Below are 56,228 nucleotides of genomic sequence, written 5' to 3'. Positions count from 1 at the left end.
GCCGCCCACCGCGCCGACCGGCTCGGCAACCTCGTCTACCGCCGGACGGCGCGCAACTTCGGGCCCGTGATGGCCACCGCCGCGGACACCACGATCGTCCAGGTGAACGAGGTCGTCGAGCCCGGCGAGCTCGACCCCGAGGCCGTCGTGACCCCGTCGATCTTCGTCGACCGCGTGGTGGCCACCGCCGCCCGCCACTACACCGTCCAGGGGGCACGATGACCACCGCTACGCACGCACTGCGCCTGGCCCCCGACGTCCTCGAGGACGCCGACCGCGCGCCGTTGACGACCGACGAGCTCGCCGCGCTCATCGCTCGCGACGTGCCCGAGGGCGCCTACGTGAACCTCGGCATCGGGCAGCCGACGAGGATCGCCGACCACCTGCCGCCCGAGCGGGGCGTGGTGCTCCACACCGAGAACGGCATGCTCGGCATGGGTCCGGCTGCGGTCGGCGACGAGATCGACCCCGACCTCACCAACGCCGGCAAGGTGCCGGTGACCGAGCTGCCCGGCGCCTCCTACTTCCACCACGCCGACTCCTTCGCCATGATGCGCGGCGGGCACCTCGACGTGTGCGTGCTCGGTGCCTTCCAGGTGTCCTTCGGTGGCGACCTCGCCAACTGGCACACCGGCGCGCCCGGCGCGATCCCCGCGGTCGGGGGAGCGATGGATCTGGCGATCGGCGCCAAGCAGGTGTTCGTGATGATGAGCCTGTTCGCCAAGGACGGTGCCCCGAAGCTGGTGCCCGCGTGCACCTACCCGCTCACCGGCGTCGGCTGCGTGACCCGGGTCTACACCGACCTCGCCGTCATCGACCTCGGGCCGGACGGCGCGGTGGTGCGGCGCACGTTCGGCTGCACCGGCGCCGAGCTGGTGACCCGCTTGGGTGCCTGAGTCGTTCCGCTCAGCGGAAGCCGGACCTTGCGCGGGCGATGGCGAGGGCGTGGGATGGGCCGGTGCTGCCCGTGCTGAGTCCCGACCGCAACGTGCTGGGCCGCGACATCGCCGCCCACGTCCCTGATTTTTCCTCCGTGCCTTTCGGCGGCGAGATGCCGGCCGAGCACGCACAGATCTGGCGTCGGGCCGAACCGTACCTGCGGGTGCGTGACAACGACGGCCACACGATCTACGCCTACGGCCTCGCGCGCGCCCTGTGCGAGCTGCACCCCGAAGCGGACGCCGACGTGGTGCTGCCCGCGATCCTGCTGCACGACTCCGGCTGGTCCACGGTGGCGGAGGAGGAGATCCTCGAGGCGATCGCGCCCGACGGCTCGCGGCCCGACCTCGTGCGCCAGCACGAGGTGGAGGGCGCGCGCATCGCCCACGAGGTGCTCACCGGGCTCGGTCACGACCGCGAGCGCATCGAGCGCATCGTCGAGATCATCGACGGCCACGACTCGCGCCGCGTGGCCCTCCACCTGGACGACGCCCTGGTCAAGGATGCCGACAAGCTCTGGCGCATCACGCCCCACGGCGTCGACACGGTGATGGGCTGGTTCGGTCTCGACCGCGCCGCGGCGCACCGCCTCATCGCCTCGCGGGTGCACGAGCACCTGTTCACCGACGCCGCGCGCACCATCGCCTCCGCGCTCGGCGCGCTCGCGATGGTCGATACGCTGCCGCAACGCATCGCGCTCGGCTGACCGCTCGGCCGGGCGCTCGCGGGGGCGGTGGTGAGAGGAGGCGGGACGGCGTGGTCGACGGGCAGGCATCGGCGGAGTCGGCACTGTCGGCGGAGTCGTCGTCCAGCAGCGCGCGCACCGTGACGAGCAAGGCGCTCGCGCTGCTCGGCGCGTTCGAGCACCCTCCCGCGGCGAAGTCGCTCACCGAGCTGGCGGGCCTGGCCGACCTGCCGCTGCCCACCGCCCATCGACTGGTCGGCGAGCTCGTCGCCTGGGGCGCGCTCGAGCGTGACGGGCTCGGCCGCTACCGGGTCGGCCTGCGGCTGTGGGAGGTGGCCCAGCACGGGGGCCGGCTGCTGCGCGACACCGCTCGCCCGTACCTGCAGGACCTCTTCTCGCTCACCCAGGAAACCTCGCACCTGGCCATCCGCGAGGGCCACGAGGCGCTGTACATCGACCGCGTGTACAGCACCAAGCGGGTGCCGCGGGCATCGCGCGTGGGCGGGCGCCTGCCGCTCCACGCGACCGCCGTCGGCAAGGTGCTGCTCGCCTTCGAGGAGGACTGGGTGCGCGAGGCCTATCTCGCGCGCGGACTCGAGCGGCCCACCCGGCGCACCCACGCCGATCCGGAGCGGCTGGAGGCCGAGCTGGCTGAGATCCGCAGCAGCGCTCACGCCATCACTCTCGAGGAGGTGCGTGCGGGATCGGCGTCCATCGCCGTCCCCATCCGTCGCGACGACCGGGTGGTGGCTGCCATCGGCATCGTCACCCTCGCGACCCAGGCCAGCGCGCTGCGCCGCCACCTGCCCGTGCTCAAGGGCGTGGCCGATCGCATCGACACCGCCATCGCCCGACTGCCGCGGGGCGCCCGATTGGCGTGAGCGGCCCGCTCGCCGATCACTTCCGCTGAACGGAAGTCGCCGATTGTGGCGGCGGTCACGCGGCCACAGACTCCTCTCGTGCCCACCCAGACCTGCCCCGTCGACCACAACGCGGCCAGCCTCGGCTACCAGCCGTTCGAGCTCGACGACCCCTTCCCCGCCTACGCGGCCCTGCGCGCCGAGGCGCCTGTGACCTTCGACGAGCGCATCGGCTACTGGGTCGTCACCCGCTACGACGACGTCAAGGCCGTCTTCGAGGACTGGTCGACCTTCAGCAGCGAGAACGCCCAGGCCCCGGTGCGCGAGCGCGGCGCCGCCGCCCGCCAGATCATGGACGACGGCGGCTTCACCGCCTACTCCGGCCTCTCGGCCCGCATCCCCCCGGAGCACACCCGGATCCGCAAGGTGGTGGCGAAGGCCTTCACGCCGCGTCGCTACAAGGCCCTGGAGCCCACCATCCGCGAGAACGTGCGCACGGCACTCGCCGCCATGCTGGCGCGACCGGAGCGACGGGGCGACCTGGTGCGCGACCTCGCCGTCGACGTCCCCACGATCACGATCCTCACCCTCATCGGCGCCGACGTGGCGATGGTGCCCACCTACAAGACGTGGTCCGACTCCCGCGCTGCGATGACGTGGGGCGACCTGAGCGACGCCGAGCAGGTGCCGCACGCCCACAACCTCGTCGCCTACTGGGCCGAGTGCCGGCGACTGGTGGCCGACGCCCACGCCCACGAGCGCGACTCGCTGGTCGGCGACCTCGTGCGGGCCCAGGCCGCCGGCGACCCGATCACCGACCACGAGATCGCCTCGGTCTGCTACAGCCTGCTCTTCGCCGGCCACGAGACCACCACCACGCTCATCTCCAACACGTTGCGCGTGCTGCTGGGCCACGGAGACCAGTGGCAGCGGGTGGTCGCCGACCCGACCCTCGTGGCCGGCGCCGTCGACGAGGTGCTGCGCTTCAGCCCCAGCATCGTCGCCTGGCGCCGCAAGGCCCTGAAGGACGCCGAGGTCGGTGGCGTCGCGATCCCGGCCGGCGCCGAGCTGCTGCTCGTCATGGGCTCGGCCAATCGCGACGAGACCCGTTTCCCCGACCCCGACGTCTTCGACATCACCCGCCCCAACGCCCGCGAGCACCTCGCCTTCGGCTTCGGCATCCACTACTGCCTGGGCAACCTGCTGGCCAAGCTGCAGACCAGGGTCGTCGTCGAGGAGGTCGCTCTGCTCGCCCCCGACCTCGCCCTCGTGGACGACGAGCCGATCACCTTCGGGCCGAACCTCTCGTTCCGCGCGCCCCTGTCGGTGCCGGTCACCTGGCCCGCCGGCGCCGCCCGCACCAGCCGCCCGAGCGACACCGAAGGGGTCTGAGCCATGCACGACACCCGCTACATCCAGTTCTTCGACGGCGGCCACGAGCCCGAGCACGCCCTGCTGGGCGGCAAGTGCGCCTCGCTGGTCTCGCTCACCGCCGCGGGGATGCCGGTGCCGCCGGGCTTCGCGGTCACCACGGCGGCCTACGACCTCTTCGTCGCCGAGTCCGGCCTCGCCGCGGTGATCGCCGAGGAGCTGGCCGGCCTCGACCCCGACGACGTTGCCGCGATCGACGTGATCTCCGCGCGCATCCGCGAGCAGATCTGCACCCGCGAGGTGCCCGCCGCGCTGCGCACCCAGACCCACCTGGCCCTCGCCGACCTGCAGCAGCGCTGCGGGGGAGCGGCGGGCGCCGAGGTGCCGGTCGCCGTCCGCTCGTCGGCCACGGCCGAGGACCTCCCCGACGCCAGCTTCGCCGGCCAGCAGGACACCTACCTGTGGCTCGTCGGCGTCGAGGCGGTCACCGAGCACATCCGCCGCTGCTGGGCCTCGCTCTACACCAGCCGCGCCATCACCTACCGCCTGCGCAACGGCATCCCCGACGAGGGACTGTCGATGGCGGTCGCGGTGCAGAAGATGGTGCGCGCCCGCGTCGCCGGTGTGGCGATCACGATGAACCCCGCCACCGGCGACCGGTCCAAGATCGCGATCGACGCCTCCTGGGGTGTCGGCGAGATGGTCGTCTCCGGGCAGGTCACCCCCGACAACCTCCTGCTCGACAAGGTGATGCTGAGCGTCGTCTCCGAGCACATCGGCGACAAGCACGCCGAGCTCGTGCCCGATGCCGCCACCGGTGCGCTGGTCGAGCGCGAGGTCGAGGCCGAGCGCCGCGTCGTCCGCTGCCTGAGCGACGACGAGGTGCGTGCGGTCGCCGCGATCGCCAAGCGCGCCGAGCGGCACTACGGCTGCCCGCAGGACGTCGAGTGGGCGCTCGACGCCGACCTCCCGCCCGGTGAGGACCTCCTGCTCCTGCAGTCGCGCCCCGAGACCGTGCACTCCGCCGCCGCACCCGCGTCGGCCGCCCCGGCCCCCGCGCCGCGCACCCCGTCGTCCGGCTTCAGCTTCGGCTCCTTCGCCGGCCTCGCCGCCACCGCGGGCTCGGCCGCGGCGACCCTGCCCCACCACCACTCCCACACCCACTGACCCGCACCAGCCCGAGACCCGAGGAAGTGTCATGACCGCACAGCCCGACGTCGCCCCCGCCCAGCAGAGCGAGCCGACGATGAAGTCGTTCCCGAAGCCCTCGCAGATCCCGGTGCCCGCGGGCGCCGAGGGGTGGGAGGAGCTCTACCCGTACCACCTGGCATTCCGCAACGTCTCGGGCACCGAGGACGAGAAGTTCTGGTTCTGTGACAGCCAGCACTGGCCCACCGTCTACAAGCCCTTCGAGACCATCGGCGGCGAGTTCGCGGTGAAGTGCCTCGGGCAGTACAACACCCGCCACCTGCTCATCCCGCCGGCCAACGGCATCGAGTTCAAGATCCACCTCGGCTACCTCTACATGAGCCCCGTTCCGGTGCCCGAGCACGAGATCCCCGCCCGGGTGCCGGAGTTCGAGCGCCGCGCCGGTCACTACTTCCAGAACTGGGACGCGCTGCTCGAGGGCTGGCGCACCAAGGTGCGCGGCACAATCGCCGAGATGGAGGCGCTCCGCTTCGAGCCGCTGCCGGTCATGGTGCCCTTCGACGACATCGTCACCGGGAAGGCCAAGGACGGCTCCGAGGTGCTGATGGAGGGCTACGACCGCCTCATCCAGCTCTGCTACCAGAACTGGCAGTACCACTTCGAGTTCCTGAACCTCGGCTACCTGGCCTACCTCGACTTCTTCGGCTTCTGCAAGGAGGTCTTCCCCGGCATCCCCGACCAGGCCATCGCGAAGATGGTGCAGGGCGTCGACATGGAGCTCTTCCGCCCCGACGACGAGCTGAAGAAGCTCGCCGTGCTGGCCCACGACCTCGACCTGCAGGCCGGGTTCGCCGACACCGACGACGTCGCCGGCACGCTGGCCGCGATCGCCGCCCTACCGCGTGGCGGCGAGTGGGTGGCGGCCTACGAGGGCGCCCACGACCCGTGGTTCAACTTCACCGTCGGCAACGGGTTCTACGGCCACGACAAGTACTGGATCGAGCACCAGGAGATCCCGCTCGGCTACATCAAGGACTACCTGCGCCGCGTCGACGCCGGGCAGGACATCATGCGGCCCGTCGCCGAGCTCATCGCCGAGAAGGACCGCATCGTCGCCGAGTACCGCGAGCTCCTGGACGGCGAGACGCTCGCCGCCTTCGACGCCAAGCGCGGCCTGGCGGCCACGGCCTACCCCTACGTGGAGAACCACAACTTCTACATCGAGCACTGGACGATGGGCGTGTTCTGGCGCAAGGTCCGCGAGCTGTCGCGGGTCTTCGTCGAGGCCGGGTTCTGGGGCGACGTGCAGGACATGCTCTATCTCAACCGCAACGAGGTGCGCGACGCGCTGTTCGACTACGTCACCGGCTGGGCCGTCGGCTCGCAGGCCACCGGGCCGCACTACTGGCCGGCCGAGATCGAGCGCCGCCGCGGCATCATCGACGCGCTCTCCATGCAGCGCCCGCAGCCGGCGCTCAACACGCCGCCGGCCGAGATCACCGAGCCGTTCACGATGATGCTCTACGGCATCACCACCGAGCAGGTGCAGCAGTGGCTGGCCGCCGACGACGGCGAGGGCGACGGCTCCATCACCGGCATGGCTGCCTCGCCCGGCGTCGTCGAGGGCCCCGCCCGAGTGATCACCCACGCCGACGAGCTCGGCACGGTGCAGGAGGGCGAGATCCTCGTCGCCACCATCACCGCGCCGTCGTGGGGCCCGATCTTCGGGCGCATCAAGGCCACCGTCACCGACATCGGCGGGATGATGAGCCACGCCGCCATCGTGTGCCGCGAGTACGGCCTGCCGGCCGTCACGGGCACCGGGTCGGCGTCCACCACGATCCGCACCGGGCAGATCATCCGCGTCGACGGCACCAACGGTCGCGTCGAGATCCTGCAGGACGTGTCGGCGTGATCGACCGCTCGCTCGAGGGAGCCGGCCGCACGGTGCTCGTCACCGGCGCGGCCGGCGGCCTCGGCCGCGCCTTCGCGCTCGGCTTCGCCGCTCGGGGCTACCGGGTGGCCGTCGCCGACGGCGACGCCGACGGCGCCGCCGAGTCCGCCGCGAAGGTGCGGGCGGAGGGGGCGGAGGCGTTCTCGACGCACGTCGACGTCACCGACCCCGACTCCACCGCCGCGCTGGCCGCGGCGGTGGCCGAGTTCGGGGGCGGGCGCATCGACGTCGTCCTCAACAACGCCGCGATCTACGCCGGCATCACCCGCAGCCCGCTCGAGGACATCGACCCCGACGAGTGGGACCGCGTGATGGCGGTCAACCTCAAGGGGCCGTGGCTCGTCGTCCGCGCGTGCTCGCCGCACCTGCCCGAGGGCGGGCGGGTGATCAACCTCAGCTCGGCCACCATCTACTCCGGCTCCGAGAACTGGTTGCACTACGTGGCCTCCAAGGGCGGGGTGGTGTCCCTGACCCGCGTGATGGCCAAGGAGCTCGGGCGCAGGGGCATCACCGCCAACGTGATCGCCCCCGGCTTCACGCTCACCGAGGCCAGCCACGGCCTCATGGACGACGCCGCCACCTACGGCGTCGACCGCGGCGCCCTGCGCCGGGCCAGCCAGCCCGAGGACGTCGTCGGCGCGGCCCTGTTCCTCGCCGGCCCCGACTCCGGCTTCGTGACCGGCCAGACCGTCGTCGTCGACGGCGGCCGGCAGTTCATCTGATCCCCACGTGCCCCCCGCGACGAGAGAGACCTCTGCGATGACCAGCATCACCTTCACCGACCACCTCGGCGAGAGCCGCGTCGTCGCCGCGAACCCGGGCGACACGGTGATGGAGACCGCCGTGCGCCACGGCGTCCCCGGCATCGTGGCCGAGTGCGGCGGATCGCTGTCGTGCGCCACCTGCCACGTGATCGTGGACCCCGCCCAAGCCGACCTGCTCGACCCCATGGACGACATGGAGGACGAGATGCTCTACGGCGCCGCCACCGAGCGCAGCGCCACGAGCCGGCTGTCCTGCCAGATCCGCGTGGGCGAGGTCGACCTGCGCGTCACCACGCCCGAGACGCAGGTCTGAGCCATGGGTACCGAGACTTCCCCCGGCGGACCCGGGCTGCTCATCATCGGCGCTTCCCAGGCGGGGGTCGCGCTGGCCACCTCGCTGCGCGCACTCGGCCACGACGGCGCCATCACCCTGCTCGGCGACGAGGACCACCGCCCCTACCAGCGCCCCGCGCTGTCGAAGGAGTTCCTCCAGGACAAGGTCGGCAAGGAGTCGCTGATCTTCCGCACGGCCGAGTACTGGGCCGAGCACCGCATCCGCGTCGTCCAGGGTGAGCGCATCGTGCGCATCGACAAGCGTCCCGACGGATCCGGCATCGCCTTCGCCCGCTCGGGCGAGGTGTTCACCTTCGACCGTCTCGCCCTCACCGTCGGCGCCCGCGCACGACGTCTGGGCATCCCGGGCGCCGACCTGCCCGGCGTCCTCGCGCTGCGCCAGGCCGACGACGCCCTCGAGCTCAAGGCCCGCGTGCCCCTCGTCGAGGACGTGGTGGTGATCGGCGGCGGCTTCATCGGTCTGGAGGCCGCGGCGTCGCTGGCCACGCTCGGGAAGCGGGTGACCGTGCTCGAGGCCGGCCCCCACCTGGTGGGTCGCGCGGTCGGCACCCCGACCTCGGAGAAGCTGCTGCAGCACCACCTGCGCCACGGCGTCGAGGTGCTGCTGAACGCCACTGCCGCCCGCATCGTCGGCGAGGGCGATCGGGTGGTCGGCGTCGAGCTGGCCGGCTCCGCCTCCCGGGCGGGGCGCGTGGTGCGCGCCGACCTCGTCCTCGTCGGCGTGGGGGTGCTGCCCAACACCGAGCTCGCCGAGCAGCTGGGCCTGGCGGTGGACGACGGCATCGTCGTCGACGAGCGGGCCGTGTGCTCCGACGGCGTCACCGTGGCGGTCGGCGACTGCGCGAACCTGCCCAACCCGGTGCCGGGTTCGCAGCCGGGCGACCGGGTGCGCCTCGAGAGCGTCAACAACGCCGTCGAGCAGGCCAAGGTCGCCGCCTACGCCATCACCGGACGCGACGGCGAGTACGCCGGCATCCCGTGGTTCTGGAGCAACCAGGGCAGCCTCAAGCTGCAGATCGCCGGCCTCTCCCGCGGCTACGACCGGGTCGTCGTCCGCGAGGGGGAGGGGACGCGATGGTCGGCGCTCTACTACCGCGACGGCCGTCTCGTGGCGGCTGACTGCATCGACCACCCGCTCGATTTCATGGCCGTCAAGGCGGCCCTCGCCCAGGGCGGACGGATCGATCCCGACGCCGCCGCCGATGCCACCCGCAGCCTCAAGCAGCTCACCCGGCTGCCCGTGAGCGCCTGACCCGAACGAGTCTGGAGAGACCCATGCCCTCCCCGCTCCCCGCGACCCCCGTGCCGGCGTCGGCCGCCGTCGACACCTCGCCGATCCAGCTGACCCCGGCGCGCGGCATCGACCTCGACCCGATCTGGAAGTCGGTGGTCCCCGAGACGCGCACCCGCAGCAACGACATCCACCTGCCGATCTCGCTCGCCTACGCCGAGCGGCTGTGCGACGCCCACCCCGAGGCCGACGACCTGCTCGTGCGGGTCGCGATCCTGCTGCACGACATCGGGTGGGCACGCGTCGACGAGAGTCGCATCATCTCCGAGGGCTTCAGCGGCGACTGGCGCAAGGCCGCGATCCGCTTCGAGCACGAGGTGCAGGGCTGCGCGATCGCCCGCGAGGTGCTGCCCTCCCTCGGCTACGACGACGGCTTCGTCGACGAGGTGTGCGCCATCATCGACGGGCACGACACCCGCAAGGAGGCCCACACGTTGGAGGACGCCCTCGTGCGCGACGCCGACCGGCTGTGGCGCTTCGACCACGCCGGCATCGCGCTCGCCTCCGGCTGGTTCCGCATGGACCCCGCCACCTACTGCGACCGGCTCGCCGCCGAGATCGTGCCCGAGCTGCTCACCGAGGCCGGCATCGCCATGGCCACCGCCGCGCTGGAGCGCTCGAACGCGCTGCTCAAGACGGCGGTGATCCGTTGAGCGTGCTGCCGGCGTCGCCGCGCACGCTCGCGCTGCCGTGGACCCACGTCGACGACGTCTTCGTGGACGGCGCGTGGCTCGCCGTCCAAGGGACGGGCGCCGGCGTCGAGCTGGTGGATCCGGCGACCGACGAGGTGTGGGGCTCGGTCCCCGACGTCGGGGCCGAGGTGGTCGACCTCGCTGTGGGGGCCGCGCATCGCGCCTTCGCGGACCGCCGCTGGCGCGACGTCCCGGTGTCCGAGCGGGCCGCCGTCCTCGTGCGTGCCGCCGCGCTGCTCGAGGCTCGGGCAGACGCGCTGGCGCACACCGTCACCCGCGAGAACGGTTCGACGATCACCGAGACCTCCGGCGCCGCCGCCAACGCCGCCGCCATCCTGCGCCACACCGCCTCGCTCTCGGGTTGGCTCACCCAGGACGACGTGCGCCCCTTCCCGCACGGACCGGGCGAGACCGTCGTGCACCGCGACCCGCTCGGGGTGTGCGCGCTCATCGCGCCCTGGAACTTTCCGATCAACCTGATGGTCATCAAGCTCGCGCCGGCGCTGCTGGCCGGCAACAGCGTGGTCATGAAGCCCGCCCCGTCGACCAGCCTCTCGATCCGGTTCGTGCTCGAGGCGCTCGTGGAGGCCGGCGTCCCTGCTGGTGTGCTCAACCTCGTCACCGGGGGAGCCGCCTGCGGCGACGCTCTGGTGCGCCACCCGCTCGTGGCCAAGGTCGCCTTCACCGGCTCCACCCCCGTCGGACGACGCATCGGCGCGGTCTGCGGCGAGCTGCTGCGGCCGGTCACCCTCGAGCTCGGCGGCAAGTCCGCCGCGATCGTGATGCCGGACGCCGACCTGGCCGCGCTCACGGCCGGGCTGGTGCGCTCGTGTCTGCGCAACAGCGGCCAGACCTGCTACATCGCCACGCGACTCCTCGTTCCTCGCTCACGGCACGACGAGATCGTCGCCGCCGTCGCTGAGGTCGTGGCCGCGGCCGCGGTCGGCGACCCGCTGGACCCGGCGACCGTGTTCGGGCCGGTGGCGAGCGCGGCACAGCGCGACGCCGTCGTCCAGCACCTGGAGCGGGCGGCCGACGAGGGCGTGCGCTTCACGACCGGCGGCCGCGCCCTGCCCGGACCGGGATGCTTCGTGGCGCCCACGGTGGCGCTCGCCGAGCCCCACCACAGCCTCGCCCGCGACGAGGTGTTCGGGCCGGTGCTCACCCTCATCGCCTACGACGACGCTGACGGATCGGTGGAGGAGGCGATCACGATCGCCAACGACACCTCGTTCGGCCTGGGCGGCATCGTCTTCGGCCGCGACGCGGAGGCGGCCGAGGCCGTGGCCCGCCGCATCGACACCGGCTCGGTCGGCATCAACTTCTTCGCCTCCAACCACGACGCGCCCTTCGGCGGGCGTCACGACTCGGGGCTCGGCGTCGAGTACGGCGTCGAGGGCCTGGCGCAGTACGTGACCTTCCAGTCGCTGCACCGGCGCTGATCTCAGGCGCCGCCGATGAGCACCGGCAGCACTCCGGCGAGCACCACCAGCAGCACCACCACCGCCACGATCGCGACGACCGTCGCGAAGCTGCGCGAGCGCACGGGTTCGAGGGCGAGCAGCCCCTGGGGCGCGCGGGGCGAGGGCAGCGAGTACCAGACGTCGACGGTCTCGCCGGCGCGTGCGGTCACCTCGAGGTCGACGCGCGTGGCGGTGCCCGCCCACGCGCTCTCGCAGCGCAGGCGCGCGACGCCGGGCGCGACCGCGATGTGGTTGGCCCCGAAGCCGACCGGGTGCTCGGCGTCGTCCACGTGCACGGTGGGCGCCACCAGCCTGGTCAGCCTGCTGCCCTGGACGTGGAGGCGCAGCAGCGCGGGGGAGTCCGTCACCCCTCGATCACATCACGACGGTTGGTCAGGGAGGCGAGCCAGCGCCGTCTCGAGACCCGGCGACCTCTCTAGGAACCTGCTTGTCCACAGGGTTCTGCTGCACCGTCGGGTTGTGTCGGACGTTCGTGCCACCATCTCGGTATGACTCTCGGGGATGGCTTTGCCGGCGGTGAAGGTGGCGTGGACGACGGTCCGCACGCACCGTTCGACGGCGTGCCGTCCTCGACCCTGCTCGATGTTTTGATGGGTGAGGAGCAGGCTCGTCAGGCCTCTGAGATCCGCACCTGGCAGGGCATCGTGGCCTGGGCCGAACGCAACCTGTACGACGATGACGGCAGCGCGGAGAAGCCGGTCGGGGACGTCGTCGCCGCGCTCGACACCGGCGTGCGGCTCGCCGGTGACCGTGCGCCGCTGGTGGCGGAGTTCGCGCTCATGGAACTGGTCGCGGTGCTCGGTCGCACGCCCAATGGTGGACGACGCTACGTCGCCCGCATCCTGGAATGTGCGTGGCGGCTCCCGCACGTCTACGCCGCCGTGGTCGCTGGGCGGCTTGCTCCGTGGCGGGCGGCGAAGATCGCTGAAGCCACCGTGCAGCTGAACGCGCAGGCGGCGGCGTTCGTGGACCGTCAGCTGTTCGCCGCCCACAGAGTGTCGTGGGCCCAGCTGGACCGGCTGATCGATGAGGCCATCAAGCGTTTCGACGCCGACCTCGCTGAGGCCCAGCGCCAACAGCAGCGCGAGTAACTGGGTGTGCGGTTCTCCGACCCCACCCCCGACGGCATCTCCTACCTCGACGCCACCCTCGACGCCGGCGACGCAGCCGACCTCGAAGCCGCCACCCGACGCCGTGCGGCGACGCGTGCACGGTTCGGGGACGAGTCGACACAGCAAGTGCGCATGGCCAGGTCGCTGGGCGACATGGCGCGCAACGATCTGGAGCTCGACCTCAGCCAGGTCGACGAGACCACCGGCGAACTCGTCACCGCCTCCGTGGGCAGGAAGGCGGAGGTCGTCGTCCACGTCACCCCCGAATCGCTGACCGGTGACAATCCGGTGGGGCGCTGCCACAACCGCCCCGTCGCCACGGCCCAGATCCGCGAGTGGCTCCAGCAGGCCAGCCACGTCACGGTGCGACCGGTGGTCGACCTCGCCGGTTGCGATCACGTCGACGCCCTACGAGATCCCCGACCGCCTGCGCCGTCACACCACGTGGCGTGACCACACCTGTCGGTTCCCCGGCTGCGCCATCGCCGCCACGTCCTGCGACCTCGACCACCGCCAGCCCTACGACCGCGGCGGCGTCACCTGCCCCTGCAACCTCACCCCACTCTGCCGACAACACCACCGCGCGAAGACCCACAGCCGCTGGCGCTACACCGCGCTCGCGCCCGGGATCTACCGGTGGACCAGCCCCCTCGGCCACCGCTTCCTCGTCACCCCCACCGGCACCTACCCCCTGCGCGAATAGCGCCGCCCGTCCGGCGGTTCCTCTTCACCTCACCCGTGCCTCGAGACGGCCTGGCGCGCCTCCATCACGCCCGAAGACGGCACTCGTGCGATCAACCGGCGAGGATGATCACCGCGACGAGCAGCACCATGATCACGACCAATCCGACGATGAAGCCGGTGCCGCGGGCGCGCTGCTTCTCGTAGCCGATCGAGCCGGTCGTGAACTGGTGATAGGGCGCGACGTACCAGACGTCGGTGGCGGTGCCGGGCGCCGCGGTGAAGGCGAGATCGGCCTGGCCGTAGGTGCGCAGCCACTGCACCTCGCAGTGCAGGTAGGTGGGGCCGGCGTAGATCTGGATCTCGTTGACGCCGAAGTGCACCGTCTGCGCGGCTCCGTTGATCACCACCCGCGGCGGGATCAGGTGGGTGAAGGTGTTGCCCTGCAGGTGCAGGCGCAGCAGGGCCAGTGGGGGAGCGGAGGGCGGGGGAGGTGCCGAAGTCACGGCGACGATCTCACCCCACCCGCGCCGTCCGCGCCAGCCCCCGCGCCGTCCGCGCAGTGACGGGTTCAGGGAGGGGTTCAGCGACGCAGGCGTCGTCCGATGCCCTGAGCCGCCACCTCGAGGGCGGCGACGAGCCGGGCCCGATCGCGGCGTAGCGAGGGCACGACGACGCCGAGTGCGGCCACGACCGCCCCGTCGCCGCCGGCGCGGATCGGCACCGCGGCCGAGCAGGCGCCGAGGGTCATCTCCTCGGCCGTGGTGGCGTGTCCCTCGCGGCGCACCCGTTCGAGTTGCGCCGCGAGCACCCCGGGCTGGGTCACCGTGTGGGCGGTCAGTCGCGGCAGGTCGCCGAGCACCTCGAGGACGACGGACTCCGGCGCGTGCGCCAGCAATACCTTGCCGACGCCCGTGGCGTGCAGCGGCAGGTGGGTGCCGACCCGGCTGACCACGGGCACCGAGGCGCGCCCGGCGAGACGATCGAGGTAGAGCACCCGGGTGTCCTCGCGCACCGCGAGGTGCACGGTCGCGCGCGTCGCGGCGTGCAGGTCGTGCAGGTAGGGCGAGGCGATCTCGCGCAGGTCCTGCTCGACGGGCGCGAGCAGTCCGAGGTCCCAGATGCGACGCCCGACCACGTAGCGGCCGTCACCGCGCCGCTCCAGCGCTCCGACGTCCACGAGCTGGCGCGCGATCCGCAGCGTCGTGGACGACGCGAGCCCGGTGCGCTCGGCCAGCTCGGCCAGGGCGAGGCTGCGGTGCTGCTCGTCGAAGGCGCCCAGCAGGTCGAAGGCGCGCGGCACCAGCGCGGCACCGGGAGCCGACCGTCCCGCCATTGCCCCGCCTCCCGCCCTGACGACGCACTTCCACTCAGTGGCATCCTAGCCTCGCGCTGTGATCGGCGTCTCCCTAGCGTTCACGCCATGACCGACCCTCTCGTCCGATCCGAGCGCACCCGCGTCGCGATCGTGGGCGGCGGCCCCGCGGGGCTGCTGCTCTCGCACCTGCTCCACCTGTCCGACATCGACACCGTCGTCATCGACACCCGCGACGTCGCCACGATCGCGACCACCCACCGCGCGGGCATCCTCGAGCGCGACAGCGTGCGGCTGCTGGTCGACTCCGGCGCCTCGAGCCGCGTGCTCGTCGACGGGCACGAGCACCAGGGCATCGACCTGCGCTTCGCGGGCGGGAGCCACCGCATCGACTTCGCCGACCTCGTCGGCGCGTCCTGCTGGCTCTACCCGCAGACCGAGGTCTTCATCGACCTCCACGCCACCCGCACCGGCGACGGCGGCGACCTGCGCTACGGCGTCACCGACGTCGCCGTCCACGACGTGGAGGGCCGTCTCGGGCTGCCGGCGGTGACCTTCACCGACGCCGAGGGTGTGGCGCGGCGGGTGGAGGCCGACCTGGTCGTCGGCGCCGACGGGTCACGGTCGATGTGCCGTGCGCTGGTGCCCGATCGCCAGCAGTTCTTCCGCGAGTACCCCTTCGCCTGGTTCGGCGTGCTCGTCGAAGCGCCGCCGAGCGCGCCCGAGCTCATCTACGCCCGCTCGGCCGAGGGGTTCGCGCTGATCAGCCAGCGCACCGAGTCGGTGCAGCGCATGTACTTCCAGTGCGACCCGGGCGAGGACGCCTCCACCTACAGCGACGACCGCATCTGGCACGAGCTGCAGACCAGGCTCGCCGGCTCCGACGGGTTCACGCTGAAGGAGGGACCGGTCATCGAGCGCACGGTGCTGCCGTTCCGCAGCTTCGTGCAGACCCCGATGCACCACGGCCGCCTGCTGCTCGCCGGCGACGCCGCGCACACCGTGCCGCCCACCGGCGCCAAGGGCCTCAACCTGGCGCTGGCCGACGTCCGCGTGCTCGCCGAGCACATCGAGCTCGCCCTCCTCAAGGACGACGACGACGCGCTCGCCGCCTACACCGACCGCGCCCTGGCGCGGGTGTGGAAGGCCCAGCACTTCTCCTACTGGATGACCACGATGCTGCACCGCGGCGCCGAGGCCTCGGAGTTCGACGAGCGCCGCCAGGTCGGCGAGCTCGCCAGCATCGTCTCCTCGCGGGCGGGCTCGACCTACCTCGCCGAGGGCTACACCGGGTGGCCGCGATGAGCGCCGACGCCACGAGCCAGGCCGACATCGACAAGGAGATCGCCGCGATCGCGGACGACTACGAGGCCTCGCAGGCGGCCGGCGCGACGCCCGAGACCCGCACCCGCCTCGACTACCCGCCGTACCGCAGCTCGCTGCTGCGCCATCCGACCAAGGACCCGGTGCAGGCCGACCCGGAGGGCGCCGAGCTGTGGGCGCCGGCGTTCGGGGTGCGCGACGTCGACCCGCTCGAGGCCGACCTGACGATCCAGCGCGGCGGGGAGCCGATCGGCGAGCGCATGGTCGTGACCGGCCGCGTCCTCGACGGCGACGGTCGCCCGGTGCGCCACCAGCTCGTGGAGATCTGGCAGGCCAACGCCGGTGGGCGCTACATCCACCAGCGCGACCAGCATCCGGCGCCGCTCGACCCGCACTTCGTCGGCATGGGTCGGTGCCTCACCGACGCGGAGGGCCGCTACCGCTTCACCACGATCAAGCCGGGCCCCTACCCGTGGCGCAACCACCACAACGCGTGGCGTCCGGCGCACATCCACTTCTCCCTCTTCGGCACCGACTTCACCCAGCGGCTCGTCACCCAGATGTACTTCCCCGGCGACCCGCTCTTCGGGCTCGACCCGATCTACCAGTCGATCGTCGACCCGGCCGCGCGCGAGCGGCTCGTGGCCGCCTACGACCACGACCTCACGCAGGCCGAGTGGGCCACGGGGTACCGGTGGGACATCGTGCTCACCGGCGCCCACCGCACGCCCGTCGAGGAGGACCCCGCATGAGCACCACCGTCTCGACCCCCGGCCAGACCGTCGGACCGTTCTTCCACTACGCCCTGCCCTACCCGGGCGACCGCGACCTCGTGCCGCCCGGCAGCCCGGGCGCCGTCCGTCTGCACGGCCTCGTCCTCGACGGCGACGGCGCTCCGGTCCCGGACGCCCTCGTCGAGATCCGGCAGGCGGGCCCGGACGGCGTCGTCCCCGTGGTGGAGGGGTCGCTGCGGCGCGACGGCTACACCTTCACCGGCTGGGGCCGCAGCTCCACCGACCGCACCGGGCGCTACACCTTCTCCACCCTCGCTCCCGGCGCGCCGAGCGGCGAGGCGGCGTTCTTCTCGGTGTGCGTGTTCGCCCGCGGCCTGCTGCACCGCCTGTTCACCCGCGCCTACCTCCCCGCCGCCGACGACACGCTGACCGCCGATCGACTCCTGGCCTCGCTGTCGCCGGAGCGGCGTGCCACGCTGATCGCGAGCGGCGACGAGCACGGTTACCGCTTCGACATCCGGCTGCAGGGAGAGGGCGAGACCGTGTTCCTCGAGCACGACGCGGGCAGCCGCGGGTGAGCGGACTCCTCTGGCCCGGTGCGCACCGGGCGGCCGGCGTCCTCGACGACGACGGGCTCGTGCGCGCCATGGTGCGCATCGAGGCCGCGTGGTCGGCCGCGCTGGTCGACGTCGCGATCGCACCCCCCACCGCCCTCGTGGACGACGCGACGCTCACCGCGCTGCTGAGCCCCGAGGACGTCCCGGCGCTCGGTCGCGCGGCCGAGGTGGGCGGCAACCCGGTGATCCCGCTGGTGGCGCTGTTGCGCGAGCGACTCGACCGCACCGGGCACCACGACGCCGCACGCTGGCTGCACCGCGGCCTCACCAGCCAGGACGTCGTCGACTCGGCGCTGCTGCTCGGGGCTCGGGACGCCGTGACGCAGGTGCGGTGCGCGATCGGGCGCCAGGTCTCGGCCCTCACCGGGCTCGTCGCAACCCATCGCGACGCTCCCGCGCTCGCCCGCACCCTCACCCAGCCGGCGGTGCCGACGACGCTCGGGCTGCGCTTCGCCGGGTGGCTGGGCGACGTCCTCGACGCCGACGACGACCTCGCCGCCCTGGCCTGGCCCGCGCAGCTTGGCGGCGCGGCAGGCACGTCGGCGGCGCTCGTGGAGATCGCCGGCGGCGTCGAGCGCGCGGAGGCGGTGCGCGCGCAGGTGGCCGCGGCGCTGGGCCTCGAGGAGGCCGCCCCCTGGCACACGCGTCGCCGGGCGGTCACGCGGATCGGCGACGCGCTCGTGGCTGCCTGCGACGCCTGGGGCCACGTGGCCGACGACGTCCTGGTCTCCTCGCGCGCGGAGATCGGCGAGCTCGCCGAGGGCGAGGGCGGCGGGTCGTCGACGATGCCGGGCAAGGCCAACCCGGTGCGTGCGGTGCTGCTGCGTCGCACCGCCATCGCCGCACCGCCCCTCGCAGCCACTCTGCACGCGGCCGCGGGCGATTCGCTCGAGGAGCGCACCGCCGGCGGCTGGCACGCCGAGTGGGAGACCCTCGCGCTCCTCGCGCGCCGCACGCTCGTGGCCGCCGAGCATGCCGCCGAGCTGCTCACCGGTCTGCAGGTGCACCCCGCGCGGGCCGCCGCGCACCTCGCCGCCGCCCACGGTGCCCTCGCCGAGCAGCGGGCCATGGCCGGCCTGGCCGATCGCGATCCCTCGCCCGACTACCTCGGCACGGCCCGGCCGCAGATCGACGCCGCGCTGGCCCGCGCCGCCGCCCGCCCCGACCCCCGCACCCCTCCCAGGAGCACCCCGTGACCGTGATCGTCCTCGGCCCCTCGCTCGGCACCACCGGCCCGACCCTGTGGTCGGGGGTGGCGACCCGACTGCTCGACGCGCCCGCCGGTGCGCCGCAGCTCGAGCCGATGGCGTGGGACCTTCCCGGCCACGGCGGCGAGCGTCGTCCGGTGCCGGCGGAGCTGACGATGGCCGACCTCGCCCGGCGCGTGCTCGACGACCTCGACGAGCGCGGCGTCGACCGCTTCCACTACGCGGGCGACTCGGTGGGTGGCGCTGTGGGCCTGCAGCTGCTGCTCGACGCCCCCGAACGGGTGCTCAGCGCCACCCTGCTGTGCACGGGCGCGCGCATCGGAACGGCTGCCTCCTGGCAGGAGCGCGCCGCCCAGGTGCGCGCCTCGGGCACGCCGTCGCTCGTGGCCGCCAGCGCCGCCCGCTGGTTCGTGCCGGGCTTCGTCGAGCGGCAGCCTGACGCCGCCTCCGCCCTGCTGCACGCCCTGAGCGATGCGGACGACGCCGGGTACGCCGCCGTCTGCCACGCGCTCGAGCACTTCGACGTGCGCGAGCGGCTCGCCGAGATCGCCGCCCCCGTGCTCGCGGTGGCCGGCGCCCACGACGTGGCGACCCCGCCCGACTCGCTGCGCGAGATCGCCGAGGGCGTGCAGGCCGGGCGGCTCGTCGTCCTCGACGACGTGGCGCACCTGGCGCCCGCCGAGGCGCCCGAGCAGGTGGCGCGACTGATCCGCGACCACGTGGCCAGCGCGACGGACGCGGGTGAGAGGGCCCTGCGATGAGCGACGAGCGCTACGAGGCGGGGATGGCCGTGCGCCGCGAGGTGCTGGGCGACGCGCACGTCGACCGTGCCAACGAGGCCGTCACCGACCTCACCCGCGACTTCCAGCGCTACATCACCGAGAACGCGTGGGGCGCGATCTGGACCAGGCCCGGGCTCGACCGTCGCAGCCGCTCGCTCATCACCCTCACCGCCCTCATCGCACGCGGGCACCACGAGGAGCTGGCGATGCATCTGCGCGCGGCCCTGCGCAACGGCCTCACCCGCGAGGAGATCGCCGAGCTGATCCTGCAGAGCGCCGTCTACCTCGGGGTGCCCGACGCCAACACCGCCTTCCGCATCGCCCAGCAGACCTTCGCCGCCGTGGACGCCGAAGCCACCACCGAGGCCGCCGGTCCCTGATCGCCCGGGCCCCCAGCCACATCGCTGCCTTTTCGCGCGAGGACGACGATTCGGCTGGGGGCCTCGCGCGCCGGCGGCGGAGCCCTAGAGCCAGCCGCGCCGCTTGAACACCACGTAGAGCGTGCCGCACACCGCCGCCATGAGGCCGAGCGCGAACGGGTAGCCGAAACGCCAGTCGAGCTCGGGCATGGAGGAGAAGTTCATCCCGTAGATCGTGCCCACCAGCGTGGGTGCGAACAGGATGGCGGCCCACGAGGAGATCAGCTTGACCTCCTGGTTCTGCTCGAGGCTGGCCTGGGTCATCAGCTGCATCTCGGTGTTCTGCCGCTGGCCCACGAGCGTGGCATTCACGGTGAGGATGTTCTGGAGCAGCACGCGGAAACCGTCGACGCGCTCGACGACCTTGATCAGGTGGTCCTCGACGTCGCGCAGGTAGCGCTGCAGCTCGTCGTCCACGCGGTACTTCTCGAAGCCGGCGCGCAGCGAGGCGAGCATCGAGCGCAGGGGGCGGGTCGCGCGCTGGAACTCGATGACCTCGCGGGTGAGCTCGTAGATGCGGCGCGACACGTTCTCGTCGCCCTCGAAGACCTGGAACTCGATCTCGTCGATGTCGTTCTCGAGGCCGTCGCACACCGGCAGGTACTCGTCGACGACCTCGTCGAGCATCGCGTAGAGCACGGCCTCGGGGCCGAGGGTCAGCAGCGACGGCGTGCGCTCGAGGCGTCGCCGCACGCGGCCGACGTCGGGCGACTCGGCGTGGCGCACGGTGACGACCACGTCGGCGGTGGTGAAGACGTGCAGCTCGCCGAACTCCACGCGCTCCTCGGCGTCGAGGTAGCGGGCGGGGCGCAGCACGGTGAAGAGGACGTCGCCGTAGCGCTCGAGCTTCGGGCGCTGGTGGGCGTGCACGGTGTCCTCCACCGCGAGCTCGTGGAACCCGAACTCCTCGGCCACCGAGGCGATCTCGGCGTCGGTGGGGCGGTAGAGCCCGATCCATCCCATGCCGCGCTTCTCGCGCAGCAACTCGTAGGTGACCTCCAGCGAGGGCGGCTCAGCCACCCGGAGACCACCCACGTACACGGCGTTGTCGACGATGCCCATCTGATCCTCCTGCAAGCGCGGCGGTGGAGGAGCGCCGCGTCTCGACGGCTCTCGCGCAGGAGAGGGGAGGCGGCGCTCAGGAGAGCAGCGCGCGGGGCGCGCGGCTCGGACTGCTGGGGTGAGGACTACTGTCGCCGGATCTCACCGCCACCACCTCCTCCGCGCCCTGCCGCGGCCGGGCTGCCGCAGACTCAGCCCATCATGCGCCGGAGTCGCGCGGCGTGCCAATCGTGACGCCGCACAGGCGCAGGCAGGCCTCGGCGAGCGCGCGGGACCAATACCTGTCGAGTGACAGGTACGGGCCTGGCCGCGCCCGGATTCGCGGGTCCGCACCGCCGTGGTAACTCCCCGTGACGCGCACGCCCCTGCGGGCTGCGGTGGTCGCCGCCTCTCCCGCGCACCAACAGAATTTGTCGCTTCGCGCCCCGAAGAACGACAAGAATCGTTGGTGCGTGCCCCCACCGCGGCGACCACAGACGATCGCCCGGCGCCGCCTCCGCGTTACGACCACATCACGATTCGCCTGCGCGGGCCATCGCCGCGCGCGGGGGCGTGAGTGCAAGGCTGCCGGAGGGGTACCCCGGGCAGCGACGGCCGGGCTGCCAGCCCGTTCGCACGAGGGAGGAGCAGGACGTGGTGGAGTCATGGCCGGGATCGGCCTATCCGTTGGGGGCGACCTTCGACGGGAGCGGCACCAACTTCGCACTGTTCAGCGAGGTCGCCGAGCGCGTCGAGCTCTGCCTGATCGAGGACGGCGACGGCGGACGGCGCGAGACCCGTGTCGAGCTCACCGAGGTCGATGGCTTCGTCTGGCACGCCTACCTGCCCGGCATCCAGCCCGGCCAGCGCTACGGCTATCGCGTGCACGGTCCGTGGGACCCGGCCGAGGGTCTGCGCTGCAACCCGAACAAGCTGCTGCTCGACCCCTACGCCAAGGCGACCGCCGGCGACATCGAGTGGGGTCAGCCCCTCTTCTCCTACGACTTCGACGAGGGCCCGGAGAGCCGCAACGACGACGACTCGCTGCAGCACATGACCCTCGGCGTCGTCACCCACCCCTACTTCGACTGGGAGGGCGACCGCCTGCCGCGCACCCCCTACGCCGAGACGGTGATCTACGAGGGCCACGTCAAGGGCCTCACCGCCACCCACCCCGACGTGCCCGAGCACCTGCGCGGCACCTACGCCGGCCTCGCCCACCCCTCGGTGGTCGGGCACCTGCGCGACCTCGGCGTCACCGCGCTCGAGCTGATGCCGGTGCACCAGTTCGTGCACGACGACGTGCTGCTGCAGCGCGGCCTGCGCAACTACTGGGGCTACAACACCCTCGCCTTCCTCGCCCCGCACGCCGGCTACGCCGCGAGCACCGTGCCGGGCGCGCAGGTGCAGGAGTTCAAGGCGATGGTCAAGGAGCTGCACGCCGCCGGCATCGAGGTCATCCTCGACGTCGTCTACAACCACACCGCCGAGGGCAACCACCTCGGCCCGACGCTGAGCATGCGCGGCATCGACAACCCCGCCTACTACCGCCTCGTCGACGACGACCGGCAGTACTACATGGACTACACCGGCACGGGCAACAGCCTCAACGCGGGCAGCCCGCACGCCCTGCAGCTGATCATGGACTCCCTGCGCTACTGGGTCACCGAGATGCACGTCGACGGGTTCCGCTTCGACCTCGCCTCCACCCTGGCTCGCGAGTTCTACGACGTCGACCGCCTCGCCACCTTCTTCGAGCTCGTGCAGCAGGACCCGGTGGTCAGCCAGGTCAAGCTCATCGCCGAGCCCTGGGACGTCGGCCCCGGCGGCTACCAGGTCGGCGGGTTCCCGCCGCAGTGGACCGAGTGGAACGGCGCCTACCGCGACACCGTGCGCGAGTTCTGGGCCGGCGGGCACAACCTCGGCGAGCTCGCCACCCGCCTCGCCGGCTCGGCCGACCTCTACGAGCACACCGGACGACGCCCGGTCGCCAGCATCAACTTCGTCACCGCCCACGACGGCTTCACGCTGCGCGACCTCGTCTCCTACGAGCACAAGCACAACGAGGCCAACGGCGAGGACGGCCGCGACGGGGCCGACGACAACCGCTCGTGGAACCACGGCGTCGAGGGCCCCACCGACGACGAGGGCGTCAACGCCGCCCGCGCGCGCGACCAGCGCAACCTGCTCGCCACCCTGCTGCTCAGCCAGGGCGTGCCGATGATCCTGCACGGCGACGAGATCGGCCGCACCCAGGAGGGCAACAACAACACCTACGCCCAGGACGCCCCGATCAGCTGGATCGACTGGGAGCGGGCCGACCGCCCGCTGTGCGACTTCGTCGCCGAGCTCACCACGCTGCGCCGCCAGCACCCGTCGCTGCGCCGCCAGCGTTTCTTCACCGGCTCGACCGTGAGGGTGGGGGAGGGGGAGCGCCTCAACGACATCGTCTGGCTGCACCCCGACGGCCGCCCCATGGAGGACGGCGACTGGGAGGGCCAGCGCGTGCTCGGCATGTACCTCAACGGCGACGGCATCGCCGGGCGCGACCGCCAGGGCCGTCCCATCCGCGACGACCACTTCCTCATCTGGTTCAACGGCGACGACGAGCGTGGCGCCACCCTCCCGGACGACGAGTTCGCCCCCGGGTGGCAGGTGGTCTCCGACACCAGCGGCGAGTGCGAGCGCGAGGTGCGCCTCGGAGCGGGCGAGTCCTTCACGCTGCCCTACCGCAGCGTCGTGGTGCTGCGGCAGTGGCGCGAGCCCGAGCCCGAGCCCGACGTGAGCCCCGCGGCCTCGGTGGCGGCGCTCGCCGAGAGCGAGCAGGAGTGAGCACCGAGCCCGCCTGGGGCCGCGTGCCCGCCAGCACCTACCGCGTGCAGGTGCGCGAGGCCTTCGACCTCGACGCCGTGCGCGAGCTGGTGCCCTACCTCGACGACCTCGGCGTCGGCTGGGTCTACCTCTCGCCGCTCCTCACCGCCCACCCCGGCAGCGACCACGGCTACGACGTCGTCGACCCCACGCGCGTCGACCCGGCCCGCGGCGGGCGCGCGGCGCTCGAGCGGTTGGCGGGCGTCGTCCACGAGCGGGGGATGGGGCTGCTGGTCGACGTGGTGCCCAACCACGTGGGGGTCGAGGTGCCGTCCACGAACCCCTGGTGGTGGGACCTCCTCACCCACGGGCGCGACTCCCGCTTCGCGGCGTTCTTCGACGTCGACTGGGAGGCGGGGCAGGGGCGGGTGCGGTTGCCGATCGTGGGCGACGACGACCTGCTCGTCTCGCCCGAGGGCGGCACCGCCATCGGCCACCTCTCCCTGGTCCGGGGCGAGGGCGAGGACGACGCCCCGCTGCTGCTCGGCTACCACGACCACCGCTTCCCGGTGGCCCCCGGCACGGCCGCTCCGGGCGACGACCCGCAGGCGGTGCACGAGCGCCAGCACTACCGCCTCGTCGGCTGGCGCACCGCGGACGAGGAGCAGAACTACCGCCGCTTCTTCGCCGTCACCACGCTCGCGGGCGTGCGCGTCGAGGACGCTGAGGTCTTCGAGGCCGCGCACGCCGAGATCGGCAGCTGGTTCCGCGACGGGCTCGTCGACGGGCTGCGTGTCGACCACCCCGACGGGCTGCGCGACCCGGCGGGCTACCTCGACGACCTCGCCGAGCTGACCGGCGGTGCCTACGTGCTGGTCGAGAAGATCCTCGAGCCCGGCGAGGCGCTGCCCGCGGGCTGGGCCACCGCCGGCACCACCGGCTACGAGGTGCTCGCCGCCGTCGACCGGGTGCTCGTCGACCCAGCCGGTGCGAAGCCCCTCGACGACCTCGACGCCCGCCTGCGCGGCGAGCGCGTCGACTGGCCCGAGCTGGTGCGGGCCAGCAAGCGCCACGTCGGCACCACCATCCTGCACGCGGAGGTGCGCCGCATCGCCCGCGAGCTCACCCCGCTCGTCGAGGGGGCGCAGGTGCCCGAGGACCCCCGCGTCGTCGACGCCCTCGTCGAACTGCTCGCCGCCTTCGACGTCTACCGCTCCTACCTGCCCGAGGGGCGCGAGCGCCTCGACGCGGCGATCGCGAATGTGCGCACCGATCGCGGCGACCTCGGCGACGTCCTCGATCTCGTCGGCCCGGTGCTCGCCGACCCCGGGCAGCCGGCGGCCCTGCGCTTCCAGCAGACGAGCGGCATGGTGATGGCCAAGGGAGTCGAGGACCGCGCCTTCTACCGCTGGAGCCGGCTCACCTCGCTCACCGAGGTGGGCGCCGACCCCGACGAGTTCAGCCTCGACGTCGCCGACTTCCACGAGGCGATGGCCGAGCGCCAGCGCACCCGGCCCGACGCGATGACGACGCTCAGCACCCACGACACCAAGCGCGGCGAGGACGTGCGCGCCCGCATCACCGCCATCGCCGAGCAGCCCGGTCGCTGGGCCGAGGACGTCGACGAGGTGCTCGCCGCCGTGCCAGCACTGCCCACCGGCGACGCCGGTTTCGTGAACCTGCTGCTCCAGGCGGCCGTGGGCGCGTGGCCCATCGAGCGCGACCGCCTGCACGCCTACGCCGAGAAGGCGATGCGCGAGGCCGCCGAGCACACCGGCTGGACCGACCCGGCCGCCGGTTACGAGTCGGCCGTGCACGCCCTCGTCGACGCCCTCCACGACGACCCGCGGGTGCGCGGCGTCGTCGACGCGGCGGCCCGACGCCTGGCCGTGCCGGGCTGGAGCAACTCCCTCGCCGCGAAGCTGCTCGCCCTGACGGTGCCGGGAGTGCCCGACGTCTACCAGGGCAGCGAGCTGTGGGAGCAGAGCCTCGTCGACCCCGACAACCGGCGCGAGGTCGACTACGAGCACCGCCGCCACCTGCTCGACCACGACGGCCCGCGCACCAGCGCGTTCCACGCTCCCCGCGAGCTCGAGGACGACGGCCGCGCCAAGCTGCACGTCGTCCGCACGGCCCTGCGGTTGCGGCGTCGTCACCCGGAGCTCTTCACCGGCTACACGCCGCTGGCCGCGCACGGTGAGGCCGCCGCGCACGCGCTCGCCTTCGACCGCGGTGGAGCGATCAGCGTGGTGACCCGCCTGCCGTTCGGCCTCGAGCAGCGCGGCGGCTGGGGCGACACCCGGCTCGAGCTTCCGCCGGGCCGCTGGCACGACCTGCTCACCGACCGCAGCGTGGCGGGGGACGACGGCGTGCTCCTCGCCGCGCTGCTCGATCGTCTGCCCGTCGCCCTGCTCGTCCGGGAGGACCGATGACCGACCTCAGCGCGATTGACCTCAGTGTGTGGGCACCGAACGCCGAGCGCGTGCGCCTGTGGCTCGACGGCGACGTGCTGGCGATGCAGCGCGGCGCGGGCGGCTGGTGGCGTCCCGACGGCCTCGACCCGTCCCAGGCCGGCGAGGGCACGCGCTACGGCTACCTCCTGGACGACGACGACCATCCGCTGCCCGACCCGCGATCGCGGCGCCAGCCGGACGGCGTCCACGAGCCCTCGGCGGTGGTGGAGCCTCGGGCATGGCGACCCGAGGGCGCCGGCTGGCGGGGCCGCCAGCTCGCGGGCGCCACGATCTATGAGCTGCACGTGGGCACGTTCACCCCCGAGGGCACGCTCGACGCGGTGGCCACCAAGCTCAACCACCTGCGCAGCATCGGCGTCGACTTCGTCGAGCTGCTGCCGGTCAACGACTTCAACGGCCGCTACAACTGGGGCTACGACGGCGTGCTCTGGTCGGCGGTGCACGAGGAGTACGGCGGCCCGGAGGCCTACCGGCGCCTGGTCGAGGCCTGCCACGCGGCCGGCATCGGCGTGATCCAGGACGTCGTCTACAACCACCTCGGCCCGTCCGGCAACTATCTGCCCCGCTTCGGCCCCTACCTCAAGCAGGGGCGCAACACCTGGGGCGACCTGGTGAACCTCGACGGCGACGGCTCCGCCGAGGTGCGCCGCTACATCCTCGACAGCGCCCTGATGTGGATGCGCGAGTACGGCGTCGACGGCCTGCGCCTGGACGCCGTGCACGCGCTCGTCGACGACTCGCCGACCCACCTGCTGGAGGAGCTGGCGGTGGAGGTGGCGGCGCTCTCGGCCCACCAGGGGCGTCCGCTCACGCTCATCGCCGAGAGCGACCTCAACGACACCCGGCTCGTCACGCCGCGCGAGGGCGGCGGCTGGGGGCTGGATGCCCAGTGGAGCGACGACTTCCACCACGCCGTCCACGTGGCGGTGACGGGGGAGACCTCCGGCTACTACGCCGACTTCGCGCCGCTCGGAGCGCTGGCGAAGGTGCTCGAGCGCGGGTTCTTCCACGACGGCACCTACTCCAGCTTCCGCGAGCGTGACCACGGCCGACCGGTCGACACCGAGCACATGCCGACGTGGCGGCTGGTGGTGTGCGCGCAGAACCACGACCAGATCGGCAACCGGGCCCGCGGCGACCGCACGGCCGAGCGCCTCGACGACTCCCGGCTGCTCGCCGGCGCGCTGCTCACGCTCGCCTCGCCCTTCACGCCGATGCTTTTCCAGGGCGAGGAGTGGGCGGCCAGCACGCCGTTCGCCTTCTTCACCTCCCACCCCGAGCCCGAGCTGGCGAAGGCCACCGCCGAGGGACGCCTCGCGGAGTTCGAGCGCATGGGCTGGGACCCCGACGAGGTGCTCGACCCGCAGGATCCCGTCACCTTCGAGGCCTCCCGGCTGCGCTGGGACGAGCTCGACCGGGGCCGCCACGCCCGCGTGCTGGCCGGCTACCGCCGCCTGGCGGCGCTGCGCCGCGAGCACCCGGAGCTCACCGACCCGTCCTTCGGGCTCACCCGCGTCGAGGTCGACGAGGACGCCGGTCAGCTCGCGCTGCGCCGCGGGCGGCTCGTCGTCCTGCTGAACGTGGGGGAGGGCGCGTGGTCGGTGCCGGTCGGCGAGGGGGCCGAGCTGCTGTTCGGCACCTCCGACCAGGTCGCCCTCGGCCGGGGTCCGCAGGCGGGGTACGTCAGCGTTCCGGGGGGTGGTGGGGCACTGGTCCGTAGGGTCGAAGCATGACGTCCGCCCCCGCACGCGTCGCCACCCTGCACCACCGCTTCGCCGACGCCCTCCCCGAGCTCGCCGCGCCCGCCGTCGCCGCCGAGACCCCCGAGCCGCAGCTGGTCGCGCTCAACGAGCCGCTGGCCCGCGAGCTGGGTCTCGACCCCGACCTGCTGCGCACCCCGGAGGGCCTCGGCCTGCTCACCGGCACCCACGCGCCCGAGGGCGCGACGCCGGTGGCTCAGGCCTACGCCGGCCACCAGTTCGGTGGCTTCCGACAGCTCGGCGACGGCCGCGCGATGCTGCTCGGCGAGCTCGTGGACGACGCCGGCCGGGTGCGCGACCTGCATCTCAAGGGTTCCGGACGCACGCCGTTCGCCCGCAACGGCGACGGCCTGGCCGCCCTCGGCCCGATGCTGCGCGAGCTGATCGTCAGCGAGTCGATGCACGCGCTCGGCGTGCCGACCACGCGTGCGCTGTCGGTCGTGGCCACCGGCCGCGCCGTCCAGCGCGACGAGCCGCTGCCGGGTGCCGTGCTGGCGCGGGTGGCGAGCAGCCACTTGCGGGTCGGCACGGTGCAGCTGGCGCGCGCCCTCGACGACCCCGACCTGCTGCGTCGCGTCGCCGACCTCGCCATCGAGCGGCACCACCCCGAGGCCGCGGACGACCCCGAGCCCTACCTCGCGCTCTACCGTGCGGTGATCGCCGCGCAGGCGAACCTGGTGGCCGAGTGGATGCAGCTGGGCTTCGTGCACGGCGTGCTCAACACCGACAACGTGCTGCTCTCCGGCGAGGCCATCGACTACGGCCCCTGCGCCTTCCTCGACGCCTTCGACCCCACCGCCGTGTTCAGCTCCATCGACGGCGAGGGCCGCTACGCCTACCGCAACCAGCCGCCCATCACCGAGTGGAACCTGGCCCGCCTCGGCGAGGCCATGCTGCCGCTCCTCCACGAGCAGCAGGACGCCGCCATCGAGCTCGCCACCGACGCCCTCGGCACCTTCCGCCCGGCCTTCGCCGCCGCCCGCGCCGAGGCCTACCGCGCCAAGCTCGGCCTCCCCGGACGCCGCGACGCCGACCTCCTCGTCGACCAGCTGCTCGACCTCATGGCCGCCACGCCCGTCGACCACACCTCCTTCTGGCGCCGGCTCGCCGACGCGGTGCGCGGTGATCGCGAGGGCGTGCGGGGCGTCGTCCTCGACCTGCAGGGCTTGGACTGCTGGCTCGACCGGTGGCTCAACCTCGGCCCCGACGCCCGCGCGATGGACGCGGTCAACCCGCTCTACATCCCGCGCAACCACCTCGTCGAGGAGGCGCTGGACGCCGCCGAGAGCGAGGGCGACCTCGGCCCCCTCGAGCAGCTGCTGGACGCCGTCCGCTCGCCGTACGTCGCCCGCCCCGGCCTCGAGAGGTACGCCGAGCCAGCGCCCGAGGGGTTCGGGCGCTACGTCACCTTCTGCGGCACCTGAGGCGCGCCAGCCGAAAAGGAACCTGTTCTCTTTCGGCCGTAACGGTTCTCTTGGCAAAGGGTTGGTAAAGAGATCGCTGTGGTCCGCGTCACATCGGACCTCGGCTCGTCGCTCCCGTCCCTGGCCCCTCTGTGGGCCTGAACTCCCCAGGAGTCCCGCGTGTCGAAGCACCGCGCCCCACGGCGCAGTCCCGTCCCCTCCCTCGCCCGGCTGTCCCGGCCCTCGACCCGACCTGGGCGCCTCGTCGGCGGCTCGCTGCTCGCAGCTGCGCTGGCCACCGGCGTCGCCGTCGCGGTGCCCTCGGCCATGGCGGCCACGACCGTGACGCCCACCGACCCGGTGGTGACCGGCCAGACCCCGGTCGTGCGCGACTCCTCGATCACCGTCAAGGCCGACCGGGTCGGCCTCAGCTACACCCAGACGTCGGCCAATGCGAGCTACACCGTGCAGTCGCCGCTGCTCGCCTGCAAGGGCGACAACCCGGCCGGCACGAACAACAGCCCCCGGACGACGATCACGGTCACCGCTCCCGACGGCTCGGTGGTGCTGAGCCAGGTCTCCGCGGCACGTGACGCCGGCTTGGGTGGTGCTCTGTCGGGCTTCCCGGTGCTGGCCACGCAGCCAGCGCCGGGCACCAGCAACTACCGCGGTGACGTCTCCGAGAGCGGAGCCCAGGGCATGTCGGCCACCGTCGACCTCACCGGTCGCGCGGCCGGCGTCTACACGGTGACGACGACCACCCAGAACATGGTGCGCGCCGCCAACATCTTCGGCGCCGGCGTCTGCCGGGTCGCCACGCCCAACCGCAACGCCAGCGGCGGCCTCGCCAACACGGCCGTCAACGGACTCGACGTCAGTACGCAGCAGTTCGAGTACCGCCCCTGGCAGGTGCAGTTCAAGGACGTCCTCGGTAAGGGTTCGGTGCGCGCCAACCTCGACCCGCGCGAGTTCCGCTTCGCCGTCGGCTCGAGCGCCTCGCCGATCCTTTCCGGCGCCGACGGCGTGCAGACCTTCTACGGACTGCCCGGTGCTTTCGCGCTGCCGAGCGACCCGAACGCGTGCGTGGCCGACCCGTCGTCCTGCCTTCCGGCCGCGGCCGTCGAGTGCGACCCCGCCGCGGGCTGCACGCCGCGCCTCATGCTCCTCAACCGCCCCACCGGGGCGGACGGTGTCGGCATCGTCGGCGTCTTCGACCTCGAGACCCGCGCCTTCATCGCCTCGGCCACCGTGGCCGGTTCGACCCGCTTGCTGCTCTCGCTCGGCACCCAGAACGACGGCTTCTACGGCTCGACCCTCGCAGGTCTCGCCGCCTCGGCGGCCGGCAGCGGCATCGACCTGGCGAAGATCCTCCAGACCGAGGTGGCGGTGAGCTCGGGCGGGCAGCGGACGTCTCTGAGCCTCCTCAACGGCCTGCAGATCGACCCGACCACCAAGCGCGACGGCGTCACGATCTCCTCCGACGCTACCGTGCAGGCCGGCATCGTGCTCAACATCTACTCCTCGCTGCGCCTCACGGGCGGTGCCTGCGTCACCAACAAGGCTGACTCGTCCACCGCTCCGCGCCGCTACCAGCGGAACGCGCCCGACGGTTACACGGTGCGCCGCTCCGACGCACTTCCGTCGGTGCCCAGCGCCGGCCCGCTGGGGGTCCTCGTCGGGGGCCCGGTCTACAACGTGCAGGGGGTTTTCCGCAGCGACGCCCTCGTCAACACCTCCTCCTCGGTGATCGGCGTCGACACCGCCGCGAACGAGCCGAATGGCTACCCGGTGTGGGTCTCGCCCTTCATCAGCCCGGTGAGCACGGTCAAGCCCCGCACGATGGACTTCGTCGGTACGGGGACCTGGAGTGCGAGCGAAACGCCCGTCGCCTCAGGCTGCCTGGTCGTCGACTTCCTCCTCGGGACCGGTGTCGCGGTCTACAACAACCCGCTCCCGGTCAGCCTCTCGACCATCCTCGACCCGCTGGTGACGCCGAGCCCTGCGGCTCAGCAGCTCACCGACGTCGTCGACGAAGCGGTCTCCACCGTGGTCACCCGGGTGACCACCGAGCCGGCCGTCGCCGACCTGCTCGGCTCCATCACCGCCGCGCTCCCGCTGGCCGACGCGCTGCCGTGACCTGACGCACCACAAGGAGGGCCCGGCGCATCGCGTCGGGCCCTTCGTGGTGACGGGGCGACTCTCGGACGGATCGTCCCGAAGGCGCGCCAGCGCGCCACCGGAACGAGCGGTCGAGGAGGCGCGCGGAAGTGCCGGTGGTCGATGAGGCGCGCCAGCGCCGTCTCGAGACCCGTGCGGTGTCAGGTGACGGTGAGCCCCGGGTCGTTTCGAGACGGCCGTGGCCGGCCTCCTCAACGACCGGTGGTTCCGGTGGTCGAGGAGGCGCGCGGAAGTGCCGGTGGTCGAGGAGGCGCGCCAGCGCCGTCTCGAGACCCGCGTGGTGACAGGTGGCAGTGAGCCCGGGGGCGTTTCGAGACGATTGCGGAGCAGGCTCCTCAACGACCGGGTGCCGGGGCGGGGGCTATTCGCGCTGCGGGTAGGTGCCGGTGGGTGTGACGAGGAACCGGTGCCCGAGGGGACTGACCCACCGGTAGATGCCGGGCGCCAGCGACTGGTAGCGCCAGCGGCTGTGGGTCTTCGCGCGGTGGTGGCGCCGACACAGCGGCGTGAGGTTGCACGGGCAGGTGACGCCGCCCTGGTCGTACGGGTCGCGGTGGTCGAGATCGCAGGACGTGGCCGGGTGGGTGCACCCGGGGAAGCGGCAAGCATGGTCACGCCAGGTGGTGTGGCGGCGGAGTCGGTCGGGGATCTCGTAGGCATCGACATGGTCGCAATCGGCGAGATCGACCACGGGTCGAATCGTGATGTGGCTGGCCTGCTGCAACCACTCCCGGATCTGGGCCGTGGCGACCGGCCTGCCGTTGCAGCGCCCGACCGGGTTGTCGCCGGTGAGGGATTCGGGGGTGACGTGGACGACGACCCCGGCCTTGCGTCCGGCCGAGGTGGTGACGATCTCGCCGGTGCTCTCGTCGACCTGGGTGAGGTCGAGCTCGAGGTCGTTGCGGGCGATGTCGCCCAGCGACCGTGCCATGCGGACGTTGTGGGAGGACTCGTCGCCGAACCGCGCCCGCGTCGCAGCCCGCCGCTTCGTCGCAGCCTCCAGATCGGCGGCGTCGCCGGCGTCGAGGGTGGCGTCGAGGTAGGAGATGCCGTCCGGTGTCGGGTCGGAGAACCGCACACCCAGCTGCTCGCACTCACGCTGCCGCTGCGCCTCAGCCAGCTCGGGGTCGAAGCGCTTGATGGCCTCATCGATGAGTCGGTCGAGCTGGGCCCAGGACACCTTGTGGGCGGCGAACAGCTGCCGGTCCACGAACCCGGCCGCCTCGGAGTTCAGGTCGATCGTCGCGTCGGCGATCTTGGTCGCTCGCCACGGAGCCAACCGGCCCGCAAGCACGGCGGCGTAGACGTGCGGGAGCCGCCAGGCGCATTCCAGGAGCCGGGCGACGTAGCGGCGGCCACCCTCCGGCGTGCGGCCCAGCACCGCGATCAGCTCCATGAGCGCGAACTCCGCCACCAGCGGTGCACCGTCGCCGGCGAGACGCACGCCGGTGTCCAATGCGGCCACGACGTCCTCGACCGGCTTCTCAGCCTCGTCGTGGAGGTTGCGCTCAGCCCACGCCACGATGCCCTGCCACGTACGGACCTCCGAGGCCTGACGAGCCTGCTCCTCACCCACCAACACATCCAGCAGCACCGACGTGGAGACGCCGTCGAACGGCGCGAACGGACCGTCGTCCACGCCATCTTCACCGCTGGTGAAGCCCTCCCCGAGAGTCATATGAAGATGGTGGCACGGACCCCCGACACAAACCGAACATCCCGCAGAACCCTGTGGACAAGCAGGTTCCAGGGCCGGTCACCGGGTCTCGAGACGGCGCTGGCGCGCCTCCTCGATCAGCGCGACGGTGGCTGCCGCCAGCGCCGCTGGTCAGGCCAGGCCGGAGGGGTCCTCGAAGATCTGGGTCTCCTCGTTGAGGGTGCGGCCCTCGAAGAAGTCGGGGCGGGTGATGCGCATGTAGACCATGATCAGCGCCCCCAGCACGATGATGCCCACGCCGATGACGAAGACCATGCCGAGGCCGAAAACCGACGATCCGCTTCCGGAGTCGGGGTCGGCGGAGTCGATCAGCGTCTTCACGAACACCACCGTCAGCGCGATCCCGCCCAGCAGGGGGGAGAGGAAGCGCAGCGCGAAGTGACGCGCGCTGGTGAACGCGGACTTGCGGAAGTACCAGACGCAGCTGAAGGCGGTGATGCCGTAGTAGAAGCAGATCATGATGCCGAGGGTGAGGATCGTGTCCTGAAGAACGCTCGTGCTGACCAGCCGCATGACGCCGTAGAAGATCGCCGTCACGGCGCCGGCGACGATCGTGGCGTACACCGGCGACTTGTAGGTGGGGTGGACGCCGGCGTACCGCTTCGGCAGCGCGTCGTAGTGACCCATCGCGAGCATCGTGCGCGTGGGGGAGAGGAAGGTCGACTGCAGCGAGGCGGCCGAGCTGGTGAGCACGGCGAGGCTCATCAGCACCGCCAGCGGGCCGAGCACAGGCGAGGCGAGCGCCACGAAGACGTTGTCGGCGATCTCGGAGTTGTTCATGCCCAGCCCGGTGTCGCCGAGTCCGGCGAAGAGCAGCACCGCCACGGCGATAAGCAGGTAGAGCGCGACGACGACGGTGACCGTGAGCACCGCCGCCTTGCCGGGGGTCGACTCGGCGCCGTCGGTCTCCTCGTTGAGGGTGAGGCAGGTGTCCCAACCCCAGTAGACGAAGATCGAGAGCGAGACGCCGGCCGCCACCGCGCTGAACGAGTCGATCTCGAAGGGGTTGAACCACGACCAGCTGAACGACAGGTCGCTGCTGGCGTCGGCGCCGCCCGAGCCGGCGATGGCCGCGATGATGAACACGATCAGCACGAGCACCTGGAAGCTCACCAGGAAGTACTGGATGGGCCGCGTGGCCTCGATGCCTCGGTAGCAGATGTAGACCGCGATCGCCACGAAGGCCGTGCACGTGGCGATGTTGATCGCGTCGTTGTTCGTCAGGTCGGCGATGCTGTCGTTGCCGGTGATCTGCGCGAGCGCCAGGTAGAGGAAGTCGACCGCGATCGCGGCGAGGTTCGACAGCACGATCACCGTGGCTGCGATCAGCCCCCAACCGCCCATGAAGCCGACGTAGGGGCCGAACGCCTTGGTGGCCCACGTGAACGAGGTGCCGCTGTCGGGAGTGTCGGCGTTCAGCTCGCGGTAGCCGAAGGCCACGAGCAGCATCGGGATGAAGCCGATGAGGAAGATCGCCGGCATCTGCGGGCCGACCTCCTGGGCCACGTAGGCCACCGACGCGGTGAGCGTGTAGGCCGGCGCGATCACCGAGACGCCCAGGGCGACGCTCGCCACCAGGCCCAGCGATCCGGTGTTCAGGCCCTTCTTCGACTCCAACGATGTGCTCAAGCCACGCTCCCTCGGCTGCTCCGGGCCCGACCGGCGATGCGACCGGGCGATTCGATGAGATTAGGGGATCGGGCCAGGTCAGGAGGCGGTTTGGCGGTAGGCGCGCGCCGCGCGCGACGTGGCTCGCTGGTGCGAGGATCGGTGCATGCGCTACAAGCTCGAGCTCGTGCCGTTGCCGGTCGCCGATGTCGATGCCTCCCTCGCCTTCTACCGCGACACCCTCGGCTTCGCGGTGGACATCGACGTGGAGCCCTCGCCGGGGGCGCGCGTCGTCCAGGTGACGCCGCCGGGCTCGGGCTGCTCGCTGGGGTTCGGCACCGGGTTCGAGGTGTACCGCGGCGAGCCCGGATCAGTCCGCGGGCTGCACCTCGTCGTCGAGGACGTCGACGCAGCCCGCGCGGAGCTGCTCGGCCGCGGCGTGGCGGTGAGCGAGGTGCGCGACTACGGCCGCGGCGTGCGCGGGGCCGACTTCGCCGACCCCGACGGCAACTCCTTCGAGCTGCAGGAGATGGCCTGGCGGCGTGGAGCCGCCTTCTAGTCTTGGTCGGGACGTCCTGAGCGCCGGGAGCGGAGGAGGTGACGGACGATGACCGATCCCTGGCAGGTCTTCGAGGTGCGGTTGGCCGCCTACCTCACGACGATGCTCGACTCCTCCGACCGCCTCGACCTCCACGTGCCGAGCGCGGACGACGCGTCGGCGCGCGTCGTCCTCACCGCCGAGGACGCCGCCCGGGCGGCCGACGTGGCGAGCCGCACCGCCGTCCAGCTGCGCGACGGCCACCAGCTGCCCCACCCCTCCCTGCTCACCGCGTCCGCGCAGGGCCCGGCCGCGGCGGGTGTGGGGGTGCTCGGGCTCGCCGACGCCGAGTCCGTGGGCGCCGACCGGCTGGTCGAGGACGCGCCGCCGCGCCTCGAGCACGTCGTGGTCCAGGACGCCGAGGTGCTGCGCGAGCTGGTGCTCGAGCACCTGCGCGGCCGCGACCCCGAGGCCGACCTCGACGACGACGGCGACATCCGCTTCATCTACCGCGGCCTCGCCGCGACCCACGGCGAGATCGGCGGGTACCTCCGCATCCCCGACCATGAGCCGGTGCCGGTGATCGGCCTCTTCTCGGTGCTGATGCACAGCGTCACCAGCACCAATGCCGACGTCGAGCTCAACGTGCTCAACCGCAAGTACCGCTGGTCGCGCTGGGTCCGCTACGGCCAGCACGTCGTCCAGGAGCTCTCGGTGCCTGCCGTGCCGTTCGACCCCACCCTCCTCGACGCCCTCACCGATGTCTTCTTCGCCGACCTCGTGCACGTGTGCGTCGACCTCGCCGACCGGGTCGGCGGCACGCTCACCGACTGATCGGGCTGCTCCGGCGGGCACGGGTCTTGGTCGGTCAGCCAACCCGCCGACGGCCCGTGGACGACGCGCCGCCACCGCGCGCGTCTCAGCCGACGAGGCGTCGGGTACCGGTCGCGACCTGTCCACGAGCGACACCTAGAGAGGTCGACGATGACGACACAGCACGACAGCGACCGCGCCCAGGAGGGTGCAGGAGCCGGCAGCACCACCGACACCGGTACGGCCGATCAGGCTCGCCGGGCCGCCGGCACCGCAGCCGACGAGAGCCGCCACGTGGCGGAGGTGGCGCGGAGCCAGGCGAGCGAGGTGGCCTCGACCGCGCGTGACGAGGCGCGCAACCTGATCGACGAAGCGCGATCCTCGGTCCAAGACCAAGCCCGTTCGCAGCTCGAGAGTCTCACGAGCACTCTGCAGGGCTTCGCCTCCGACCTCGAATCGCTGGCGCAGGGCGACGAGCCCGGTAGCGGGCTGGCGCGCGAGGTCGTGACGCAGGCCAGCGAACGCGCGCGGGACCTGAGTCGACAGCTGCAGGGTCGCGATCCCAGCGACCTGCTCGACGCGGCGCGCGGCTTCGCCCGACGTCGCCCGGGCACCTTCCTGCTCGGCGCGCTCGCCGCGGGCGTGGTGGCCGGACGACTTGCCCGCGGCAGCGCGACAGCCGCAGCCGGCCCGGGCTCGGCCGGCTCCGCGAACTCGGACGACGCCCACGTCGGCTACCCGTCGCCCACCGACACCGAGCTCGCCGCCGGCGTCCGCGCTGGAACGCTCACCGGTGAGCCGCTCTCCGGGGTCGAGGCCACGGCTGTCGACGTCCCGCCGCCCCCGCACGCGCCGTTGGCCGGCCTGCGCACCCCCGGGGGGACGACGCCGTGAGCACACAGCACGATCCGAGCGTCCCGCCGCCACCCGCGCCGTCTCCTGCGCACGCCGGACCCGCCGGCACCGATGAGACGGCGGATGGTCGCTCGCTCGGTGACCTCGTCGGCGACATCGCGCACGACCTCTCCACCCTGGTGCGCCAGGAGGTCGACCTCGCCAAGACCGAGGCGCGCAGCGAGATCGCCCGCGCGGGCCGGGGTGCCGGTCTGTTCGGCGGTGCCGGCATCGCCGGGCACCTCGCCCTGATCTTCGTCTCCCTCGCCGCCGTCCTCGGCCTCGGCCACTGGCTCGACGCGGCGTGGGCCGCATTGATCGTTGGGGCGGCCTGGGCTATCGCAGCGGCTGGCCTCGCGCTCACCGGTCGGAAGGCTTTCGCCCGCCTCACGCCGGCACTCCCCACCACCCAGCAGACTCTCAAGGAGGACGCCCGATGGGCTCAGCACATGAAGAACGGATGACCGCAGAGGTGGCCGCGACCACCCCCACCTCGGGCGAGATCCCGCAGGAGATCGAACGCACTCGCGCCGAGTTGTCCCGCGACGTCGACGCGCTCTACGACAAGGTCGCTCCCGGCCGGGTCATCGGACGACGCAAGGACGCCGTCCGCGGAAAGCTCGGCTCGATGCGTGACACGGTGATGGGCACCGCAGGCTCGGCGGGCGGCGCCGCCGGATCCACCGCGAGCCATGTGGCGCACTCGGCCACCGACGCAGCCCAGGCACTGCCTGGCGCGGTCCAGGACGGCGCGCACAGCGTCGTCCACACCGCGGAGCGGCGGGTCGAGGGATCACCCCTCGGAGCGGGCCTGCTGGCCTTCGGCGCCGGCCTGGTCGTGGCGGCGCTGCTGCCTGCGAGCGAGCGCGAGGCCGCGGTGGCAGGGCGGGTGAGCGAGGCCGTCAAGGACTCGCCCCTCGCCGACCAGGCCGCCCAGGCCGCCCGCGACGTGGGGGAGGAGGTGCGCGCCGCCGCCGCCGACGCCGCGCAGGAGGTGAAGGCCGGCGCGCAGGATGCCGCTGGCCAGGTGGCGGACGAAGGTCGCAGCGCCGCGGCCCACGTGCGCGAGGACGCCCCGCTCGGCTGATCTCGGCTGATCTCCCGCCGTGGCACCACTGATCTCGGGTACGCGGACCGACAGCGACCCGGTTCTGACGGCTGCATCCCCTCCTGCCGGGTACCTCGGCCCCCGACAGGGCGAGCCCCGAGCAGGAGGAGGCAGCAATGCAGGAGTTCAGCAAGGGTGACCGGGTCACCTGGAAGAGCCACGGCGGCACCGCCGAGGGCGAGGTCGTCCGCAAGGTCACCAGCGACACCGAGCTCGCCGGTCGCACCGTGCGCGCCAGCAAGGACGAGCCGCAGTACCTCGTCAAGAGCGACAACGGCGGCGAGGCGGTCCACAAGCCCGACGCCCTGAGCAAGGCCTGACGTGGCGCAGACCCGGGAGTCGGTGGCCGAGGTCTGGGACGACTGGCAGGACGCGGTCAACCTCACCGCCGCCGAGCTCGAGAAGTTCCTGCAGACCCCGGAGTCGAAGGATGTCGGCGACAGCGGATCGGGCGGTGAGAGCACCGGCCACGCATCCGGTCGGCGCATCGTGAAGATCCTGCGCGCCAACAAGACCGACCTCACCGACGACGACGCCGCCCACATGCGCAAGGTCGTCGGTTACGTGCACCGCCATCTCGCGCAGCGCCCGAAGGGTGACGTCAGCGACTCGGCGTGGCGCTACTCGCTGATGAACTGGGGCCACGACCCCGAGAAGTGAGGCTGGGGCGTCAGCCGCTGATCGCCCACCGCCCTCCGACGTCCGCCCCCTCATCGAGGACGACGCGCAGCCGCGCCCCCGCGGGGGGCGGGGTGACGCCCACGCCGAGCTCGACCTCGACGGCGTGCCCGTCGTCGTCCACGAGGGCGAGGAGGGTGCGGGGCCCCGCGGCGCGTGCGCCGACCACCCGCGCCTCGACCCCCGCAGCTGTCGAGGCGGCCGGAAGAGCCGGATCGGCCACCCGCAATGCCTCGCGCCGCAGCAGCAGCGTCGCCGGGCCGTCGACGGCCTGGCAGCCGTCAGCGAGCCGCACGGCACCCCACACGGAGCGATGCACGCCGCCGTCGATCGAACCTGGCACCTCGGTGAAGCCACCCACCAGCCGCGCCACGGCGAGGGTGGCGGGCCTGCTGTGCAGCTCTGCCATGGCCGCCTGCTGCTGCACGCGCCCGTCGACGAGCACGGCGACCTCGTCGGCCCTGGCGGCCTCGTCGAGGTCGTGGGTGACGATGACGACGGTGGGCGACAGCTCGCGGCGCACCTCGCCCAGCAGCTCGTGCATCGCAGCGCGCAGGGGGCGGTCGAGCGAGCTGAAGGGCTCATCCAGCAGCAGCACACCGCGGCGTGCGGCGAGGGCGCGGGCCAGCGCGACCCGCTGCTGCTGACCACCCGAGAGCTCGCCCACGCGACGTCGTGCGAGGTCGTCGAGGTGCACCAGCCGCAGGTACCTCTCGGCGGCGCGGCGGGCCTCGCGGCGCGCCAGGCCGGCCATGCGGGGGCCGAAGGCGATGTTGCCGAGCACGTCGAGGTGGTCGAAGAGGAGCGGTGCCTGGAACATGACGGTGAGATCGCGTTGCTCGGTGGGCACCTCGGTCACGTCCGTGCCGCCGAGCAGCACCCGTCCGGCTGCGGGTCGCTCGAGCCCGGCAACCACCCGCAGCAGCGTGCTCTTGCCCGAGCCCGACGGGCCGACGACGGCGAGCATCCGGCCCGCGGGGACGTGCAACGACAGCTCGGAGAGGGTCGCGGCCTCCGCGCGCGGATAGTGGTGCGTGACGCCCTCGAGGGAGAGGTCGCTCATCGTGCTCGCCTCCCGCGGCCGGTGGCCCCGGCCAGCAGCACCAGCACCACCGGCGGCACGAGCGTGGCCACGGCGAGCGCGGCGGTGACGGGCTCGTTGCCCGATCCGGCGGCGGCCGAGCCGAGCAGCACCGGAGCGGTCACCAGCTGCCCGCCCCCGATCAGCACCGTGACCACGTAGTCGCTCCACCCCACCAGGAACGCCAGCAGCGCGGCCACCACGATGCTGCCACGCAACGCGGGCAGGACGACCTGGCGTCGCGCCCGACCGGGGGTGGCGCCCAGGGCTCGAGCCTGCGCGGCGAGGTCCGGTGAGGTGCGCGCGAACCCGGCCGCCGTGGTGAGGGCGGTGTAGGGCAGTGCCATCGTCGCCAGCACGAGGACGACGGCCAGCCGGTCGGGCACGCCGACGCGCAACACGACCACGTCGAGCCCCATCGCCACGGCGAAGGCGGGCAGCACCAAGGGCAGCAGGAGCACGGTGACGAGCAGTCCGCGACGCCGCACCAGCCCCCAGCCGAGCACGCGCCCGAGCATCAACCCCAGCGGCGTGGCCAGTGCCGCGACGGCGAGTCCGAGCCCGGCCGAGCGCAGGAGGGCGGCGGGCAGGCCGGCGTCCACGGCCTCGCGCCAGCCGACGAGACCCCACGCGCTCGGCAGCACGTCGGGGAACGGCCAGCGCTCGGCCGCCGCCCACACCAGCACGGGCAGCAGGGGTACGAGCAGCCACGCCAGCGCCAGGGCGCCGACGGCTCCCGCGGCCCACCGGCGTCGACGATGGGTGTGGCCAGCGACCACGGCTGCCGTGGTCATGCCCCCACTCCCGAAGCCAGCGCTGCGCGCAGTCGCGGCAGGGCCACCAGCGCCGGCACCGCCAGCAGCAGGGCGAGCGCCGAGCCGGTGGCCGCCGCGGCTGCTGCGGCGGCGCGGTCGTCGAGCTCGATCGAGCCGAAGAGCCGGTAGGCGAGCACGGGCAGTGGCTCGGGGGAGGCCCGGCCGAGCAGCCACGCCACCTCGTAGGAGCCCACGGCGTAGACCAGCGTCACCAGCGAGGACGCCGCCAGTGCCGGCAGCGCGGTGGGGACCAGCACCCGCGTGACCCGCTGCCGCGGACTCGCCCCCAGCCCGGCCGCCACCTGCACGCGCTCGCGGTGGCCGGGCGCCACCGCCGCGAGGACGACGAGCGCCACGAACGCCGACTCCTTCCACGCCAGTTCGAGCACGGTGGCTACCGGCAGCGGCCCGCCGACGAGGGCTGGCCATCCGGCCTCGGCGCCGACGCCGGAGAGCAGCCGCGCCCCCAGGCCGCCGTCGCCGAGCAGCAGCCCCACCGAGGTCGCACCCACGAGGTGCGGCACGGCGAGCGCCACCAGGCAGGCCGCGCGCACCAGCACGGCCGAGCGCCCGGGGCGGAGCATCAGCGCGCACAGCGCCAGTCCGATCCCAGCCGCGAGCACGGTGGCGGGCAGTGCGATGCGCAGTGTCTCGGCCACGCCGGCCAGCAGGTCGGGTGCCGCCGCCCGCCAGCCCTCGCCGGTGAGCGCGGGCTCGCCGTAGAGCGGCATCAGCCCGAGAGAGGTCGCGAGCACGGCCACCATCGCGGTGCCGGAGACGGCCGTGATCGCCACGACTCCCGGCAGGGCGCCGGCGGATGACTCGCGGGCGTGCGTCATCGCCGCCCGAGCACCTCGCGGCGCCACCCGTCGTCCAGCGGGGCGACCCAGGCGGAGGAGAGCTCGGGCTGCGCCTTCTCGGCGAGCTGCTCGTAGGGCGGCACGACGGGGGAATCGGGCAGGACGTCGAAGCGGTCGACGTCCGCGGGGTCGAGGAGGTCGGGGTCGAGCACGGTGAACTGGCCCCACACCCGCGGGTCGGCCTTGGCCGCCTGCTGCTCGGGCGAGAGCGCGAGGTTGGCCACGACCTGCGCTCCCGCGGAGTCGGGGGAGGAGGCGGGGATGGCGAGGAAGCTCGCGTTGCCCACCGTGCCGTCGGTGGTGGTGAGCACCTTGGTGGTGGCGGGGAAGGTGCCGTCGGCGACGAGGTCGGTGAGGGTTGCCGGACCGTAGGTCATCGTGAAGTCGACCTGACCGTCGGCGAAGAGGCGGTCGAGCGCCTGCTGGTCGCGCGGATAGGTGCGACCCTCGCGCCACAGCGACGGCGCGATCGCACGCAGCCGCTCGAACAGCCGCGGGGTGAGGTCGTCGAAGGCCTGCTGGTCGAAGGCGGCCGGCACCTCCGCCGGGCCGCCGGCGAGCCCGTAGAGCGCCTGGCGCACGAACACCGAGCCGGTGAAGTCGGGAGGTGCGGGGTAGGTGAAGCGCCCCGGGTGCTCCTCGGCCCAGGTGAGCAGCTCGGCCACCGTGGACGGCGGGTCGCTCACCCGCGCGGAGTCGTAGGCGAAGGTGAACTGGGCCTTGTGCCAGGGCGCCTCGCAGCCGTCGACCGGCACGCCGAAGTCCTCGGCCACCAGCGGGTCGTCCTTGCTGACCAGCGCGGCGTTGGGCAGGCGGTCGGCCCAGCCGCACAGCCACGCGTCGGCCTCGCGGCCGGTGGCGAAGTTGTCGCCGTTGACCCACACGAGGTCGACCGTGCCCTCACGCTCCCCGGCCGCGCGCTCGGCGAGCAGACGACGCATCGCGTCCTTGGTGTCGGCCACCGGCACCCGGCGCAGGGTGACGCCCAGCTGCTCGGCGGCGGGGGCCAGCACGTCGTCCACGTAGGCGTTGCCGCGGGCGTCGCCGCCGAACATCCACAGGTCGACGGTCTGCCCGCGAGCCTCGTCGAGCACCTGCGACCACGGCTGCTGCTTCGACGCCGTGGGCGCGGCGGCGGGAGCGCTGCAGCCGGCGAGCGCAGTGGCGGCCGCTGCGAGGCCGAGCGCGACGGCAGCGGCGCGGCGCTGACGGGTCATCGTGGGTCTCCTCGCCGTGGTCGGGTGCTGCCGGTCGGTTCGAAGAGTAGCCACGACCACCGATTCGTCGGGGGTGGCTCCGGTGGATGGGTCGGAGGGGCCGGGCATGCTGGAGCCGGACCGGTGGCATCGGAGTCGTCGGTCGACCGGCGGGGAGGAGGTGGGCGATGTTCGACGCCGTGCTGCGCCGCCGGCTCGACGAACCGCTCGCCCGCGTCGCGGGCGCGATCGACGTCCCCGTCGTCACGCCCGACCGGTTGAGCCTCGCCGGCCTCGCCCTCGGCCTCGCGAGCGCCGTGCTGGCCGCCACCGGCCAGTGGGGCTGGGCGGCCGCAGCCTGGGTGGTCTCGCGGGTGGTCGACGGGCTCGACGGCGCCCTCGCGCGGCATCGCGGCCGGTCGTCGCCGGCCGGTGGCTTCCTCGACATCACGGCCGACTTCGTCGTCTATGGCGCGGGCGTCGTCGGCGTCGCCATTGGCAGCGTGCCCGCGTCGGCCGGGCCGGGCGACTGGTTGCCCTTCGCCGCGGTGCTGCTGGCCTACTACGTCAACGGCGCGGCCTTCCTCGCCTTCTCCTCCATCGCCGAGCGCACCGGCCACCAGCTGGACGACGGCCGCTCGCTCAGCTTCCTCGGCGGGCTGGCCGAGGGCGGCGAGACGGTCGTCGTCCACACGCTGTGGCTGCTGCTGCCCGCGCACGCTGCGCTCATCGCGAGCATCTGGGCGGGCGTGGTGGCGGTGAGCGCGACGCAGCGGATGGTCGGGGGCTACCGCACCTTGAGCAGGCCCACACGATGAGCGAGCACGCACCGGGCGCGAGCCGAGGCGACGTGCTGCGGCTCGTCGCCCTGCTGGCGGTGTTCGTCGCCGTGGCGCTCGCCCTGCAGCTGAGCGGGTGGGACGGGCCGCAGCGCCTGCGCGAGGCGGTCGACGGCACGGGAGCGTGGGGCGTCGTCCTCTTCGTGCTGGGCTACGCCGCGCTCACCCTGGTGCCGGCGCCCGCCTCGGTGCTCACGCTCTCGGCCGGCGCACTGTTCGGGCTGTGGTGGGGCGCGCTGCTCGCCTGGGTCGCGGCGATGCTCGGTGCGCTCGGCGGCTTCGCGCTCGGACGCCGGCTCGGTCGCTCCGCGGTCGACCGACTGCTCAGCGGCCGACTCGCCCAGGCCGACGAGGTGCTGCGCCGCCATGGTCTGTCCGCCGTGCTGGCGGTGCGTCTGCTGCCGCTCTTCCCGTTCACCCCGCTGAACTACGCCTGCGGTCTGCTCGGCGTGCGCGGGCGCGACTACACGCTCGGCACCGCTGCCGGCATCGTCCCGGGCGCGCTCGCCTACGCGGCGGTGGGTGCTTCGGGCGCCGACCCGGTGGGCATCGTGGTCGGCGTGGCGGTGCTGGTGCTGCTCACCCTCGGCGCCGGGCGGGTCGGCCTGCGACTGCTGGGCTCGAGCAACGGCTCAGAGGGCGACGACGAGCCTCAGGAGTAGCGCGCCAACCAGCGCCGGTCGATCGAGCGCTTGAGCAGCAGCGCCGAGCGCCCCGCCCACCACCACCGACCGCGCACGGCGAGCCCCGTGTCGCCGAGGTCGATCACCGCCAGCGCTCGCTCCTGCGGTCGGTAGACCGGAGCGCCGGCGGTGGGCTCCGTCGCGCGCGCCAGCAGCGCCTCCAGCAGCACCGGACCCTGCCGCACCCCGTGCACGCCGACCTTCGGGAGCGGCCGCGGCAGGAAGTCGGCGCAGTCGCCGGCGGCGTACACGTGGTCGTGGTCGCGGTGCTGCAGGGTCGCTCGCACCGGGATCCCGCGCGGCCCGCCCAGCGGCGCGCGCCGCGCGAGCTCCACCGGCACCAACCCCGCCGCCACCACCCGCACGTCGACGTGGCACCCCTGATGCGCCGGCGTGGCAGAGATGATCCCTCCAGGTGGCAGATCCGCGCGCTCCTCACCCGCCCCCGTGTGGACGACGACGCCCCGCCGTCGCAGGGTGCGCTCCACCCATCGCCGCGCCCCCGGCGGCAGGTCTCCCGCGATCTGCGGCGCCTGCTCGACGAGGTGGACGACGCCCACCTCGCGGCGCGCGGCCAGCTGCGCCGCGAGCTCGATCCCGCTCGCGCCGGCGCCGACGACCTCGACCGTCCAACCACCGGGCGGTGGCGGCGCGGCGAGGTGCTCGCGCAGCCGGAGCAGACCGTCGAGCGGCTTGATCGCCACCGCGATCGCTCCGGCGGACGGCGGGGCCGCGGGCGGCGTCGAGAGCGGCGCCGATGGCGCAGCCGTGCTGCCGATGTTGAGCGAGGCGATGTCCCAGGCCACCGCGGTGCCGTCGTCGCTCACGGCCGTGCGGAGCTCGGGGTCGAGCGCGGCCACGGTGCCGACCACGTGCTCGATGCCGGCGCGAGCCGCAAGCGCCGCGACGTCGATCCGGTTGCTCGCGTGCGCCGCCGGGTCGAGCGCCGCCGCCACCGCACCGCCGCTGTAGTCGAACCACCGGGGCGCCACGAGGGTGATCGTGTAGCCGGCTCTCGTGAGCCGCTCGGCGTGGAGCAGCAGGTGCAGGTGCGCGTGCCCGGCGCCGATCAGCAGCAGCCGCTGCCTCTCCTCCCCCACGCGGGGTCGCGCGCCTCGGTCGGGTCGCGCGACGCCGCACGCGCACGAGGGCGCCGAGCCCGCGCTGCACGAGCGGGCCCTCCAGCTGCTCGCGGACGTCGGCGAGCGCCGCGTTCCACGGGCCGTCGTTCCACGTCGGGTAGGCGTGGACGACGCCCGCCAGGTCGCGCGTGCGCAGACCCCGCTTCACTGCGAGCACGAGCTCGCCGAGGCTCTCGCCCGCCCGCGGACCGACCACCGTGGCGCCGACGATGCGCCCGCGGCTGTCGAGGGCGAGGCGCGTGAACCCGTCGGTGGTGCCCTCGGCGACGGCGCGGTCGACGTCCTCGTGGGGGAGGGTGACGACGCGGACGCCTGGGGGTGGCGCACCGGTCGCCACGCCCACGGCCGCCACCTCGGGCCGGGTGTAGGCGACGCGCGGCACCACCGGGTCGACGCTGCGCCGCACCCCGAGCACGGCGTTGCTGGCGGCGAGGCTGCCGTGCGAGCCCGCGACGTGGGTGAACTGCGGGTGCCCGGTGAGGTCGCCGGCCGCCCAGATGCGATGGTTGGTCGTGCGCAGGTGGTCGTCGACGAGCACGGTGCCGTCGTCGCGCACCTCCACACCGGCGGCGTCCAGGCCGAGGTCGGCGGTGCGCGGGCGTCGTCCGGTGGCGACGAGGATGCGGTCGACCTCGAGGCTGCTGCCGTCGCCCAGGTGCAGGCGGCTCGCCTCGCCTTCCTGCTCGACCCGCGCGACGCTGCGTCCCAGTGCGACCTGCGCGCCGTCGGACTCGAGCGCTCGCTGCACCGCCGCGGCGGCGTCGGCGTCCTCGCGCGGGAGCAGGCGTGGGCCTTGCTCGATGAGGGTGACGCTGCTGCCGAGGCGGGCGAAGGCCTGCCCGAGCTCGCAGCCGATGCTGCCGCCGCCGAGCACCGCGAGGCGGGCCGGCAGGGCGGTGAGGTCCCAGACGGACTCGTTGGTGAGTGGGCCTGCGGCGGTGAGCCCGGGGATGTCGGGCACCGTCGGCGCCGCGCCGGTGGCGATCACCGCCCGCAGGAAGCGCACCGGCTCGCCGTCGATCTCGAGTCGGTCGGGGCCGGTGAAGCGTGCCGTGCCTTGGTGCACCACCGCGCCCGTCGCCTCGATGGAGACGGGGGAGTCGACCGGTTCGATGGTCGCGATCGCGCGTTGCACGTGCGCCATCACCTGGGCGAAGTCGACCGTGACCTCGGGTGAGTGGACGCCGAAGCGGCCTGCCTGCCGTGCCTCCGCAGCCGCATGGGCGGCCGCCAGCAGCGACTTGCTCGGCACGCACCCGCTCCACAGGCAGTCGCCGCCGGTGCGATCGCGCTCGACGAGCAGCGTGCGGGTACCCAGGCGCGCCGCGGTCTTGGCGGCCACCAGCCCCGCCGTCCCGCCACCCACGACCACGAGGTCCCACACCGTCTCGGCTCCGTCCCCGTGCACGCTCCCCATCCTCGCCGAGATGGCAAGCATGGTGCGCCGAGAGGGCGCGATCCGGTCGTCGAGAGGGCGCGATCCGGTCGCCGAGAGGGCGCGATCCGGTCGTCGAGAGGGCGCAGATATGTGACATGGACGCCGATCGGACGATCACAGACCCCCGAGGCAAGGAGGCCGACGATGGCTGCACTGATCCACCCGCGCATCGGCGGGGGCGTCGCCCGCTACCCCGTGCCCAACGACGCCGCCCTCGTCGAGCTCGCGCAGCTGGTCGAGCACTGCTTCCGCGCCGGCAAGCCGGTCTGGCTCCCCAACGTGGACGACGGCAGCCCGCCCGACGCGACCGAGGCCCCCTCGTCGGTGCTCTATCGCCTCGAGCCTGGAACGCCTCTCGGTTTCGAGTTTGACCACGCCGACTCGATGCGCCGGGTCGAGGCACCCGGCATCCACGACGTCACCGACGTGATCGCGGCGCACTGACCGCCGCCGCTCACTTCCGCGAGTTCAGCCGAGCGCAGGCTGCTTCCAGTTGCCACGGACGACGACCGGCGCTGTGAGGCTGCCGCGAAGCACGACCTTCTCCTCGTCGGTGGTCTCGACCGCGCGGCGGAAGGTCGCCCGTCCGGTGCGCTCGACGCTCACGAGGCCCGCGTAGTCGACCTCGCGATAGGAGTTGCGCAGCGCGCAGAAGGACGACTTGAGCAGCCGCAGCGGGTGACCGGTCGGACGACTGAGGGTCAGCTCGCGCCGTTGGTCGGGGACGTAGAGGTGGATGGATCCGTCGCGAGCAGCCCAGAACAGGCGCATCCCGTAGTTGGTCTCCTGCGCGGTCAGCGCGGTGACGTCGGTGACCGTGTGACCAACGAGGCGCGGCTTGCTCAGGCGGTTCTGGCCTCGGTTCAGGGCCGAGCTCCTCAGCTGACCATCACCGCCCACCCAGTAGAGGGTCCGGCCGTCGAAGGTGATGAGTCGGTTCGGGAAGCCGCGTCCGAGCACCCGCAGCACCTTCACCGACAGCGCACTGCTGCCATCGCGCCACGTCAGGCGGACGATGCGCACCCGGCCATCGGTGGCGGCCACGATCACGTCGTTCCTCTCGTAGCCAGGCCAGCGCTCGAGCGCCACCAACCGCGAGAACACCGGGCGCCACGAGACGGCCTTGGCGCTCGTCTTCTGGACGACGGTGCGGTTGTTGTCGAGGCGGCGCAGCACGACGCGCCCCGAGGAGGTGCGGATGAGCACGTCGGTGATGCAGCTGAAGCCTCCGGCGCGCTTCGCGCTCGTGGACGACGCGCCGCCGGGCGAGGCGCCGTCGGCCGGCGTGGCGAGCAGCGGGAGGAGGGTGGCGAGCAGGCCGACGAGGGCCGGTCCGAGAATCCTGCGGGTGATGATCACGGCCGCAGCGTAGGTGCTCCTCGCGACGCAGGTGGCGAGGGTCGAGAAATCGTCAGTCCTCGGTGCCGTAGAGCTTGGCCACGGCCGTGAAGTTCTCCTGCGCCAACCCGGCCTCGACCGCCGCGCGGTAGCGCTCGGTCACCGCGTCGAGCAGCGGCAGCCTCTCAGGACGACGCGAGGCCGCGTCGCGACGCGCGTACTCGAGGTCCTTGACCGCCAGCTCGAGGGCGAAGGCGAGGGGGAACTTGCCGACGGCGACGTTGCGTGCGGCACCGGCCGCGGCCGTGCTCATCACCGGGGTGCTGGCGAGCACCTCGACCGCCTGGGCGGCGTCGAGGCCGCTGCCCTGCAGCATCGCGACGATCTCGCCCACCGCCGCCACCTGGGTGGCGAGCAGGGCATTGGTGGCGAGCTTGAGCTGCGCGCCCGCGCCGCTGGAGCCGAGGTGGTGGGTGGCGCCGCCGACCACGTCGAGCACGGGCTGGGCCGTGGCGAGCGCGTCGGCGTCGCCGCCGACGAAGAAGATCAGCGCGCCGGCTTCGGCCTGCGGGGTCGACCCTGACAGCGGTGCGTCGAGCAGGCGCACGCCGAGCGCGTCGGCCGCCGCGGCCAGCTCACGCGCCCACGCGGGGGTGATGGTCGAGCACTCCAGGGCCACGGCGGCCTGGGGCAGCGCCGCGAGCGCGCCGTCGTCCCCGAGCCAGACCTGGCGGGAGGCGTCGTCGTCGCGCAGCATCGCGAGTGCCACGTCGGCACCGAACACGGCCTCGGCGGGTGTCGCCGCCACCGTGGCGCCGGCCGCCTCGAGATCGGCGGTGCGGCCGGCCGAGCGGTTCCACACCGTCACCTCGAAGCCGTCGGTGGCGACCAGACGTGCCGCCATCCGCGCGCCCATGGCGCCCGTGCCGAGAACCGCGATCTTCATGGTGTGCCTCTGTCCTGTGCGTTGGGCTGTGCGGGCGGCGGCTGCGAGGCAGCCGCCGTGGGCGAGCCTAGGACGGGGTCGGTCACGGTCAGGTGGACGCCGGCGATCAGGCGGGAGCGGTGGAGCGTGGTGGCTGCGGGCGGGACGAGCGGTGGTAGAGCAGGGCGACGGCGAGCACGCCCATCGGCACCGAATAGATCGCGAAGCTCTGCACCTCCTCGCTCATCGTTGCGGAGAGTGCGCTGGGGATGCCCAGCAGTACCGATGTGATGCGGGAGATCGCAACCACGTGGATGCCGCCGCGGAAGCCCGCCACGAGGGTGATGATCACGCCGATGAGGGTGATGGCGCCGCACAGCGTCAGCAGCGCGAGCACGGGCGCCGGCGAAGCAGTGTTCCCCTCCGGTGGGCGGTAGAGGATCGTCGGCAGATCGGCCAGGGCGAGGCCGGTGGAGAGGTAGAGACCTGAACGGGTCCAGCCGTTGACGGAGCCGGCCGGGGCAGTGGTGACGAGCATTCTCATGTGACGCCTCGCTGTCGGATCGCGGATACGGATCGAGGTGCGGTGTGGCGTTTGCTGCGTCAACGCTAGGTAGCGGGCGAGCACCGCGCAATCGGTCGGCGCGGATCTTTACCTCCCGGATCGACTTTCCCCGCGAGATTCCTCCTACGCGACTCGCAGCCGGCTCACAAGAAGCACACAGCCACGGCCGCCACGCTCGGGTCCACCGACGCCCGACCAGCCGCGACCCGTGGAGGACCACATGACCAGCACCATCCCCGAGCCCGACCAGACGCCCGCCGGCCCTGCCTTCGAAGGTCGCCTCCTCGACCGTCCGGACGACGAGGTGGTCGACCAGGGCGCCGGTTTCGACATCGGCACGCTGATGAGCCGTCGGCGGCTGCTCGCCGCGTTCGGCATCGGCGCGGGATCGATGGCGCTGGCCGCCTGCGGGGGCGGGGCGTCGTCCAGCGGGGCGGGGGCCGGCGCGAGCGCTACGACGAGTGGCGGTGGCAGCGCGGCCGAGGAGATCCCCGAGGAGACCAACGGCCCCTACCCGGCCGACGGAACCAACGGTCTCAACGTGCTGCAGCAGTCGGGCATCGAGCGCAGCGACATCCGCTCCAGCCTCGACGGCGGCACCACCGCCGAGGGCGTGCCGCTCGAGTTCACCTTCTCGCTTACCGACATCGCCGAGGGCCGCCCGTTCGAGGGCGCCGCGCTCTACGTGTGGCACTGCGACGCGGAGGGCCGTTACTCGATGTACTCCTCCGGCGTGGAGGAGGAGACCTACCTGCGCGGCATCCAGGTGGCCGACGCCGACGGCAAGCTCACCTTCTCCACGATCGTCCCCGGCTGCTACGACGGCCGCTGGACCCACCTGCACTTCGAGATCTACCCCGACCTCGCCTCGGCCACCAGCGCCGGCAACGCCATCGCCACCTCGCAGGTCGCCTTCCCCGAGACCATGCTCACCAAGGTCTACGCGGACGACGCCTACGTGGGCTCTGCCGACAACCTCGCGCGCACCAGCCTCGAGCAGGACATGGTGTTCAGCGACGGCTACGCCCTGCAGATGGGCGCTTTCACCGGCAGCGTGGACGACGGGTTCCGCGGCTCGCTCAGCGTCGCCGTCGACACGCGGACGACGCCGTCGGCCGGTGGGATGGGCGGCGGGATGGGTGGGCCGGGTCGAGGCTGAGGGTTGGGGACCGGGGTTCTCGATGCGGTTGGTCTGGCTCTGTTCACTGGTCACGGAAGCTCGCCCCGACTGACCGATGTCTGCGACTCTTGCGCCACTCAGGTCGCATCTCCTTCTTGGTGAGGTGCCAGGCGTGGCACCGAGCGCACCAGTACGTGCGAAGGCCAAGCCCTCCGCGGCGACTCTGGCTGATGGCGGCACGAACGGCCTCACGGTCGTTGCGGTAACGAACCTTCCCGCAGGGGCCAACAGGCTTTGGCGTCATCTCCCCACCTCCTGCAGACACGCTAGGAAAGGGGTCCGACACAAAGGCCGGCGCTCGATGTCGCCCAGCGTTCCTGTGTCGACCTCGAGACTCGATCCGCTCCTCGACTCACGAGAAGCCAGGTGCTTCGCGGTCCATCGGCTGTGACAGGGTGGACGACGAGGGTCGGCTCGTGGCGGCCCGCGTCGGGAGGAGGGGCGATGGGTCTGTTCAGGAGGCGTAAGCGCGGCGGCGTCGTGCACCCGACGTCCACCCCAACGCCGGCGCCCGAACCCGACGCCGCCTTCCCCTTCTTCGAGCGTGCCGCCGCCGACCGCTTCCGGTCCCTGGTGCGGGAGACCTTCGCCGAGGCGGGGCTGCCGGTCGTCGTCCACCCGGGGCACGCGGTCGACGCCGAGGGGCGTGAGTTCGGCCTGTGGAACGTCGCTGCCATCTGCAGCGATCTGCACGAGCGCAACTGGCGCGCCACGATCGAGGGGCACGTCGATCGCGTGCTCTCGTCGTGGGAGGCCCCCAGCGGCTTCGTCGGCCTCGAGCACGACGAGGCCCACTTCCGCGCCTACTCGCGCCTCATGGATCCGGCGGGCGTCCCCCGCCTCGACGAGCACCCCCACCAGGAGTTCGCGCCCGGCATCGTCGAGCTGATCGCCCTCGACAAGCCCGACTCCATCGAGCTCTTCGACGCCGAGCGCGTCAAGGAGTTCGGCGGCTTCGCCGCACTGCGCGCCAGCGGCATCGCCAATCTCGGGCAGCTCCAGGTGGAGCAGGTCGAGCACGTCGACACCGGCGAGGCGACGTTCGAGGTCCTCGGCGGCGACTCCGTCTTCACCGCCAGCCTCGCGCTGCTCATGCCCGGCCTCGCCGAGCGCCTCACCGGGCGCCGCGCCACCGAGCACGGCTGGCTGCTCTGCCTGCCCGACCGTCACCAGATCGCCTGGCACCTCATCGAGGACGCCGGCGTGCTCGCCGCCGTCAACACCATGGCCGGCTTCGCCGCCCAGGCCTACGCCACCATGCCCGGCCCCCTCAGCCCCCACCTGTACTGGTGGGACGGCTCGAGCTACCAGCAGCTCACCTCCATCGCGGACGACGGCCGCATCTCCATCACGGTCGGCGGCAGGTTCCAGGCGATGCTCGAGGCGGTCACGCGGGGCGAGCGGGGCTGATCGGGCTTGCATCGGGTCACCTTGTTTATTGCGGTCGCGATGCCCGATCTGGTGTCAGATGCTAAAGGGCAGCGCTACCAGGACGGTCGCCATAGTAGTGCGGGCTAAGTTTCGAAAGCGCGGTGACATGCTTCGTCATCTCTGAACTGAGGGTGATCAGCGCCTGCTTTGTCCTCTCCGTGTCGCCGTCCTCGTGGATTTCCAGAAACAGATTGCATGATCTTGTCATGCTTCTTAGGATCGGAAGAGCTTTTGAGCGGGGTCTCAGTGAAGTTCGAGTTTCTCGAATCAATTGTCGCGAATGGCTGACGGAGCCTTGAATGCGATCAATCTCGCCGTCACGCCACGACCAGTCGTCGCTCACAACGAAGGCTCGCTTCGCTGATAGATCGAGGATGAGGCTGTTGATGGCAGCTTCCTCTGCGAGTTTGGAAGCCCGCCTCTGGCCCAGCGAGCTGCTCGAGAGTGCTACTGCTGCTCCCAGAAAGGTGCTCAGGGCGGTCTCGGTGAAGTCGGACAGATTCATTACGGCCTCCAATGTCGTGAGTCCGGTCTAGTTCGGGCAACGTTGCTTGGGCGAGAACGAATGTTCGCAGGCTAGTGGAATCGGCCAGCCTATGCGGCCCTTTTTCCGATCTTCGCGAAATTGGCGCGAAGGTACTAGGTGGCGCGGTCCGAGATGCTCGGCATTGGAGAAGGCTGTAGTCCGCTGCGCATTCGTGTTTTTGGTGGGCCACTTTGTTTCAGCAAAGGTTGAACTGAATGGCGCACGGCCCCCGATCGGTGCTGGTCCTCTGGGCTCCCTGTCCAATGGTCCGCTTGCTTCTCATCTCTGCGAGCACAAGAAATTCGGGGCGCACCGCCTGAATTGCGCGCGGTCCACCTCGGGTCTCCTAGCTGAGTCGATCAGCGCCGCGCCTTCAACTCGAAGTCCACGATGATCGCCGCCGCGATCACCAGCGGCCGCAACGCCTCCTCACGCAGCGGCGCCATGTCCACCACGTAGTGGTCGGCCTTCGCGATACGCGCCTTCATCCACCCCGCCCACGTCTTCGTGATCGCGGCCATCGCATCTCCGTCGGCATCGCGCACCACGAAGTTCCACTCGGTGCTGTCGGAGCGGATCGAGCCGACCACACGCCCCTCCATCTCCAACCGGAAGCGCGCGCCGCCGAGCAGGTCCTTGAACGCCGACTCCAGGCGGCGCGACGCGTCCTTGAGCTTCGCCACCGCGGACTCCTCGCCCGCCGTGGCCACGCCGAGCGCGCTGCGCATCTTCGACTCCCGCACGATCTGCCCGAGGACGACGCCGTCGTACCCGCGCACGATGAGCGGCGTCGCTCCCCAGCGCCCCGCCTCGGGACGCTCCATCTGCAGCAGCAGAGCGCCGGCGAGGTCGGTGACGACGAACTCGTACGCGCGCCGGCGCTCGTTGAGGCCGCGGGCGCGATCAGCGAGCCGCGTGTCGCGATCGCGCGCCAGCTCGCGCACGGCGCCGAGCTGTCGTCCCTCCGCGTCGTGCACGGCGTACTCGCGGGTCGAGCCGAGGATCTTGGCGCGCTGGTTGATCACCAGCACCGGTTCGGTGAAGAGCGTTCCGCCACCCTGGCCGGGGTGCCGCACGCCCGCCTGCCGCAGCTGCCGCTGGATCTTCGGGTTCACCGGCGCGGCCGTCGGCGGCAGTGGATGAGGTCGCACGGCGGACGACGTGACGCCGCCCGGCGGGGCGGCGGACCCGTCCGGAGGGTCCACGAACTGCTTGCCGTCGTTGGCCACGTGCTGGGTCCAGCGGTGCCCGTCCCAGTAGCGCGACTGGTAGCGACGCAAGGGATCGGGATGCCACGCCCCGTGCCGAGCGGATGGACCGGCGATCGGCGGATCGGTGTCGGCGCGCCCGTCGGTCGAGACGTGCTCGGTCCATTCCTCGCCGTCCCAGTAGCGCTGCTCGAACCGGCCGAACGGGTCGGGCAGCCAAGCCGGGGTCTCGGCGGACATGCGCCCAGGTTATCGACGGCCTCCGCGCGGTCGCGCTCGCCCGACGCGCACGCCGAGCCGTCGACGCCAAGAATCGACCTGCGCCGGGCTGCCCGTCGTCCGTAGGCTCTTCGCGCCCCATCGCACGAGAGGACGCCACTGTGGCCGCCCCCATCACCATCCGCCCCGCTGTATCTGCGGATCGCTCGGTTGTCGCCGACCTCGCCGTCGACAACGAGATGTTCGCCCCGGATGAGCTCGACGACTTCCTCGCCGCCTTCGACGGCGCGCTCGCCGGCGAGAACGAGGGGCACCAGTGGTTCGTCGCTGTGGACGACGCCCGCCCCCTCGCCGCGGCCTACGTCGCCCCCGAGCCCTTCGCCGACCGGGTGTGGAACCTCCACTTCCTCGCCGTCGACCCGGCTCAGCACGGCACCGGCCTGGGCACCCGCCTCATCGCCCACGTCGAGCAGCTGCTGCGCGCCATGGGGGAGGAGGTGGCGCGGGTGCTCATCATCGAGACCTCGAGCACCGATCAATACGCCCCGACCCGCACCTTCTACGCCGCCCGCGGCTTCGACGAGGAGGCGCGCATCCGCGACTACTACGGGCCGGGCGACGGCAAGGTCGTCTTCTGGAAGTCGCTCCTCGAGCACTAGCGAGCCTTATTGCAAACGACTTGCAATAGCGGCACGATGGCAACATGGCCGACTACTCGCTGCCCGACCTTCCCTACGACTACGCCGCGCTGGAGCCCTACATCTCCGGCGCGATCATGGAGCTGCACCACGACAAGCACCACGCCACGTACGTCAAGGGCATCAACACCGCCGTCGAGCAGCTGGCCGAGGCTCGCGAGGCCGAGTCCTTCGGCGGGCTCTCCACGCTGGAGAAGAACCTCGCCTTCCACCTCGGCGGGCATGTCAACCACTCGGTCTTCTGGCCCAACATGTCGCCCGACGGCGGCGACAGGCCGACCGGTGAGCTGGCTCAGGTGATCGAGGAGTACTTCGGCGGCTTCGACAAGTTCCGCGCCCACTTCGAGGCCAACGCGCTCGGCGTCCAGGGCTCCGGATGGTCGGTGCTGACGTGGGACATGGTGGCCCAGCGGCCGTTCATCATCCAGCACTTCGATCACCAGGGGAACGTGCCCGTGTGCATGGTCCCCCTGCTGATGCTCGACATGTGGGAGCACGCCTACTACCTGCAGTACAAGAACGACAAGGCGACCTTCGTGCAGCAGTGGTGGAACGTCGTCAACTGGGCCGATGTGCAGGCGCGCTTCGAGAAGGCGCGCACGCAGACGCCGGGGTTGATCGCGTGAACGAGGCGGAGCGCCGAGCCGCCCTCGAGCCGGTCGTCGTGGCCGCGCAGAAGGTCGCGGGCATCGTCGCGGCGCGGGGGCGGGGGGACGCCGATGGCGCTCGCCGTCTGATGGGCTCTTTCGACGACGAGCGCGACCTCGCCGGCGGTGCTCTGCTGGTGGCCGAGCTGAGCCTGGCGATGCTGCAGCGCGAGACGGGTGAATCGCTCGACGACTGCGTGCGCGACCTGTGCGTCCAGATGGAGCAGGCGCTCGTCCGTCGCGCGGGCTGAGCCTCAGAGCGAGCTCGGCGTGGCGCCGCCGGTTACCGCGGCGCCGCGTCGAGCCGTTGCGCCAGCCCCACCAGCGAACGCGCCTCGATCTCAGCAGTCGGCATGTGCGTCGGATAGGGCGCTCCATCGCGGCTGATCCACGCCGTCCTCAAGCCGGCCGCCCGCGCCCCCGCGATGTCCCACGGGTGGACGGCGACCAGCATCGCCGCCCCCGCCTCGACCCCCGTGCGGGCGAGCGCGTGCTCGTACGCCGCCGCGGCCGGCTTCCAGGCGCCGGCGTCGTCCACGGAGAGGTAGTGCTCGATCACCTCGGCCGCAGGCGTCTGGCCGAGCAGCGCCTGCGCGACCCGCGCCGAGCCGTTGCTGAGCGTCACGATCCGGCACCCGATCTCGGCCAGCGCCCTCAGGCCCGGCACGACGTCGGCGTGC

The 56,228-nt window shown here is 72.5% G+C and carries 57 protein-coding genes and 1 pseudogene (2 of these 58 cut by a window edge); 40 read left to right on the top strand and 18 right to left on the bottom strand.

Going from position 1 to position 56,228, the window contains the following annotated elements; translation table 11 throughout:
• From ACERUN_RS03245 to ACERUN_RS03190, 12 genes are all read left to right on the top strand, one after another.
• Positions 1–222 carry the 3' end of a 3-oxoacid CoA-transferase subunit A gene (locus tag ACERUN_RS03245; RefSeq protein ID WP_370288261.1) on the top strand. 474 nt of this gene lie to the left of the window's left edge, so the window shows 222 of its 696 coding nt (coding positions 475–696); the start codon falls outside the window, past its left edge; it ends in the stop codon at positions 220–222.
• Positions 219–896, top strand: coding sequence for a 3-oxoacid CoA-transferase subunit B (locus ACERUN_RS03240; protein WP_370288260.1), 678 nt, complete (start codon positions 219–221; stop codon positions 894–896). Before ACERUN_RS03245 ends, ACERUN_RS03240 begins: the two co-directional genes overlap by 4 nt.
• A 62-nt stretch (positions 897–958) precedes the next feature.
• Entirely contained in the window at positions 959–1,645 is a 687-nt protein-coding gene (locus ACERUN_RS03235; protein ID WP_370288259.1) for an HD domain-containing protein, read from the top strand.
• 50 nt (positions 1,646–1,695) lie between these two features.
• Entirely contained in the window at positions 1,696–2,505 is an 810-nt protein-coding gene (locus ACERUN_RS03230; protein WP_370288256.1) for an IclR family transcriptional regulator, read from the top strand.
• Positions 2,506–2,583: 78 nt separating this feature from the next.
• On the top strand, positions 2,584–3,876 hold the full coding sequence (locus tag ACERUN_RS03225; protein ID WP_370288255.1) for a cytochrome P450: 1,293 nt from the start codon (positions 2,584–2,586) through the stop codon (positions 3,874–3,876).
• Between the two features lie 3 nt (positions 3,877–3,879).
• The gene (locus tag ACERUN_RS03220) at positions 3,880–5,022 is read left to right on the top strand and encodes a PEP/pyruvate-binding domain-containing protein (RefSeq protein ID WP_370288254.1); all 1,143 of its coding nucleotides are present in this window, start codon (positions 3,880–3,882) and stop codon (positions 5,020–5,022) included.
• A gap of 31 nt (positions 5,023–5,053) precedes the next feature.
• A complete protein-coding gene (locus tag ACERUN_RS03215; protein ID WP_370288253.1) occupies positions 5,054–6,919 on the top strand; it encodes a PEP-utilizing enzyme in 1,866 nt (621 codons plus the stop codon).
• Positions 6,916–7,680, top strand: a complete 765-nt coding sequence (locus tag ACERUN_RS03210) for an SDR family NAD(P)-dependent oxidoreductase (RefSeq protein WP_370288252.1) — start codon at positions 6,916–6,918, stop codon at positions 7,678–7,680. The genes ACERUN_RS03215 and ACERUN_RS03210 overlap by 4 nt, the downstream gene beginning before the upstream one ends.
• Before the next feature lie 37 nt (positions 7,681–7,717).
• Positions 7,718–8,035, top strand: coding sequence for a 2Fe-2S iron-sulfur cluster-binding protein (locus ACERUN_RS03205; RefSeq protein ID WP_370288251.1), 318 nt, complete (start codon positions 7,718–7,720; stop codon positions 8,033–8,035).
• A 3-nt stretch (positions 8,036–8,038) separates the two neighbouring features.
• Positions 8,039–9,328, top strand: coding sequence for an NAD(P)/FAD-dependent oxidoreductase (locus tag ACERUN_RS03200; RefSeq protein ID WP_370288250.1), 1,290 nt, complete (start codon positions 8,039–8,041; stop codon positions 9,326–9,328).
• 23 nt (positions 9,329–9,351) lie between these two features.
• A complete protein-coding gene (locus ACERUN_RS03195) occupies positions 9,352–10,020 on the top strand; it encodes an HD domain-containing protein (protein WP_370288249.1) in 669 nt (222 codons plus the stop codon).
• 2 nt (positions 10,021–10,022) lie between these two features.
• The gene (locus tag ACERUN_RS03190) at positions 10,023–11,501 is read left to right on the top strand and encodes an aldehyde dehydrogenase family protein (RefSeq protein WP_370288295.1); all 1,479 of its coding nucleotides are present in this window, start codon (positions 10,023–10,025) and stop codon (positions 11,499–11,501) included.
• Between the two features lie 2 nt (positions 11,502–11,503).
• On the opposite strand, the gene ACERUN_RS03185 is transcribed toward ACERUN_RS03190, so the two are convergent.
• Entirely contained in the window at positions 11,504–11,890 is a 387-nt protein-coding gene (locus ACERUN_RS03185) for a hypothetical protein (RefSeq protein ID WP_370288248.1), read from the bottom strand.
• Positions 11,891–12,031: 141 nt separating this feature from the next.
• Between ACERUN_RS03185 and ACERUN_RS03180 the strand changes: the two genes are divergently transcribed.
• Positions 12,032–12,634 carry a hypothetical protein gene (locus tag ACERUN_RS03180; RefSeq protein ID WP_370288247.1) on the top strand — a complete coding sequence of 201 codons (603 nt, stop codon included), beginning with the start codon at positions 12,032–12,034 and terminating at the stop codon, positions 12,632–12,634.
• 6 nt (positions 12,635–12,640) lie between these two features.
• The gene (locus tag ACERUN_RS03175; RefSeq protein WP_370288246.1) at positions 12,641–13,108 is read left to right on the top strand and encodes a hypothetical protein; all 468 of its coding nucleotides are present in this window, start codon (positions 12,641–12,643) and stop codon (positions 13,106–13,108) included.
• A gap of 341 nt (positions 13,109–13,449) precedes the next feature.
• On the opposite strand, the gene ACERUN_RS03170 is transcribed toward ACERUN_RS03175, so the two are convergent.
• A complete protein-coding gene (locus ACERUN_RS03170) occupies positions 13,450–13,842 on the bottom strand; it encodes a hypothetical protein (protein WP_370288245.1) in 393 nt (130 codons plus the stop codon).
• 77 nt (positions 13,843–13,919) lie between these two features.
• On the bottom strand, positions 13,920–14,672 hold the full coding sequence (locus ACERUN_RS03165; protein WP_370288244.1) for an IclR family transcriptional regulator: 753 nt from the start codon (positions 14,670–14,672) through the stop codon (positions 13,920–13,922).
• 87 nt (positions 14,673–14,759) lie between these two features.
• On the opposite strand from ACERUN_RS03165, the gene ACERUN_RS03160 reads away from it, so the two are divergent.
• From ACERUN_RS03160 to pcaC, 6 genes are read left to right on the top strand one after another with little or no spacing between them, the layout of a single operon-like run.
• Complete coding sequence (locus ACERUN_RS03160; RefSeq protein WP_370288243.1) at positions 14,760–15,956, top strand: 4-hydroxybenzoate 3-monooxygenase; 1,197 nt, start codon at positions 14,760–14,762, stop codon at positions 15,954–15,956.
• Positions 15,953–16,726 carry a protocatechuate 3,4-dioxygenase subunit beta gene (gene pcaH, locus ACERUN_RS03155; RefSeq protein WP_370288241.1) on the top strand — a complete coding sequence of 258 codons (774 nt, stop codon included), beginning with the start codon at positions 15,953–15,955 and terminating at the stop codon, positions 16,724–16,726. The genes ACERUN_RS03160 and pcaH overlap by 4 nt, the downstream gene beginning before the upstream one ends.
• Positions 16,723–17,286, top strand: coding sequence for a protocatechuate 3,4-dioxygenase subunit alpha (gene pcaG / locus ACERUN_RS03150; protein ID WP_370288240.1), 564 nt, complete (start codon positions 16,723–16,725; stop codon positions 17,284–17,286). The genes pcaH and pcaG overlap by 4 nt, the downstream gene beginning before the upstream one ends.
• Positions 17,283–18,521, top strand: coding sequence for a lyase family protein (locus tag ACERUN_RS03145; protein ID WP_370288239.1), 1,239 nt, complete (start codon positions 17,283–17,285; stop codon positions 18,519–18,521). The genes pcaG and ACERUN_RS03145 overlap by 4 nt, the downstream gene beginning before the upstream one ends.
• Positions 18,518–19,294, top strand: coding sequence for an alpha/beta fold hydrolase (locus ACERUN_RS03140; RefSeq protein ID WP_370288238.1), 777 nt, complete (start codon positions 18,518–18,520; stop codon positions 19,292–19,294). The genes ACERUN_RS03145 and ACERUN_RS03140 overlap by 4 nt, the downstream gene beginning before the upstream one ends.
• Positions 19,291–19,695: a 4-carboxymuconolactone decarboxylase gene (gene pcaC / locus ACERUN_RS03135; RefSeq protein WP_370288237.1), complete on the top strand. Its 405-nt coding sequence runs from the start codon at positions 19,291–19,293 to the stop codon at positions 19,693–19,695. Before ACERUN_RS03140 ends, pcaC begins: the two co-directional genes overlap by 4 nt.
• A gap of 84 nt (positions 19,696–19,779) precedes the next feature.
• Here pcaC and ACERUN_RS03130 read toward each other — a convergent pair whose 3' ends face one another.
• Positions 19,780–20,796, bottom strand: a complete 1,017-nt coding sequence (locus ACERUN_RS03130) for a magnesium and cobalt transport protein CorA (RefSeq protein ID WP_370288235.1) — start codon at positions 20,794–20,796, stop codon at positions 19,780–19,782.
• A gap of 636 nt (positions 20,797–21,432) precedes the next feature.
• Here ACERUN_RS03130 and glgX point away from each other — a divergent pair.
• From glgX to ACERUN_RS03105, 5 genes are all read left to right on the top strand, one after another.
• Positions 21,433–23,607, top strand: coding sequence for a glycogen debranching protein GlgX (glgX, locus tag ACERUN_RS03125; RefSeq protein WP_370288294.1), 2,175 nt, complete (start codon positions 21,433–21,435; stop codon positions 23,605–23,607).
• Positions 23,604–26,018, top strand: coding sequence for a malto-oligosyltrehalose synthase (gene treY, locus ACERUN_RS03120; RefSeq protein ID WP_370288233.1), 2,415 nt, complete (start codon positions 23,604–23,606; stop codon positions 26,016–26,018). The genes glgX and treY overlap by 4 nt, the downstream gene beginning before the upstream one ends.
• Entirely contained in the window at positions 26,015–27,793 is a 1,779-nt protein-coding gene (gene treZ / locus ACERUN_RS03115) for a malto-oligosyltrehalose trehalohydrolase (protein WP_370288232.1), read from the top strand. Before treY ends, treZ begins: the two co-directional genes overlap by 4 nt.
• Positions 27,790–29,244, top strand: coding sequence for a YdiU family protein (locus tag ACERUN_RS03110; RefSeq protein WP_370288231.1), 1,455 nt, complete (start codon positions 27,790–27,792; stop codon positions 29,242–29,244). Before treZ ends, ACERUN_RS03110 begins: the two co-directional genes overlap by 4 nt.
• Before the next feature lie 159 nt (positions 29,245–29,403).
• Positions 29,404–31,359, top strand: coding sequence for a hypothetical protein (locus tag ACERUN_RS03105; protein WP_370288230.1), 1,956 nt, complete (start codon positions 29,404–29,406; stop codon positions 31,357–31,359).
• A gap of 403 nt (positions 31,360–31,762) precedes the next feature.
• Here the strand turns inward: ACERUN_RS03105 and ACERUN_RS03100 are convergent, their stop codons facing one another.
• Both ACERUN_RS03100 and ACERUN_RS03095 read right to left on the bottom strand, forming a co-directional pair.
• Complete coding sequence (locus ACERUN_RS03100) at positions 31,763–33,079, bottom strand: DUF222 domain-containing protein (protein WP_370288229.1); 1,317 nt, start codon at positions 33,077–33,079, stop codon at positions 31,763–31,765.
• A gap of 150 nt (positions 33,080–33,229) precedes the next feature.
• Complete coding sequence (locus ACERUN_RS03095; RefSeq protein WP_370288228.1) at positions 33,230–34,747, bottom strand: APC family permease; 1,518 nt, start codon at positions 34,745–34,747, stop codon at positions 33,230–33,232.
• A gap of 145 nt (positions 34,748–34,892) precedes the next feature.
• Here ACERUN_RS03095 and ACERUN_RS03090 point away from each other — a divergent pair, with 145 nt between their 5' ends.
• From ACERUN_RS03090 to ACERUN_RS03060, 7 genes are all read left to right on the top strand, one after another.
• The gene (locus tag ACERUN_RS03090) at positions 34,893–35,285 is read left to right on the top strand and encodes a VOC family protein (protein WP_370288227.1); all 393 of its coding nucleotides are present in this window, start codon (positions 34,893–34,895) and stop codon (positions 35,283–35,285) included.
• A gap of 48 nt (positions 35,286–35,333) precedes the next feature.
• The gene (locus ACERUN_RS03085) at positions 35,334–36,098 is read left to right on the top strand and encodes a hypothetical protein (protein ID WP_370288226.1); all 765 of its coding nucleotides are present in this window, start codon (positions 35,334–35,336) and stop codon (positions 36,096–36,098) included.
• Positions 36,099–36,248: 150 nt separating this feature from the next.
• Positions 36,249–36,971, top strand: a complete 723-nt coding sequence (locus tag ACERUN_RS03080; protein ID WP_370288225.1) for a hypothetical protein — start codon at positions 36,249–36,251, stop codon at positions 36,969–36,971.
• Positions 36,968–37,435, top strand: a complete 468-nt coding sequence (locus tag ACERUN_RS03075) for a phage holin family protein (protein WP_370288224.1) — start codon at positions 36,968–36,970, stop codon at positions 37,433–37,435. The genes ACERUN_RS03080 and ACERUN_RS03075 overlap by 4 nt, the downstream gene beginning before the upstream one ends.
• Entirely contained in the window at positions 37,432–38,058 is a 627-nt protein-coding gene (locus ACERUN_RS03070) for a DUF3618 domain-containing protein (RefSeq protein ID WP_370288223.1), read from the top strand. Before ACERUN_RS03075 ends, ACERUN_RS03070 begins: the two co-directional genes overlap by 4 nt.
• Positions 38,059–38,195: 137 nt before the next feature.
• Positions 38,196–38,399 (top strand): DUF2945 domain-containing protein, encoded by a 204-nt coding sequence (locus ACERUN_RS03065; protein WP_370288222.1) that lies wholly within the window; start codon positions 38,196–38,198, stop codon positions 38,397–38,399.
• A 1-nt stretch (position 38,400) separates the two neighbouring features.
• Positions 38,401–38,739, top strand: a complete 339-nt coding sequence (locus tag ACERUN_RS03060) for a DUF3140 domain-containing protein (RefSeq protein WP_370288220.1) — start codon at positions 38,401–38,403, stop codon at positions 38,737–38,739.
• Between the two features lie 10 nt (positions 38,740–38,749).
• Here the strand turns inward: ACERUN_RS03060 and ACERUN_RS03055 are convergent, their stop codons facing one another.
• From ACERUN_RS03055 to ACERUN_RS03040, 4 genes are read right to left on the bottom strand one after another with little or no spacing between them, the layout of a single operon-like run.
• Positions 38,750–39,820 (bottom strand): ABC transporter ATP-binding protein, encoded by a 1,071-nt coding sequence (locus tag ACERUN_RS03055; RefSeq protein ID WP_370288219.1) that lies wholly within the window; start codon positions 39,818–39,820, stop codon positions 38,750–38,752.
• A complete protein-coding gene (locus ACERUN_RS03050; RefSeq protein WP_370288218.1) occupies positions 39,817–40,632 on the bottom strand; it encodes an ABC transporter permease in 816 nt (271 codons plus the stop codon). Before ACERUN_RS03050 ends, ACERUN_RS03055 begins: the two co-directional genes overlap by 4 nt.
• Positions 40,629–41,492 (bottom strand): hypothetical protein, encoded by an 864-nt coding sequence (locus ACERUN_RS03045; RefSeq protein ID WP_370288217.1) that lies wholly within the window; start codon positions 41,490–41,492, stop codon positions 40,629–40,631. Before ACERUN_RS03045 ends, ACERUN_RS03050 begins: the two co-directional genes overlap by 4 nt.
• Positions 41,489–42,730 (bottom strand): ABC transporter substrate-binding protein, encoded by a 1,242-nt coding sequence (locus ACERUN_RS03040; RefSeq protein WP_370288216.1) that lies wholly within the window; start codon positions 42,728–42,730, stop codon positions 41,489–41,491. The genes ACERUN_RS03045 and ACERUN_RS03040 overlap by 4 nt, the downstream gene beginning before the upstream one ends.
• A gap of 167 nt (positions 42,731–42,897) precedes the next feature.
• On the opposite strand from ACERUN_RS03040, the gene ACERUN_RS03035 reads away from it, so the two are divergent.
• Positions 42,898–43,527, top strand: coding sequence for a CDP-alcohol phosphatidyltransferase family protein (locus ACERUN_RS03035; RefSeq protein ID WP_370288215.1), 630 nt, complete (start codon positions 42,898–42,900; stop codon positions 43,525–43,527).
• On the top strand, positions 43,524–44,210 hold the full coding sequence (locus ACERUN_RS03030) for a TVP38/TMEM64 family protein (RefSeq protein ID WP_370288213.1): 687 nt from the start codon (positions 43,524–43,526) through the stop codon (positions 44,208–44,210). Before ACERUN_RS03035 ends, ACERUN_RS03030 begins: the two co-directional genes overlap by 4 nt.
• Here the strand turns inward: ACERUN_RS03030 and ACERUN_RS03025 are convergent.
• Entirely contained in the window at positions 44,201–45,331 is a 1,131-nt protein-coding gene (locus ACERUN_RS03025; RefSeq protein WP_370288211.1) for an NAD(P)/FAD-dependent oxidoreductase, read from the bottom strand. The genes ACERUN_RS03030 and ACERUN_RS03025 overlap by 10 nt on opposite strands.
• 172 nt (positions 45,332–45,503) lie before the next feature.
• Positions 45,504–46,790: pseudogene (locus tag ACERUN_RS03020) on the bottom strand (NAD(P)/FAD-dependent oxidoreductase); the annotation flags it as partial.
• Positions 46,791–46,955: 165 nt separating this feature from the next.
• Here ACERUN_RS03020 and ACERUN_RS03015 point away from each other — a divergent pair.
• Positions 46,956–47,255 (top strand): hypothetical protein, encoded by a 300-nt coding sequence (locus tag ACERUN_RS03015; RefSeq protein WP_370288210.1) that lies wholly within the window; start codon positions 46,956–46,958, stop codon positions 47,253–47,255.
• A gap of 24 nt (positions 47,256–47,279) precedes the next feature.
• On the opposite strand, the gene ACERUN_RS03010 is transcribed toward ACERUN_RS03015, so the two are convergent.
• The 3 genes from ACERUN_RS03010 to ACERUN_RS03000 form a co-directional block, all read right to left on the bottom strand.
• Positions 47,280–48,170: a hypothetical protein gene (locus ACERUN_RS03010; RefSeq protein ID WP_370288209.1), complete on the bottom strand. Its 891-nt coding sequence runs from the start codon at positions 48,168–48,170 to the stop codon at positions 47,280–47,282.
• Between the two features lie 52 nt (positions 48,171–48,222).
• Entirely contained in the window at positions 48,223–49,095 is an 873-nt protein-coding gene (locus tag ACERUN_RS03005; RefSeq protein ID WP_370288208.1) for an NAD(P)-dependent oxidoreductase, read from the bottom strand.
• Between the two features lie 106 nt (positions 49,096–49,201).
• On the bottom strand, positions 49,202–49,702 hold the full coding sequence (locus ACERUN_RS03000; RefSeq protein WP_370288207.1) for a hypothetical protein: 501 nt from the start codon (positions 49,700–49,702) through the stop codon (positions 49,202–49,204).
• 157 nt (positions 49,703–49,859) lie between these two features.
• Here ACERUN_RS03000 and ACERUN_RS02995 point away from each other — a divergent pair, with 157 nt between their 5' ends.
• Positions 49,860–50,798, top strand: coding sequence for an intradiol ring-cleavage dioxygenase (locus ACERUN_RS02995; protein WP_370288206.1), 939 nt, complete (start codon positions 49,860–49,862; stop codon positions 50,796–50,798).
• Between the two features lie 465 nt (positions 50,799–51,263).
• Positions 51,264–52,229, top strand: coding sequence for a hypothetical protein (locus tag ACERUN_RS02990; protein WP_370288205.1), 966 nt, complete (start codon positions 51,264–51,266; stop codon positions 52,227–52,229).
• Between the two features lie 61 nt (positions 52,230–52,290).
• On the opposite strand, the gene ACERUN_RS02985 is transcribed toward ACERUN_RS02990, so the two are convergent.
• Positions 52,291–52,755, bottom strand: a complete 465-nt coding sequence (locus ACERUN_RS02985) for a hypothetical protein (RefSeq protein WP_370288204.1) — start codon at positions 52,753–52,755, stop codon at positions 52,291–52,293.
• A gap of 380 nt (positions 52,756–53,135) precedes the next feature.
• Positions 53,136–54,224 carry a phospholipid scramblase-related protein gene (locus ACERUN_RS02980; protein WP_370288203.1) on the bottom strand — a complete coding sequence of 363 codons (1,089 nt, stop codon included), beginning with the start codon at positions 54,222–54,224 and terminating at the stop codon, positions 53,136–53,138.
• Between the two features lie 140 nt (positions 54,225–54,364).
• Between ACERUN_RS02980 and ACERUN_RS02975 the strand changes: the two genes are divergently transcribed.
• Genes ACERUN_RS02975 through ACERUN_RS02965 form a run of 3 tightly spaced genes read left to right on the top strand, consistent with a single transcriptional unit; the run spans position 54,365 to position 55,799 of the window.
• The gene (locus tag ACERUN_RS02975; RefSeq protein WP_370288202.1) at positions 54,365–54,862 is read left to right on the top strand and encodes an N-acetyltransferase family protein; all 498 of its coding nucleotides are present in this window, start codon (positions 54,365–54,367) and stop codon (positions 54,860–54,862) included.
• Positions 54,863–54,906: 44 nt separating this feature from the next.
• The gene (locus ACERUN_RS02970) at positions 54,907–55,527 is read left to right on the top strand and encodes a superoxide dismutase (RefSeq protein WP_370288201.1); all 621 of its coding nucleotides are present in this window, start codon (positions 54,907–54,909) and stop codon (positions 55,525–55,527) included.
• Positions 55,524–55,799 carry a hypothetical protein gene (locus ACERUN_RS02965; RefSeq protein ID WP_370288200.1) on the top strand — a complete coding sequence of 92 codons (276 nt, stop codon included), beginning with the start codon at positions 55,524–55,526 and terminating at the stop codon, positions 55,797–55,799. The genes ACERUN_RS02970 and ACERUN_RS02965 overlap by 4 nt, the downstream gene beginning before the upstream one ends.
• A gap of 32 nt (positions 55,800–55,831) precedes the next feature.
• On the opposite strand, the gene ACERUN_RS02960 is transcribed toward ACERUN_RS02965, so the two are convergent.
• Positions 55,832–56,228, bottom strand: partial view of a haloacid dehalogenase type II gene (locus ACERUN_RS02960; RefSeq protein ID WP_370288199.1) — the 3' portion only. 302 nt of this gene lie beyond the right edge of the window; 397 of the gene's 699 nt are visible here — the last part of the coding sequence; its start codon lies off the right edge, out of view; its stop codon occupies positions 55,832–55,834.

Origin of the sequence: Nocardioides sp. (assembly GCF_964229035.1) — a bacterium.
Taxonomy (GTDB): Bacteria; Actinomycetota; Actinomycetes; order Propionibacteriales; family Nocardioidaceae; genus Nocardioides.
Note: the sequence above shows the minus strand (reverse complement) of the source record. Positions and strands in the feature narration are given on the sequence as shown.

Bases quoted from the DNA above. Each gene is read 5' to 3' on its own strand.
- ACERUN_RS03005 (WP_370288208.1), bottom strand. From the start codon at position 49,095: ATGAAGATCGCGGTTCTCGGCACGGGCGCCATGGGCGCGCGGATGGCG.
- ACERUN_RS03220 (WP_370288254.1), top strand. From the start codon at position 3,880: ATGCACGACACCCGCTACATCCAGTTCTTCGACGGCGGCCACGAGCCC.
- ACERUN_RS03045 (WP_370288217.1), bottom strand. From the start codon at position 41,492: ATGACGCACGCCCGCGAGTCATCCGCCGGCGCCCTGCCGGGAGTCGTG.
- ACERUN_RS03050 (WP_370288218.1), bottom strand. From the start codon at position 40,632: ATGACCACGGCAGCCGTGGTCGCTGGCCACACCCATCGTCGACGCCGG.
- treZ (WP_370288232.1), top strand. From the start codon at position 26,015: ATGACCGACCTCAGCGCGATTGACCTCAGTGTGTGGGCACCGAACGCC.
- pcaC (WP_370288237.1), top strand. From the start codon at position 19,291: ATGAGCGACGAGCGCTACGAGGCGGGGATGGCCGTGCGCCGCGAGGTG.
- ACERUN_RS03090 (WP_370288227.1), top strand. From the start codon at position 34,893: ATGCGCTACAAGCTCGAGCTCGTGCCGTTGCCGGTCGCCGATGTCGAT.
- ACERUN_RS03165 (WP_370288244.1), bottom strand. From the start codon at position 14,672: ATGGCGGGACGGTCGGCTCCCGGTGCCGCGCTGGTGCCGCGCGCCTTC.
- ACERUN_RS03100 (WP_370288229.1), bottom strand. From the start codon at position 33,079: ATGACTCTCGGGGAGGGCTTCACCAGCGGTGAAGATGGCGTGGACGAC.
- ACERUN_RS03205 (WP_370288251.1), top strand. From the start codon at position 7,718: ATGACCAGCATCACCTTCACCGACCACCTCGGCGAGAGCCGCGTCGTC.
- ACERUN_RS03015 (WP_370288210.1), top strand. From the start codon at position 46,956: ATGGCTGCACTGATCCACCCGCGCATCGGCGGGGGCGTCGCCCGCTAC.
- ACERUN_RS02985 (WP_370288204.1), bottom strand. From the start codon at position 52,755: ATGAATCTGTCCGACTTCACCGAGACCGCCCTGAGCACCTTTCTGGGA.
- ACERUN_RS03180 (WP_370288247.1), top strand. From the start codon at position 12,032: ATGACTCTCGGGGATGGCTTTGCCGGCGGTGAAGGTGGCGTGGACGAC.
- ACERUN_RS03200 (WP_370288250.1), top strand. From the start codon at position 8,039: ATGGGTACCGAGACTTCCCCCGGCGGACCCGGGCTGCTCATCATCGGC.
- ACERUN_RS03110 (WP_370288231.1), top strand. From the start codon at position 27,790: ATGACGTCCGCCCCCGCACGCGTCGCCACCCTGCACCACCGCTTCGCC.
- ACERUN_RS03035 (WP_370288215.1), top strand. From the start codon at position 42,898: ATGTTCGACGCCGTGCTGCGCCGCCGGCTCGACGAACCGCTCGCCCGC.
- ACERUN_RS03070 (WP_370288223.1), top strand. From the start codon at position 37,432: ATGACCGCAGAGGTGGCCGCGACCACCCCCACCTCGGGCGAGATCCCG.
- ACERUN_RS03040 (WP_370288216.1), bottom strand. From the start codon at position 42,730: ATGACCCGTCAGCGCCGCGCCGCTGCCGTCGCGCTCGGCCTCGCAGCG.
- pcaH (WP_370288241.1), top strand. From the start codon at position 15,953: ATGAGCGCCGACGCCACGAGCCAGGCCGACATCGACAAGGAGATCGCC.
- ACERUN_RS02995 (WP_370288206.1), top strand. From the start codon at position 49,860: ATGACCAGCACCATCCCCGAGCCCGACCAGACGCCCGCCGGCCCTGCC.
- ACERUN_RS03085 (WP_370288226.1), top strand. From the start codon at position 35,334: ATGACCGATCCCTGGCAGGTCTTCGAGGTGCGGTTGGCCGCCTACCTC.
- ACERUN_RS03195 (WP_370288249.1), top strand. From the start codon at position 9,352: ATGCCCTCCCCGCTCCCCGCGACCCCCGTGCCGGCGTCGGCCGCCGTC.
- ACERUN_RS03080 (WP_370288225.1), top strand. From the start codon at position 36,249: ATGACGACACAGCACGACAGCGACCGCGCCCAGGAGGGTGCAGGAGCC.
- ACERUN_RS02990 (WP_370288205.1), top strand. From the start codon at position 51,264: ATGGGTCTGTTCAGGAGGCGTAAGCGCGGCGGCGTCGTGCACCCGACG.
- pcaG (WP_370288240.1), top strand. From the start codon at position 16,723: ATGAGCACCACCGTCTCGACCCCCGGCCAGACCGTCGGACCGTTCTTC.
- ACERUN_RS03240 (WP_370288260.1), top strand. From the start codon at position 219: ATGACCACCGCTACGCACGCACTGCGCCTGGCCCCCGACGTCCTCGAG.
- ACERUN_RS03030 (WP_370288213.1), top strand. From the start codon at position 43,524: ATGAGCGAGCACGCACCGGGCGCGAGCCGAGGCGACGTGCTGCGGCTC.
- ACERUN_RS02980 (WP_370288203.1), bottom strand. From the start codon at position 54,224: ATGTCCGCCGAGACCCCGGCTTGGCTGCCCGACCCGTTCGGCCGGTTC.
- ACERUN_RS03065 (WP_370288222.1), top strand. From the start codon at position 38,196: ATGCAGGAGTTCAGCAAGGGTGACCGGGTCACCTGGAAGAGCCACGGC.
- ACERUN_RS03055 (WP_370288219.1), bottom strand. From the start codon at position 39,820: ATGAGCGACCTCTCCCTCGAGGGCGTCACGCACCACTATCCGCGCGCG.
- ACERUN_RS03130 (WP_370288235.1), bottom strand. From the start codon at position 20,796: ATGGGCATCGTCGACAACGCCGTGTACGTGGGTGGTCTCCGGGTGGCT.
- ACERUN_RS03215 (WP_370288253.1), top strand. From the start codon at position 5,054: ATGACCGCACAGCCCGACGTCGCCCCCGCCCAGCAGAGCGAGCCGACG.
- ACERUN_RS02970 (WP_370288201.1), top strand. From the start codon at position 54,907: ATGGCCGACTACTCGCTGCCCGACCTTCCCTACGACTACGCCGCGCTG.
- ACERUN_RS03160 (WP_370288243.1), top strand. From the start codon at position 14,760: ATGACCGACCCTCTCGTCCGATCCGAGCGCACCCGCGTCGCGATCGTG.